Annotated in this window: 50 protein-coding genes; 25 read left to right on the forward strand and 25 right to left on the reverse strand. The window is 58.8% G+C overall.

Translation table 11 applies throughout. The features are described 5' to 3' along the window. Positions 1 to 32: 32 nt before the first annotated feature. Complete coding sequence (locus BK662_RS12435; protein ID WP_123358306.1) at positions 33 to 962, reverse strand: LysR family transcriptional regulator; 930 nt, start codon at positions 960 to 962, stop codon at positions 33 to 35. A gap of 169 nt (positions 963 to 1,131) precedes the next feature. On the opposite strand from BK662_RS12435, the gene BK662_RS12440 reads away from it, so the two are divergent. Continuing rightward, complete coding sequence (locus tag BK662_RS12440) at positions 1,132 to 2,361, forward strand: acyl-CoA dehydrogenase (RefSeq protein ID WP_123358307.1); 1,230 nt, start codon at positions 1,132 to 1,134, stop codon at positions 2,359 to 2,361. 164 nt (positions 2,362 to 2,525) lie between these two features. Here BK662_RS12440 and BK662_RS12445 read toward each other — a convergent pair whose 3' ends face one another. Then, complete coding sequence (locus tag BK662_RS12445) at positions 2,526 to 3,866, reverse strand: substrate-binding domain-containing protein (protein ID WP_123358308.1); 1,341 nt, start codon at positions 3,864 to 3,866, stop codon at positions 2,526 to 2,528. A 152-nt stretch (positions 3,867 to 4,018) separates the two neighbouring features. Next, positions 4,019 to 4,831, reverse strand: coding sequence for an exodeoxyribonuclease III (gene xthA, locus BK662_RS12450; RefSeq protein ID WP_123358309.1), 813 nt, complete (start codon positions 4,829 to 4,831; stop codon positions 4,019 to 4,021). 301 nt (positions 4,832 to 5,132) lie between these two features. On the opposite strand from xthA, the gene BK662_RS12455 reads away from it, so the two are divergent. From BK662_RS12455 to BK662_RS12485, 7 genes are all read left to right on the forward strand, one after another. Continuing rightward, positions 5,133 to 5,783: a GNAT family N-acetyltransferase gene (locus tag BK662_RS12455; RefSeq protein ID WP_123358310.1), complete on the forward strand. Its 651-nt coding sequence runs from the start codon at positions 5,133 to 5,135 to the stop codon at positions 5,781 to 5,783. A 64-nt stretch (positions 5,784 to 5,847) separates the two neighbouring features. Next, entirely contained in the window at positions 5,848 to 7,575 is a 1,728-nt protein-coding gene (locus BK662_RS12460) for an autotransporter assembly complex protein TamA (protein ID WP_123358311.1), read from the forward strand. Continuing rightward, the gene (locus BK662_RS12465; protein WP_123358312.1) at positions 7,572 to 11,246 is read left to right on the forward strand and encodes a translocation/assembly module TamB domain-containing protein; all 3,675 of its coding nucleotides are present in this window, start codon (positions 7,572 to 7,574) and stop codon (positions 11,244 to 11,246) included. Before BK662_RS12460 ends, BK662_RS12465 begins: the two co-directional genes overlap by 4 nt. A gap of 221 nt (positions 11,247 to 11,467) precedes the next feature. Then, positions 11,468 to 11,947 carry a MarR family winged helix-turn-helix transcriptional regulator gene (locus BK662_RS12470; protein ID WP_123358313.1) on the forward strand — a complete coding sequence of 160 codons (480 nt, stop codon included), beginning with the start codon at positions 11,468 to 11,470 and terminating at the stop codon, positions 11,945 to 11,947. Next, on the forward strand, positions 11,937 to 13,406 hold the full coding sequence (locus tag BK662_RS12475) for an efflux transporter outer membrane subunit (protein WP_123358314.1): 1,470 nt from the start codon (positions 11,937 to 11,939) through the stop codon (positions 13,404 to 13,406). The genes BK662_RS12470 and BK662_RS12475 overlap by 11 nt, the downstream gene beginning before the upstream one ends. 15 nt (positions 13,407 to 13,421) lie before the next feature. After that, entirely contained in the window at positions 13,422 to 14,624 is a 1,203-nt protein-coding gene (locus BK662_RS12480; RefSeq protein WP_123358315.1) for an HlyD family secretion protein, read from the forward strand. A 189-nt stretch (positions 14,625 to 14,813) separates the two neighbouring features. After that, positions 14,814 to 16,343, forward strand: coding sequence for a DHA2 family efflux MFS transporter permease subunit (locus BK662_RS12485; RefSeq protein WP_123358316.1), 1,530 nt, complete (start codon positions 14,814 to 14,816; stop codon positions 16,341 to 16,343). A 124-nt stretch (positions 16,344 to 16,467) separates the two neighbouring features. Here BK662_RS12485 and lpxH read toward each other — a convergent pair whose 3' ends face one another. After that, entirely contained in the window at positions 16,468 to 17,220 is a 753-nt protein-coding gene (lpxH, locus tag BK662_RS12490) for a UDP-2,3-diacylglucosamine diphosphatase (RefSeq protein ID WP_123358317.1), read from the reverse strand. After that, positions 17,217 to 17,720, reverse strand: coding sequence for a peptidylprolyl isomerase (locus BK662_RS12495; protein ID WP_052967714.1), 504 nt, complete (start codon positions 17,718 to 17,720; stop codon positions 17,217 to 17,219). Before BK662_RS12495 ends, lpxH begins: the two co-directional genes overlap by 4 nt. 265 nt (positions 17,721 to 17,985) lie before the next feature. Here BK662_RS12495 and BK662_RS12500 point away from each other — a divergent pair, with 265 nt between their 5' ends. Beyond that, positions 17,986 to 19,683 carry a glutamine--tRNA ligase/YqeY domain fusion protein gene (locus tag BK662_RS12500; RefSeq protein ID WP_123358318.1) on the forward strand — a complete coding sequence of 566 codons (1,698 nt, stop codon included), beginning with the start codon at positions 17,986 to 17,988 and terminating at the stop codon, positions 19,681 to 19,683. Between the two features lie 24 nt (positions 19,684 to 19,707). Next, positions 19,708 to 21,090 (forward strand): cysteine--tRNA ligase, encoded by a 1,383-nt coding sequence (cysS, locus tag BK662_RS12505; protein WP_008014309.1) that lies wholly within the window; start codon positions 19,708 to 19,710, stop codon positions 21,088 to 21,090. Between the two features lie 218 nt (positions 21,091 to 21,308). On the opposite strand, the gene BK662_RS12510 is transcribed toward cysS, so the two are convergent. Next, positions 21,309 to 23,141, reverse strand: a complete 1,833-nt coding sequence (locus BK662_RS12510) for a sigma-54-dependent Fis family transcriptional regulator (protein ID WP_123358319.1) — start codon at positions 23,139 to 23,141, stop codon at positions 21,309 to 21,311. A gap of 455 nt (positions 23,142 to 23,596) precedes the next feature. Between BK662_RS12510 and BK662_RS12520 the strand changes: the two genes are divergently transcribed. The 6 genes from BK662_RS12520 (at position 23,597) to BK662_RS12550 (ending at position 29,653) form a co-directional block, all read left to right on the forward strand. Continuing rightward, the gene (locus BK662_RS12520; protein ID WP_123358321.1) at positions 23,597 to 24,691 is read left to right on the forward strand and encodes an ABC transporter ATP-binding protein; all 1,095 of its coding nucleotides are present in this window, start codon (positions 23,597 to 23,599) and stop codon (positions 24,689 to 24,691) included. After that, positions 24,691 to 25,788 carry an ABC transporter ATP-binding protein gene (locus BK662_RS12525; protein ID WP_123358322.1) on the forward strand — a complete coding sequence of 366 codons (1,098 nt, stop codon included), beginning with the start codon at positions 24,691 to 24,693 and terminating at the stop codon, positions 25,786 to 25,788. The genes BK662_RS12520 and BK662_RS12525 overlap by 1 nt, the downstream gene beginning before the upstream one ends. Continuing rightward, positions 25,785 to 26,651, forward strand: coding sequence for a carbohydrate ABC transporter permease (locus BK662_RS12530; RefSeq protein ID WP_123358323.1), 867 nt, complete (start codon positions 25,785 to 25,787; stop codon positions 26,649 to 26,651). Before BK662_RS12525 ends, BK662_RS12530 begins: the two co-directional genes overlap by 4 nt. A gap of 8 nt (positions 26,652 to 26,659) precedes the next feature. After that, the gene (locus BK662_RS12535; protein ID WP_123358324.1) at positions 26,660 to 27,460 is read left to right on the forward strand and encodes a carbohydrate ABC transporter permease; all 801 of its coding nucleotides are present in this window, start codon (positions 26,660 to 26,662) and stop codon (positions 27,458 to 27,460) included. Between the two features lie 10 nt (positions 27,461 to 27,470). After that, positions 27,471 to 27,743 (forward strand): DUF2160 domain-containing protein, encoded by a 273-nt coding sequence (locus BK662_RS12540; RefSeq protein WP_032830117.1) that lies wholly within the window; start codon positions 27,471 to 27,473, stop codon positions 27,741 to 27,743. 167 nt (positions 27,744 to 27,910) lie between these two features. Next, positions 27,911 to 29,653: an ABC transporter substrate-binding protein gene (locus tag BK662_RS12550; RefSeq protein WP_123358326.1), complete on the forward strand. Its 1,743-nt coding sequence runs from the start codon at positions 27,911 to 27,913 to the stop codon at positions 29,651 to 29,653. Positions 29,654 to 29,831: 178 nt separating this feature from the next. On the opposite strand, the gene BK662_RS12555 is transcribed toward BK662_RS12550, so the two are convergent. The 18 genes from BK662_RS12555 to BK662_RS12640 all read right to left on the reverse strand — a co-directional run bounded on the left by BK662_RS12555 (position 29,832) and on the right by BK662_RS12640 (position 47,946). Beyond that, entirely contained in the window at positions 29,832 to 30,146 is a 315-nt protein-coding gene (locus tag BK662_RS12555) for a helix-turn-helix domain-containing protein (protein ID WP_030130910.1), read from the reverse strand. Continuing rightward, positions 30,136 to 30,486 carry a type II toxin-antitoxin system RelE/ParE family toxin gene (locus BK662_RS12560; RefSeq protein WP_123358327.1) on the reverse strand — a complete coding sequence of 117 codons (351 nt, stop codon included), beginning with the start codon at positions 30,484 to 30,486 and terminating at the stop codon, positions 30,136 to 30,138. The genes BK662_RS12555 and BK662_RS12560 overlap by 11 nt, the downstream gene beginning before the upstream one ends. A 183-nt stretch (positions 30,487 to 30,669) precedes the next feature. Further along, positions 30,670 to 31,047 (reverse strand): type II toxin-antitoxin system VapC family toxin, encoded by a 378-nt coding sequence (locus BK662_RS12565; RefSeq protein WP_123358328.1) that lies wholly within the window; start codon positions 31,045 to 31,047, stop codon positions 30,670 to 30,672. Beyond that, on the reverse strand, positions 31,044 to 31,427 hold the full coding sequence (locus BK662_RS35255) for a type II toxin-antitoxin system Phd/YefM family antitoxin (RefSeq protein WP_259695906.1): 384 nt from the start codon (positions 31,425 to 31,427) through the stop codon (positions 31,044 to 31,046). Before BK662_RS35255 ends, BK662_RS12565 begins: the two co-directional genes overlap by 4 nt. A gap of 174 nt (positions 31,428 to 31,601) precedes the next feature. Continuing rightward, positions 31,602 to 33,065, reverse strand: coding sequence for an NADH-quinone oxidoreductase subunit NuoN (gene nuoN, locus BK662_RS12575; protein ID WP_008014910.1), 1,464 nt, complete (start codon positions 33,063 to 33,065; stop codon positions 31,602 to 31,604). Between the two features lie 7 nt (positions 33,066 to 33,072). Further along, the gene (gene nuoM, locus BK662_RS12580; RefSeq protein WP_123358329.1) at positions 33,073 to 34,605 is read right to left on the reverse strand and encodes an NADH-quinone oxidoreductase subunit M; all 1,533 of its coding nucleotides are present in this window, start codon (positions 34,603 to 34,605) and stop codon (positions 33,073 to 33,075) included. A gap of 39 nt (positions 34,606 to 34,644) precedes the next feature. Further along, positions 34,645 to 36,498: an NADH-quinone oxidoreductase subunit L gene (gene nuoL / locus BK662_RS12585; RefSeq protein WP_123358330.1), complete on the reverse strand. Its 1,854-nt coding sequence runs from the start codon at positions 36,496 to 36,498 to the stop codon at positions 34,645 to 34,647. After that, a complete protein-coding gene (gene nuoK, locus BK662_RS12590) occupies positions 36,495 to 36,803 on the reverse strand; it encodes an NADH-quinone oxidoreductase subunit NuoK (RefSeq protein ID WP_007946416.1) in 309 nt (102 codons plus the stop codon). Before nuoK ends, nuoL begins: the two co-directional genes overlap by 4 nt. A gap of 2 nt (positions 36,804 to 36,805) precedes the next feature. Continuing rightward, entirely contained in the window at positions 36,806 to 37,309 is a 504-nt protein-coding gene (gene nuoJ / locus BK662_RS12595) for an NADH-quinone oxidoreductase subunit J (RefSeq protein ID WP_008014904.1), read from the reverse strand. 9 nt (positions 37,310 to 37,318) lie between these two features. Further along, complete coding sequence (gene nuoI / locus BK662_RS12600; protein ID WP_198044941.1) at positions 37,319 to 37,864, reverse strand: NADH-quinone oxidoreductase subunit NuoI; 546 nt, start codon at positions 37,862 to 37,864, stop codon at positions 37,319 to 37,321. A 12-nt stretch (positions 37,865 to 37,876) separates the two neighbouring features. Beyond that, positions 37,877 to 38,884: an NADH-quinone oxidoreductase subunit NuoH gene (gene nuoH / locus BK662_RS12605; protein WP_007905066.1), complete on the reverse strand. Its 1,008-nt coding sequence runs from the start codon at positions 38,882 to 38,884 to the stop codon at positions 37,877 to 37,879. Next, on the reverse strand, positions 38,881 to 41,595 hold the full coding sequence (gene nuoG / locus BK662_RS12610) for an NADH-quinone oxidoreductase subunit NuoG (protein WP_123358331.1): 2,715 nt from the start codon (positions 41,593 to 41,595) through the stop codon (positions 38,881 to 38,883). The genes nuoH and nuoG overlap by 4 nt, the downstream gene beginning before the upstream one ends. 138 nt (positions 41,596 to 41,733) lie before the next feature. Then, positions 41,734 to 43,089 (reverse strand): NADH-quinone oxidoreductase subunit NuoF, encoded by a 1,356-nt coding sequence (nuoF, locus tag BK662_RS12615; protein ID WP_123358332.1) that lies wholly within the window; start codon positions 43,087 to 43,089, stop codon positions 41,734 to 41,736. Next, positions 43,086 to 43,583, reverse strand: a complete 498-nt coding sequence (nuoE, locus tag BK662_RS12620) for an NADH-quinone oxidoreductase subunit NuoE (protein WP_030130919.1) — start codon at positions 43,581 to 43,583, stop codon at positions 43,086 to 43,088. The genes nuoF and nuoE overlap by 4 nt, the downstream gene beginning before the upstream one ends. A gap of 2 nt (positions 43,584 to 43,585) precedes the next feature. After that, positions 43,586 to 45,370, reverse strand: coding sequence for an NADH-quinone oxidoreductase subunit C/D (gene nuoC, locus BK662_RS12625; protein ID WP_095053166.1), 1,785 nt, complete (start codon positions 45,368 to 45,370; stop codon positions 43,586 to 43,588). A 72-nt stretch (positions 45,371 to 45,442) separates the two neighbouring features. Beyond that, on the reverse strand, positions 45,443 to 46,117 hold the full coding sequence (locus BK662_RS12630; RefSeq protein ID WP_008014893.1) for a NuoB/complex I 20 kDa subunit family protein: 675 nt from the start codon (positions 46,115 to 46,117) through the stop codon (positions 45,443 to 45,445). A gap of 10 nt (positions 46,118 to 46,127) precedes the next feature. Continuing rightward, on the reverse strand, positions 46,128 to 46,541 hold the full coding sequence (locus tag BK662_RS12635) for an NADH-quinone oxidoreductase subunit A (RefSeq protein WP_007905050.1): 414 nt from the start codon (positions 46,539 to 46,541) through the stop codon (positions 46,128 to 46,130). Positions 46,542 to 47,184: 643 nt separating this feature from the next. Next, positions 47,185 to 47,946 carry an SDR family NAD(P)-dependent oxidoreductase gene (locus BK662_RS12640; protein ID WP_123358333.1) on the reverse strand — a complete coding sequence of 254 codons (762 nt, stop codon included), beginning with the start codon at positions 47,944 to 47,946 and terminating at the stop codon, positions 47,185 to 47,187. A gap of 26 nt (positions 47,947 to 47,972) precedes the next feature. Here BK662_RS12640 and BK662_RS34785 point away from each other — a divergent pair, with 26 nt between their 5' ends. From BK662_RS34785 to BK662_RS12680, 9 genes are all read left to right on the forward strand, one after another. Beyond that, entirely contained in the window at positions 47,973 to 48,149 is a 177-nt protein-coding gene (locus BK662_RS34785) for a hypothetical protein (RefSeq protein WP_185047120.1), read from the forward strand. 123 nt (positions 48,150 to 48,272) lie between these two features. Next, positions 48,273 to 49,511, forward strand: coding sequence for an aminotransferase class I/II-fold pyridoxal phosphate-dependent enzyme (locus BK662_RS12645; RefSeq protein WP_123358334.1), 1,239 nt, complete (start codon positions 48,273 to 48,275; stop codon positions 49,509 to 49,511). A 9-nt stretch (positions 49,512 to 49,520) separates the two neighbouring features. Then, positions 49,521 to 50,348, forward strand: coding sequence for an HpcH/HpaI aldolase/citrate lyase family protein (locus BK662_RS12650; RefSeq protein WP_123358335.1), 828 nt, complete (start codon positions 49,521 to 49,523; stop codon positions 50,346 to 50,348). Positions 50,349 to 50,358: 10 nt separating this feature from the next. Next, positions 50,359 to 50,883 (forward strand): MaoC family dehydratase, encoded by a 525-nt coding sequence (locus tag BK662_RS12655; protein ID WP_123358336.1) that lies wholly within the window; start codon positions 50,359 to 50,361, stop codon positions 50,881 to 50,883. Then, positions 50,884 to 51,939: an ornithine cyclodeaminase family protein gene (locus tag BK662_RS12660; RefSeq protein WP_259695907.1), complete on the forward strand. Its 1,056-nt coding sequence runs from the start codon at positions 50,884 to 50,886 to the stop codon at positions 51,937 to 51,939. Between the two features lie 62 nt (positions 51,940 to 52,001). Next, complete coding sequence (locus BK662_RS12665) at positions 52,002 to 52,979, forward strand: NAD(P)-dependent oxidoreductase (protein WP_123358423.1); 978 nt, start codon at positions 52,002 to 52,004, stop codon at positions 52,977 to 52,979. Next, positions 52,972 to 53,715 carry a class II aldolase/adducin family protein gene (locus tag BK662_RS12670; protein ID WP_123358338.1) on the forward strand — a complete coding sequence of 248 codons (744 nt, stop codon included), beginning with the start codon at positions 52,972 to 52,974 and terminating at the stop codon, positions 53,713 to 53,715. Before BK662_RS12665 ends, BK662_RS12670 begins: the two co-directional genes overlap by 8 nt. Beyond that, positions 53,712 to 54,857 carry a pyridoxal phosphate-dependent aminotransferase gene (locus BK662_RS12675; RefSeq protein WP_123358339.1) on the forward strand — a complete coding sequence of 382 codons (1,146 nt, stop codon included), beginning with the start codon at positions 53,712 to 53,714 and terminating at the stop codon, positions 54,855 to 54,857. The genes BK662_RS12670 and BK662_RS12675 overlap by 4 nt, the downstream gene beginning before the upstream one ends. A 7-nt stretch (positions 54,858 to 54,864) precedes the next feature. Further along, complete coding sequence (locus BK662_RS12680; protein WP_259695908.1) at positions 54,865 to 56,058, forward strand: MFS transporter; 1,194 nt, start codon at positions 54,865 to 54,867, stop codon at positions 56,056 to 56,058. A gap of 125 nt (positions 56,059 to 56,183) precedes the next feature. On the opposite strand, the gene aceA is transcribed toward BK662_RS12680, so the two are convergent. After that, a complete protein-coding gene (aceA, locus tag BK662_RS12685; protein WP_007905048.1) occupies positions 56,184 to 57,509 on the reverse strand; it encodes an isocitrate lyase in 1,326 nt (441 codons plus the stop codon). Positions 57,510 to 57,671 lie beyond the last annotated feature (162 nt).

Below are 57,671 nucleotides of genomic sequence, written 5' to 3' on the forward strand. Positions count from 1 at the left end.
TGCTCGCGATGAGGGCGCTACGGTCCAAAGCCCTACACCTTATCGAGCTTCTTCTCATGCGCCGTGACCTGTTGGCACAACTCGATCATCTGCTCGCGCATCCAGCGGTTGGCCGGGTCCTGGTCGGTGCTTTCGTGCCAGTAAAGGTGAGTTTCCACCGGCGGGACCTCTTTAACCGGCAGGTTCTCCGCGTACAAGTCATGGTGACGGGCGAAGCGTTCCGGCACGGTCATGACCATGTCGGTCTGCTGCAACACCTGGGATGCCATCAGGTAATGCTGGGAGCGCAGGGCGATTTTGCGCTGGATGCCCATTTTGCCCAGGGCCAGGTCGACATAGCCCAGACCGCTGCGACGGCTGGAGATGTGGATGTGGGTCAGGGACAGATAATCGTCGAGGGTGAATTTCTCTTTGCCCGCCAGCGGATGGCCCTTGCGCATGGCGCACACATAACGGTCTTCCATCAACTTGACGTGGCGCACCTGCGGGTCGGTGTTGAGCGGCGCATCCACCGCGAAATCCAGACGCCCGGCCGCCAGTTCCTTGGTGGTCTCGCGACGTTTGGACAGGAAGCTTTCGATGATCACCGTCGGCGCCAGGCGTCGCAGGCGCTGGAATAGTGGCGGCAGGATCACCGCTTCAGTGAGGTCGGTCATGCTGATGCGGTAGGTCTTGACCGCCTGCAACGGGTTGAAGATGCGGCTTTCCTGCACCGACACCCGCAGCAAAGAAAGGGCATTACGTACCGGGCCGATGATGTTCTGTGCCATCGGCGTGGGCACCATGCCTTGGGCGGTGCGCACGAAAAGCGGATCGTTGAAGGTCTCGCGCAGGCGGGCCAGAGCGTTCGAGACTGCCGGTTGAGTAATGCCGACAATCTGCCCGGCGCGAGTCAGGTTGGCTTCGGTGTAGATCGCGTCGAAGACGATGAAAAGGTTGAGGTCGACCTTGCTCAGATTCATTGCGCTGCGCTCTCTGCTCTTGTTATCAGGAAGGGGGCTCGATCAGTCGATCATATATCGGTGATGAATGTTAATACACGCCGAGAATAGGCTAGGTAAATTATCAACGCTGTTCTAGCATCGATTGCATGCCCTGAACAACCTCCCTTAAGTAAGAAGGTAGCTGCCCATGGATTTCGCTTATTCGCCCAAAGTGCAAGAACTGCGTGAGCGCGTGACTGCGTTCATGGACACCTACGTTTATCCCGCTGAAGCGGTGTTCGAACGCCAGGTCGCCGAGGGCGATCGCTGGCAGCCGACAGCGATCATGGAAGAACTCAAACTCAAGGCCAAGGCCGAAGGCCTGTGGAATTTGTTTCTGCCTGAATCCGAACTCGGCGCCGGCCTGACCAACCTCGAATATGCGCCATTGGCGGAAATCATGGGCCGCTCGCTGCTGGGCCCTGAGCCGTTCAACTGCTCCGCGCCGGATACCGGCAATATGGAAGTGCTGGTGCGTTACGCCAATGAAGAACAGAAGCAACGCTGGCTCGAACCTCTGTTGCGCGGCGAGATCCGCTCGGCGTTCGCCATGACCGAGCCGGATGTGGCCTCGTCCGACGCCACCAACATGGCCGCCTGCGCTGTGCGTGATGGCGACGAATGGGTGATCAACGGCAAGAAATGGTGGACCTCAGGGGCCTGTGATCCACGCTGCAAGATCCTGATCTTCATGGGCCTGAGCAACCCGGATGCACCGCGCCATGCGCAGCACTCGATGATTCTGGTGCCGGTGGATACCCCAGGCGTGAAGATTGTGCGTCCGCTACCGGTGTTCGGTTATGACGACGCGCCTCACGGCCATGCCGAAGTGTTGTTCGAAAACGTCCGGGTGCCGTACGAAAACGTCCTGTTGGGTGAAGGACGCGGCTTCGAAATTGCTCAGGGTCGCCTCGGCCCAGGCCGGATTCACCACTGCATGCGTTCGATCGGCATGGCCGAGCGTGCGTTGGAGCTGATGTGCAAACGTGCGATCAACCGCACTGCGTTCGGCAAACCCCTGGCGCGTCTGGGCGGTAACATCGACAAAATCGCCGACTCGCGGATGGAGATCGATATGGCGCGCCTGCTGACGTTGAAAGCGGCGTACATGATGGACACGGTCGGCAACAAGGTGGCGAAGAGCGAGATCGCGCAGATCAAAGTCGTCGCACCGAACGTGGCATTGCGGGTGATCGACCGGGCGATCCAGATCCATGGCGGGGCAGGGGTTTCCAACGATTTCCCGCTGGCCTACATGTACGCCATGCAACGCACCCTGCGCCTGGCCGACGGCCCGGACGAAGTGCATCGCGCGGCGATCGGCAAGTTCGAGATCGGCAAATATGTGCCTAAAGAGATGATGCGTAGCGGTCAGTAAGACTGGTGGGCTTTTGTGGCGAGGGAGCTTGCTCCCGCTGGGGCGCGAAGCGGCCCTGAAATATGGCAACCCGGTTGTTTCAGATGTACCGGGTTGTCTGACTTCGCGACTGCTTCGCAGCCGAGCGGGAGCAAGCTCCCTCGCCACAATGGTCGGTGCTCACTTCAATACACCCAAACCTCAACCCGCCGATTCTTGATCCGCCCCTCATCCCCGCTGTTGGTCGCCACCGGCATCTCGGCGCCGAAACCGCGAATCTCGCGAAACACCACGCCGCTTTTCACCAGCTCTCGCCGCACCGCCATGGCCCGCAGTTTCGACAGCAGGTCGGCCCGCGCCGGGTCGCTCTTGGCGTCGCCAAACCCTACCAGCGTCACTTGCCGATTGGTTTTGTCGTGCTGCTTTATATAGTCGAGCACCCGCGACAGGTCTTGTCGGGCCTTGTTGTCCAGCGCTGCGCTGCCTTCTTCGAAGCGGAAATTCACCGTCAAACGCTGAGCATGGCGGCTGAGCGCCTGATAACCCTCGGGCATCAACGCATTCGGCGCGACAGTCATGGCCTGAACGGTCTGTGCGATAAAACCATTGGCCGCGACGATCGCCTGGCCTTTGCTGCTTTGGGCGAATTTCACCAAGGCTTGGGCCCAGGGATTTTTCCCGGTCGGCGGTAGGTATAAGAACAGCCGACGGGACAATGGGTAATCTTCCGTCGCGATCAGGCTGTTGAGCGGCAGCATGGCCTGGGAATCGCCATCGACAATGGCCAAGGCTTTGGCCTGACGCACATAAGGCAAACCGATGAAGCCAATGCCTTGCGGGTCCAGACTGACGGCGTCGGACAATTGCTCGCTGGATTCGAACCGTTTCGCGTTGCCGCTCAGAGTTTTCCCACGCGGGCTGAGGACCAGTTCCTTGAACGTGTCATAGGTGCCCGATTGATCATCTCGCGCATAGAGATGAATCGTCCCACCGGTGCCGCCGAGTTCTTCCCAGGTTTTCGCTTCGCCGCTGAAGATCCGCGCCAGTTGTACGGTGTTGAGTTGCTTCAGCGGATTGTGCGGATGAAGGATGATTGCCAGCCCATCGATGGCGATGACTTGCTCGGCAACCGGGCTTTTCAGATCGCCCAGCGGTTCGAGATCCAGCCGTTCGCTGTCCTTGATCGGGCGCGAGGAGGCCGCGAGATCGGCAGCGGCGATTTTCAGGGCTTTGAACCCGGTGCTGGAACCGTGGGCCGCGACTTCCACTTCGACTCGGCGTCCCTGAACGGTTTCGCCGACGATGCGTTGTTCGTTGGCTTTGTCCGGGGTTTCGCGGTGAACCTTGAGCAGGCCCTGTTCACGCATCAACCCCTCGACCAGCGCCGGGCCCAATGCCGCGCCAATCGTGTTGGAGCCCTGGATGCGCAGCACCGGGCCACGTTCGGGCGTCGGCAAGTCGCTGGCCGACACCGTTAATGGCAGCAGGGCGGCGAGCATCGACAGAAACAACACGCGCAGCGTCATGCCGGCACCTTATAAGCCTGGGAAAGTGCCGGGAGAATAAGTCAGTAAGGTTTCTGAACGATGACAGATCAAAAGATCGCAGCCTGCGGCAGCTCCTACATTGGTTCGGTGTACACCCTGTAGGAGCTGCCGCAGGCTGCGATCTTTTGCTTTTAGCTCAACTCAAGCCAGATCGGCGCGTGATCGGAGGGTTTTTCCATCCCGCGCAAGTCGTAATCCACGCCGGCATCCTTCACTCGCGGCAACAACCCATGGGACGCCATGATCAAGTCAATCCGCAGCCCGCGCTTGGGTTCATCTTCAAACCCGCGGCTGCGGTAGTCGAACCAACTGAAACGGTCGGCAACGTCCGGGTTCAGGTGACGGAAACTGTCCACCAGGCCCCAATTCTTCAGGCGGGCCATCCACTCGCGTTCTTCCGGCAGGAAGCTGCATTTGCCGGTTTTCAGCCAGCGTTTCATGTTGTCCGGGCCGATGCCGATGTCGCAGTCTTCCGGGGAAATGTTCACATCACCCATCACCACAATCGGTTGATCATTGCTGAACTGGCTTTCCAGTAACTGCTGCAAATCGCTGTAGAAACGTTCCTTGGCCGGGAATTTGGTGGGGTGATCGCGGCTTTCGCCCTGTGGGAAATAGCCGTTCATGATGGTCACAGGCACGCCATTGGCGTCGGCGAACGTGCCCCAGATGAAGCGCCGCTGAGCATCTTCTTCGTCAGTGGTGAAGCCCTTGTACAACGCAATCGGTTCCTGGCGCGAGAGCAGGGCTACGCCGTAGTGGCCTTTTTGCCCATGGAAATGCACGTGATAACCCAGTGCCTGAACCTCGGCCAAGGGAAACTGGTCGTCGTGGACCTTGGTTTCCTGCAATCCGATCACGTCTGGTTGATGTTTCTCAATCAGCGCCGCCAGCTGATGCGGGCGAGCGCGCAGCCCGTTGATGTTGAAGGAGACGATCTTCATGGTCGGCAGTCCTGGCAAAAGTGCGATGCTAGCTGACATGTAGGAACGGGGCCAGCCTTGGGGTGAGGCGATTCGTTTTTGCCCGTCAGCTTTGTGTAGGCCGTTATGGCCCAATCGCGAGCAGGCTCGCTCCCACAGGTTATGAGTCTGGTCTATACCTTGTGGGAGCGAGCCTGCTCGCGATGACGGTTTAAGTACCACCACTGATTTCGGATCAGTCAGGAACTGTGCAAGCGCCAACACGCTCGTAACAATAAGAGCGCCGCCATTTTTTAGCCGCGCCCAGGGGAGATCTACCGTTATGCCCGAAACCTCGACCGTCATCGCCGATATTCACATGCTCGACAGCGGCTATTCCCGCGAAGCACGTTCCCTGCTGTACCAGGCGTACCGGCACGAGCCGACGTTCGGCTATCTGTTCGAAGCCGAGCGCCCCGGTTATGAACAGCGGGTACGGGCGACGGTGCGTGAACTGGTCAAACAGCACTTTTTGCAGGACTTGCCGGCCATCGGCCTGTTGGTGAATGACCGCTTGATCGGCATCGCCCTGATTGCGCCGCCGCAACGCCGCTTGGGCATCACCGAAAGCTGGGCCTGGCGCCTGCGGATGGTGCTCAGCACCGGGTTTCGCTGTACCCGACGTTACCTCGATTACCACGCCGCCGTGATGGCGTGTGTGCCGTCCGACTCGGTGCATGTCTTGCCATTACTGGGGGTTCACCCGCAATTTCAGGGCAAACATTTCGGCGAACAATTGCTGCAAGCGGTCCATAACTGGTGCGCGGTCGATGAGCACTCCCAGGGCGTGATCCTCGACACCGGGAACCCTCGTTATCTGGAGTTCTATAAGCGACAGGGCTACGAGGAGATCGGCGAAGTGGCCGTGGGGCCGATTCGTGAGCACGTGTTTTTCCACGCCAACCCGCAGGTGTTACAAACAGCAACGGCATAAAGGTAGAACTTTCGCGGCAGGTCAGGCTCTATCAGGCCCCTAGGCTCGTGATAGCATCCGCGCTATGAAGTTTTCCGGAAGATTTACCAGTGGCGTGCTGATGCTGATCTCCAGCTGCGCGGCGCTGGCGCAAAGTGAATTGGATGTGCGGATCAAACCGTCCAACGATGAACTGAAGGCCAATATAGAGGGCTATATCGGTAGCCTCGGCGATCGCGATGAAGAAGCCTTGCTGCGCTTCAGTCGTGGCGCCGAAGAACAGGCGCGCAAGGCCGCCCAGGCCTTGGGTTATTACCAGCCGCAAATCGACAGCGACGTGAAGGGCGGCAAGACGCCGCGCCTGGTGTTGAATATCGACCCCGGCGAGCCGATCCATTTGCGCAACGTCACGGTACGCATCGACGGCCCGGCGGCCTCGTTCAAATCCTTTCGTGTACCGAAAAGCGACCTGCTGAAACCCGGCGCAGTACTTAACCATGGCCGTTACGAAGACGCCAAGCGGCTGATCCAGAACCAGGCCTCTCGCTATGGCTTTTTCAGTGGACATTTCACCCGCCAGAAACTGTTGGTGGACCCGCGTGCCGGCGTCGCCGACATCGAATTGATCTACGACAGCGGCCCGCGCTATGCGCTGGGCAAAGTCAGTTTTGAAGGCGACACACCGTTCGATGAAGACCTGCTGCAACGCATGGTGCCGTTCAAGGCCGGTACGCCCTATGACTCCGAACTGATCGCCGAACTCAATCAGGCGCTGCAATCGAGCGGCTATTTCGAGGGCGTGCGCGTGGACGCAGCACCGACCGCGTCCAAGGACGACGTGATACCGGTGGCGGTCAAACTCGAAACCCGCAAGCCAAGGACCATGGGGCTCGGCCTGGGTTTTTCCACCGACGTCGGTCCACGGGTCAAAGCCAACTGGACCCGTCATTGGGTTAATCCTCAGGGGCACAGCTATGGCTGGGAGGCCGAGATTTCGGCGCCACGGCAGAACGTCGGGCTGTTTTACGACGTTCCGCTGGACCCACCATTGACCGACAAACTGCGCTTTGCCGGTGGTTATCAGTATGAAGAAATCGCTGGCACCGATACCCTCAGCAAGCTGCTGACCCTCGGTCCCGAGTGGCACAGCAAGTTGCCCAGCGGCTGGCAGCGGGTGGTGTCGCTCAAGTGGCAACGCGAGGAATACCAACTCGGTGACGATTCGGGGCTCAGCACCTTACTGATGCCCGGCGTGAGCTATTCGTACCTGAAAAGTGACAACCGCATCGATCCGCACAACGGCTATCGTCTGCAATTCGAAACCAAAGTCGCCAAGGAAGGACTGGGTTCGGACACCAATCTGGTCTACGGCACGGCGCTGGTCAAAGGCCTGACTACGGTCTTCGACAAACACCGCTTGCTCGGTCGGGTGCAGGTCGGCGGCAGCGCCACCAACGGCTACAAATCGGTGCCGCCGTCCTTGCGTTTCTTTGCCGGTGGCGATCAGAGTGTGCGCGGTTACGATTACCAGAGCCTGTCCCCGGAAAACTCCGATGGCGACCGTATCGGTGGCCGTTACATGGTGGCCGGCAGCGTCGAGTATCAATACTCCATCGCCGAAAAATGGCGGGTCGCTACCTTCATCGACCAGGGCAACTCCTTCAACACACTCGAACTGCCGAACCTGAAGACGGGTGTCGGTATCGGCGTACGCTGGGTTTCGCCGGTGGGGCCGATTCGCCTCGACCTGGCCCACGCGATGGACGACGACGGCGGCATTCGACTGCACTTTTCCATGGGGCCTGAGCTGTGAAGCGTGGTTTGAAAATAACGCTGCTGGCGATTCCGGCGCTGCTGATGCTGATCGTGCTGACACTGGTGACCGTGCTGGGCACTCCGACGGGCAGTCGCTGGGCCCTCGGGTTTGTGCCGGGTTTGACCGTGGAGAATTTCCAGGGCCGTTTGGGTGGGCAGTGGAGCGCCGATCATCTGGTGTGGCAGCAGGACAGCAGCCGGGTTGAGCTGAACAAAGCGATTTTCGCCTGGTCGCCGCTGTGCCTGATGCGCATGACGTTGTGCATCGAGCAATTGCAGGCCGAGCAGGTCAGCCTGCAATTCCCGCCGGGCGTGGAAGAGCAAAGCAGTGGCCCGATCAGTCTGCCGGACTTGAAATTGCCGCTGGCCATCGAATTGGGCGACGTCAAAATCGGGCGTCTGGTGTTCAATGGCAGCGAAGAACTCAAGGGGCTGCAACTGGCGGCGCACTGGACCGAGAAGGGTTTGCAGATCGACTCGGTGCATTTGCAGCGTGATGAACTGAGCCTGAACCTGTCCGGGCTGTTGCAACCGAGCGGTAACTGGCCGCTGACCGCTGAAGGCAAACTGACCCTGCCGTCGCCGGGTACCGAACCATGGGCACTGGTCCTGAAGGTCGACGGTGATTTGCTGAAAACCCTGAACCTGAAAGCCGACAGCAGCGGCTACCTGAATGGCCAACTCACTGGCGAGCTGCAACCGCTGGCGGAAAACCTGCCGGCCAACGTGCGCATCACCGCCGACGGCTTCAAACCCAGCGCCGATCTACCGGATACCTTGCAACTCAATCAACTGGAACTCACCGGCGACGGCGATCTGAAAAACGGTTACCAATTGCTCGGTAAAGCCATGTTACCCGCAGAGCAAGGCCCGGTTGCGCTATTGCTGCAAGGCAAGGTCGACGCCAAGGGCGCGCAGATCGCTGGCCTCGACCTGACGGCCAACGACAAACAAAGCCTCAAGCTCACCGGGCAAGTGGATTGGAGCAAAGGCCTGAATGCCGAGGCGAAAATCGACTGGCTGGATTTCCCGTGGCACCGTCTCTATCCGCTGATCGACGAGCCGCAAGTGGCGCTGCGCAGCTTCAACGGTGAAGTCTCCTACACCGACGGCAACTACATCGGTAACTTCAAAGCCGCACTGGATGGCCCGGCCGGGGCGTTCAGCCTGAACAGCCCGTTCAGCGGCGATCTGACCAAAATCCACCTGCCGCAATTCAAACTCGAAGCCGGGCAGGGCAAGGCCGAAGGGCACCTGAATCTGCAGTTTGCCGACGGTATCGCCTGGGATACGGCGCTGGACCTCTCGGCAATCAACCCGGCGTACTGGCTCGCGGAGTTGCCAGGCACGTTGGCCGGTCCCTTGCGCAGCAAAGGCGAGATGAAGAACGAAACGCTCAGCCTGACCGCCGACCTGGACCTGAAAGGCAAGCTGCGCGGGCAACCGGCCATATTGCAAGCCAAGGCCGATGGTGGCGGCGAGCGATGGAACCTCAGTGCATTGCAGGTTCGTCTCGGTGACAACAGCATCAATGGTCAGGGCAGCCTGCAACAGAAACTCGCCGGCCGGATCGACATCAAGATGCCGCGTCTGGCCCAGCTCTGGCCGCAACTGCGCGGTCAGCTCAATGGCCGGGTCGATGTCGCCGGCACGCTCAAAGCGCCACAAGGCAAGCTCGGCCTGCAAGGCACGCAACTGGCGTTCGAAGACAATCGCCTGCAAAGCCTCAATCTGGACGCCACCCTCGACAGCGCTCAGCGGGCGAAGATCGACCTCAAGGGCAGCGGCATTCAGACCGGCGACACGTCACTGGGCACGTTGACCGCCAGCGGTCAGGGCGACATCAAAAACCAGAAACTCGCCCTCGACCTGCAAGGACCGAAGCTGAAACTGGCGCTCGGTCTCGACGGCGCACTGGATAAGGGCAACTGGCGCGGGCGCCTGGCCAGTGGCGATATCCAGGCTGGCGGTCAGGACTGGAAGCTGCAAAATCCGGCGAAGCTCGAGCGACTGGCGGACGGCAAAATCAACTTCGGCGCCCATTGCTGGATGTCCGGCCCGGCCAGCCTGTGCGGCGAAGACCAGCGTTTGATGCCCGAGCCGAAGCTGCGTTACCACCTCAAGCAATTCCCCATCGACAGCTTGGCGCAATGGCTGCCGAAGGATTTCGCCTGGAAGGGCAAGCTCAACGCCGATCTGCAACTGGATTTACCGGCCAGCGGCCCGAACGGCCAGATCAGCATCGACGCCAGTGGCGGCACCTTGCGTATGCGCGAGAAGGAGCAATGGCTGGACTTCCCGTACCAGACCCTGAAACTCACCAGCAAACTCACGCCGAAACGCATCGACACCGACCTCAACTTTGTCGGCGGCAAGCTCGGTGAGCTGATGGTTCAGGCGCAGATCAACCCGCTGCCGAAGAACAAACCGCTGACCGGTTCATTCCGCCTCAGTGGTCTGGACTTGTCGGTGGCGCGGCCGTTTGTGCCGATGGTCGAGAAACTCACCGGGCATTTGAGCGGCAGCGGCACATTGTCCGGCGGGCTGCTGGCGCCGCTGGTCAACGGCAACCTTGAGCTGCGCGACGGTGAAATCTCCGGGCCTGAACTGCCGATGGCGCTCCAAGCCTTGCAACTTCAAGCCGTGATTGCCGGTGAAACCGTGCAACTGAACGGCGGCTGGAAAAGCGGCAAGAGCGGGCAGGGCAGCCTCAATGGCAACATTGCCTGGGGCCAGGCGCTGGTGGTGGATCTGGCGCTCAAGGGCTCGCATTTACCGGTCACCGTTGAGCCCTACGCCGCGCTGGAAGTCGCGCCGGACCTGAAGATTTCCATGAAGGACGACAGACTGGCGATCGTCGGCAAGGTGCTGGTGCCCAAGGGCGAAATCACCGTGCGCGAACTGCCGCCATCAACCGTCAAGGTCTCCGATGACACGGTGATCGTCGGTCAGCAGACTGAAGAGGGCAAACCGCCGATGGCCATGGCGATGGACATCGATGTGGTGGTGGGGGAGGACAAGCTGAGTTTTACCGGGTTTGGCCTGACCGCCAACCTGCAAGGTCATGTGCATATCGGTGACAACATGGACACCCGAGGCGAGCTCTGGCTCAACGACGGGCGATATCGCGCCTACGGTCAGCGACTGACGGTGCGCCGGGCGCGTCTGTTGTTTGCCGGTCCCATCGATCAGCCGTACCTCGATATCGAAGCGATTCGCCAGACCGACGACGTCATCGCCGGCATTCGCCTGAGTGGCAGCGCCGAGCAGCCGACCACGCAGATCTTTTCCGAACCGGCGATGAGTCAGGAGCAGGCATTGTCCTATCTGGTGCTGGGGCGTCCGTTGAGCACGACCGGTGAAGACAACAACATGCTCGCCCAGGCCGCCCTCGGGTTGGGCTTGATGGGCAGCTCCGGCGTGACCAGCGGCTTGGCCAAGGATCTGGGCATTCAGGACTTCCAGCTCGATACTCAGGGCAGCGGTACCAACACCGCAGTGGTGGCCAGCGGCAATATTTCGGAGAAACTCAGCCTGCGTTATGGCGTCGGCGTGTTCGAGCCGGCCAACACCATCGCCTTGCGCTACAAACTGAGCAAAAAGGTCTACCTCGAAGCCGCCAGCGGCGTGGCCAGTTCGCTGGACATCTTCTACAAGCGGGATTTCTAACCCGCGTACTTTCTCCAAACCGAGTTGCCGCTATCGCGAGCAGGCTCGCTCCCACAGGGATCACACCGAACCTGTGGGAGCGAGCCTGCTCGCGATAGCGGTCTAACGGCTGCCATTTATCAGTCAAATACAAAGCAGCCTAACTATTGCGTTGACATTCTCTGCCTAGGCAGTAACATCTCGACATACATTCTCTGCTTAGGCAGCTAATTGGCGGTCAGATGAAACATTTCTCCTCATACGATTTCCATAATTGCCATCTCGGCCTTTTGCTCGGGCGCGCCGCGCTGCTCAAGGACCGGATCATCGACACGCACATGGAACCCCATGGCATCACCGCCGCGCAGTTCAAAGTGCTGATCATCATGGCCCAGTTCGGTGTCGATACCCCGGCCGAGCTGTGCCGTCACCTGTCGCTGGACAGCGGTTCGATGACCCGCATGCTCGATCGTCTGGAACAGAAAGGTTTCCTCGCCCGCCAACGCTCCGAGGCAGACCGGCGTCAGGTTCAGTTGGTGCTGACCGAACAGGGCCAGCAGCTGACCGATCAGCTGCCGCAGATCGGCGCCGATGCCATGAATGAGCTGGCCGGCGCCATCACGCCGGAAGAATTGAAAACCCTGGAACAGATCCTGAAGAAAATTCTGGTAGCCGCGGGTGACTCAATCACTCTGCTGCGGGTAGGTGGCCATGAACAGTAAAAGCCTGCGTACCGGTCTGAGCCTGGTGCTGTTGGCCATGAGCCTCGCCGGTTGTGCCAGTTACAGCGGCCTGACCACCGAAGGCGTCAGCCTCGATGCGAAAAATCTCAAGGCCGGGCAATCCCTCAACGGCGTGACCCTGTCGCCCGCCGCGTGGCCAAAAAGCGATTGGTGGAAAAGCCTTGGCGATCCGCAACTCGATGGCCTGATCCGCGAAGCCCTGCACGACAGCCCCGACATGCAGATCGCCGACGCCCGCGCCCATCAGGCCAGTGCCGCTGCCTATGCCGCCGACGCCGCGCGGATGCCGACCCTGGATGCCAGCGCTGGTGTCAGCCGTTCGCGTCTGGCCCGCGATCAGGACCCGAGCGGGCAGGGCGGCACCTATTCCACCGTGCGTAATCTCGGTGCGAGTTTCAATTACAACTTCGACCTTTGGGGCGGTCAGCGCGATGCCTGGGAAGCCGCATTGGGCCAGGCCCGTGCCGCCGAAGTCGATCAGCAGGCCGCGCAGCTGACCTTGTCTGCCGATGTCGCCCGCGCCTACAGCGATCTGGGGCAGGCGCACATCATCCATGACCTGGCCAGTGAAGACCTCAAGCGCACCCAACAAATGCTCGACCTCAGCCAGCGTCGCCTGAGCTCGGGGATCGACAGTCAGTACCAGTTTCAACAGACCGAAAGCCTGGAAGCCAGCGCCGAAGCCAGCCTGATCGACGCCGAGAAACGCCTGCAAAGCGCGAAAATCGCCTTGGCGGTGCTGCTGGGCAAAGGCCCGGATCGCGGCAATGAAATCGCCCGACCGAAAGTTCTCCAGGCCAGCGCCGTGGCTTTGCCGTCGGTGCTGCCGGCGGAACTGCTTGGTCGTCGTCCGGACCTGGTGGCGGCACGCTGGCGGGTTGAAGCCGCGAGCAAAAACATCGCGGCGGGCAAGACTCAGTTTTACCCCAACCTCAACCTGAGCGCGGCGGCGGGTGTCGAGTCGTTGCTGGGCGATGCGATGTTCGGTTCTGCGAGTCGCTTCTTCAATGTCGCGCCAACGATCTCGGTGCCGATTTTCGACGGCGGCCGTTTGCGGGCCGACCTTGATTCCCGCGACGCCGATTACGACCTCGCGGTGGCGCAGTACAACAAAAGCCTGGTGAAAGCCCTGGGCGATGTCAGCGACACCATCAACCAGTTGCGCGATATCGGCCGGCAAATCGGCACCCAGCAGCACGCCACCGACATTGCCCAGGATTCTTACAACACCGTGGTCCAACGCTACGGTTCCGGCATCGGTAATTACCTGGACGTGCTCAGCATCGAGCAGCAATTGCTCCAGGCCCAGCGTCAGCTGGCCAACCTGAATGCCGAGCAGATCGACCTGTCGATTCAACTGATGCAAGCGCTGGGCGGCGGCTTCCAGGGCGAAACCCTGACCGCGGCCAACGCAACCCCAGCCACGCAGCACAACTAATTCAAGGTACCCGTCATGGCCACTGTCGATACATCCCAAGCCCCTGACAACGCTCAAGACACGAGCAATCCACGCAAACGCAAAGTGATGCTGTTTGTACTAACCATCGTGGTGATCCTCGCCGGGCTCGGCGTCTGGGGTTATCACGAATTCTTCGGTCGCTGGAACGAAAGCACCGACGATGCCTACGTGAACGGCAACGTGGTGGAAATCACTCCGTTGGTCACCGGGACTGTGGTCAGCATTGGTGCCGACGATGGCGATCTGGTCCACGAAGGCCAGGTGCTGGTCAACTTTGACCCGAACGACGCTGAAGTCGGTCTGCAAAGTGCCCAGGCCAATCTGGCTCGCACCGTGCGCCAGGTGCGCGGCTTGTACAGCAATGTCGACGGCATGAAAGCCCAGGTCAATGCGCAGCAGGCCGAAGTGCAAAAGGCTCAGGACAACTTCAATCGCCGGAAAAACCTTGCCGCTGGCGGGGCGATTTCCCAGGAAGAACTGTCCCACGCCCGCGACGACCTGACCTCGGCGCAAAACGCCCTGGCCAACGCCAAGCAGCAACTTATGACCACCAGCGCGCTGGTGGATGACACCGTGGTGTCGTCGCATCCAGACGTGATGTCCGCCGCCGCGCAATTGCGTCAGGCGTACCTGACCCATGCCCGCAGCACCTTGATCGCGCCGGTCACCGGTTACGTTGCCAAACGCAGCGTGCAACTGGGTCAGCGGGTCCAACCAGGCACCGCGCTGATGGCGGTGATTCCGCTGGATCAGCTGTGGATCGACGCCAACTTCAAGGAAACCCAACTGCGTGACATGCGCATCGGTCAGCCGGTGGACATCGAGGCCGACCTTTACGGCAGCGACGTCAAATACAGCGGCACCATCGACAGCCTCGGCGCCGGGACCGGCAGCGCGTTTGCCTTGCTGCCGGCGCAGAACGCTACCGGTAACTGGATCAAGATCGTCCAGCGGGTGCCGGTGCGGATTCACATCAACGCCGAAGAGCTGGCCAAGCACCCATTGCGGGTCGGCCTGTCGACTCAGGTCGATGTGAACCTGCGTGACCAGAGCGGTCCGGTGCTGGCGCAACAGCCGCCGCAAAAGGCGTCGTTCAGCACCGGCATCTACGACCGTCAGTTGGCCGAGGCCGACGCGATGATCACCCAATTGATCCACGACAACAGCGCAGCGGTCAGTAAAACCGCACACCGCTGACACCGACCCTGGGAGCGAGCCTTTGTGGCGAGGGAGCTTGCTCCCGCTCGGCTGCGAAGCAGTCGCAAAGCTTTTGGGGTCGCTTCGCGACCCAGCGGGAGCAAGCTCCCTCGCCACAAAGGCTCGCTCCCACAAGGTCAGCTGCGTCAGTAACAGGCGCTGCGCCAATCAGGTTTCAAAGGATTTGCGATGAGCAATAACGCGTCTTTCACGCCGCCCAGCCTGCTGCTCAGCACCATCGGCCTGTCGCTGGCGACTTTCATGCAGGTGCTCGACACCACCATCGCCAACGTGGCCTTGCCGACGATTTCCGGCAACCTGGGCGTGAGTTCGGAGCAGGGCACCTGGGTCATCACCTCGTTTGCCGTGAGCAACGCCATTGCACTGCCGCTGACCGGTTGGCTCAGTCGGCGCTTTGGTGAGGTGAAGCTGTTTCTCTGGGCAACGATACTGTTCGTGCTGGCCTCGTTTCTCTGTGGCATTTCGACTTCGATGCCGGAGCTGATCGGCTTTCGGGTGCTGCAAGGCCTGGTGGCCGGGCCGTTGTATCCGATGACGCAGACGCTGTTGATCGCGGTCTATCCGCCCGCCAGGCGAGGCATGGCCCTGGCGTTGCTGGCGATGGTCACGGTGGTGGCGCCGATTGCAGGGCCCATTCTCGGCGGCTGGATCACCGACAGCTACAGCTGGCCGTGGATTTTCTTTATCAACGTACCGATCGGTGTTTTTGCGGTCATGGTCGTGCGCTCGCAGCTGAAGACGCGGCCGGTGGTGACCAGTTACCAGCCGATGGATTACGTGGGTTTGATCACGTTGATCATCGGTGTCGGAGCGTTGCAGGTGATCCTCGACAAGGGCAATGACCTGGACTGGTTCGAATCGAATTTCATCCTGATCGGCGCGGCCATTTCGGTGATAGCACTGGCGGTGTTCGTGATCTGGGAAATGACCGACAAACACCCGGTGGTCAACCTGCGGCTGTTCGCTTACCGCAATTTCCGCATCGGCACCATTGTGCTGGTGTTGGGTTACGCCGGGTTCTTCGGGATCAACCTGATACTGCCGCAATGGCTGCAAACCCAGATGGGCTATACCGCGACTTGGGCGGGGCTGGCGGTGGCGCCGATCGGCATTCTGCCGGTGCTGCTGTCGCCGTTTGTCGGCAAGTACGCGCACAAGTTCGATCTGCGATTGCTGGCCGGTGGTGCGTTCCTGTGCATCGGTTTGAGTTGCTTCATGCGTGCCGGGTTTACCAACGAAGTGGACTTCCAGCACATCGCTTTGGTGCAGCTGTTCATGGGCATTGGCGTGGCGCTGTTCTTTATGCCGACCTTGAGCATTTTAATGTCGGATTTGCCGCCGAGCCAGATTGCCGATGGCGCAGGCCTTGCGACGTTCCTGCGGACCTTGGGCGGCAGTTTTGCGGCGTCGTTGACCACCTGGATCTGGATTCGCCGCGCCGATCAGCACCATGCGTATTTGAGTGAAAGCATCACCACGTATGAGCCGGCGACCCGGGATGCCTTGAATGCGTTGGGCGGGGCGGGTAACCCGGCCTACGCGCAGCTGGACCATGTGCTGACCAGCCAGGCGTACATGCTCTCCACCGTGGATTACTTCACGTTGCTGGGATGGGCGTTCATGGGGTTGATTCTGCTGGTGTGGCTGGCGAAACCGCCGTTTGCGGCGAAGGCAGGACCGGCCTCGGCAGGCCATTAGTGGAACACAATCCCTGTGGGAGCGAGCCTGCTCGCGATAGCGGATTCAAATTCAACATCTTTGTTGAGTGATACTCCGCTATCGCGAGCAGGCTCGCTCCCACAAGGGTTTTGTGTTTTGGCCGTTAGTTTGGGGGTGCTGCCAGTTGTGGCGGCGGGGTGAAGTCGAACGGCGCCAACGCAAACCCTTGCTCATCCACCTGCAACGCCCAGCCCTGACGATCCCAATCCCCCAACACAATGCGTTTGGCCGACTGCTCGCCAATCTGCAACTTGTGGATGGCCGGGCGATGGGTGTGCCCGTGGATCAAGGTTTTCACGCCATAATGCTGCATGACTCGCGGCACTTCTTCCGGCGTGACATCAACAATGTCATTGGCCTTCATCCGCGTTTGCGCGCGGCTTTCGCTGCGCAGCTTGCGCGCCAGTTTGTGGCGAGTGCGCAAGGGCAGATACCGCAGGATAAACAGGGTGATCGGGTTGCGCAGGTAACGTCGCAGCTTCATATAGCCGACGTCACGGGTGCAGAGGCTGTCGCCGTGCATCAACAGCACCGGCTCACCGTAAAACTGCACGACACTCGGGTCTTTCAACAACGTGCAGCCGGCCTGTTTGCAGAAGACCTGGCCAAGCATGAAGTCGCGATTGCCGTGCATCAGAAAAATGGCCGTGCCGCTGTCGCTAAGTTCGCGCAGGGCCTGGCAGATGGAACGCTGGAACGGCGTCATGGCATCGTCGCCAATCCACGCCTCGAAAAAGTCGCCCAGAATGTACAACGCACTCGCTGAGCGGGCACGTCCAGCGAGCAAATCCAGAAACGCCCGGGTAATGTCCGGGCGCTCCTCTTCCAGATGCAAGTCTGAAATCAGCAGTATCACTCAATGATCTCGGCTTTCTCGATGATCACGTCTTCTGCTGGTACGTCCTGGTGGCCGGCTTTGGAAGTCGTGGCCACGCCTTTGATCTTGTCGACCACGTCGGTGCCTTCGACTACTTTGGCGAATACGGCGTAGCCCCAACCCTGAGCGGTTTTGCCGCTGTGGTTCAGGAAGCTGTTGTCAGCCACGTTGATGAAGAACTGGGCGGAAGCCGAATGCGGCTCCATGGTGCGGGCCATGGCTACGCTGTACTTCACGTTCGGCAGGCCGTTGTCGGCTTCGTTTTGGATGCTTGGGCGCTTGTCTTTCTTTTCTTTCATGCCTGGCTCGAAACCGCCGCCCTGGATCATGAAGTTACCGATGACACGGTGGAAAACAGTGTTTTCGTAGTGACCGGCTTTGACGTACTCGATGAAGTTGGCCACGGTGATCGGGGCTTTCTCAGCGTTCAGTTCCAGGACGATGTCGCCATGGTTGGTGGTCAGTTTGACTTGGGTCATGATCGGTACTCTTTTTTCTATGAATTCGTGGGTTTCGGGGCGTTCAGGCCCTCAACCAGTCCGGCCAGTGTCGGCCAAGGCAGGCAGTTTAGCGTGCCGGGCGCGAATTTCGAGGCTGTTTTTCATTGGCAACCGATTAAATGCAGCCGATTGCCGGGCTGCTCTGTCAGCCACTTGACAGCATCGGCTATGATAAGCCCCTTTGATTTATAACAGCCGCTTTGATTTGGCCAACTGGCCGCGCACTTGTACGTTCAAGGATCCTATGAGCAAGCCCACTGTCGACCCTACCTCGAATTCCAAGACTGGCCCTGCCGTGCCGGTCAATTTCCTGCGCCCGATCATCCAGGCGGACCTGGACTCGGGTAAGCACACGCAGATCGTCACCCGTTTCCCGCCTGAGCCCAACGGCTACCTGCACATCGGTCACGCCAAGTCGATCTGTGTGAACTTCGGTCTGGCCCAGGAATTCGGCGGCGTCACGCACCTGCGTTTCGACGACACCAACCCGGCCAAGGAAGACCAGGAATACATCGACGCGATCGAAAGCGACGTCAAATGGCTGGGCTTCAAATGGTCCGGTGAAGTGCGCTATGCCTCGCAGTATTTCGACCAGTTACACGACTGGGCGGTTGAGCTGATCAAGGCCGGCAAGGCCTATGTCGACGACCTGAGTCCTGAGCAGGCCAAGGAATACCGTGGCAGCCTGACCGAACCGGGCAAAAACAGCCCGTTCCGCGACCGCTCCGTGGAAGAAAACCTGGACTGGTTCGCCCGCATGCGCGCCGGCGAGTTCCCGGACGGCGCACGCGTGCTGCGGGTCAAGATCGACATGGCCTCGCCGAACATGAACCTGCGCGACCCGATCATGTATCGCATCCGTCACGCGCATCACCACCAGACCGGCGACAAGTGGTGCATCTACCCGAACTACGACTTCACCCACGGTCAGTCGGATGCCATCGAAGGCATCACCCACTCGATCTGCACCCTGGAGTTCGAAAGCCACCGCCCGCTGTACGACTGGTTCCTCGACAACCTGCCCGTGCCGGCGCACCCGCGTCAGTACGAGTTCAGCCGTCTGAACCTGAACTACACCATCACCAGCAAGCGCAAGCTCAAGCAACTGGTTGATGAAAAGCACGTTCATGGCTGGGACGATCCGCGCATGTCCACGCTGTCGGGCTTCCGCCGCCGTGGCTACACGCCGAAATCGATCCGCAACTTCTGTGAAATGATCGGCACCAACCGTTCCGACGGCGTCGTCGATTTCGGCATGCTCGAATTCAGCATCCGTGACGACCTCGACCACAGCGCCCCGCGCGCCATGTGCGTATTGCGTCCGCTGAAAGTCGTGATCACCAACTACCCGGAAGGCCAGGTCGAAAATCTCGAATTGGCGTGCCACCCGAAAGAAGACATGGGCGTGCGCGTTCTGCCGTTCGCCCGTGAGCTCTACATCGACCGTGAAGACTTCATGGAAGAGCCGCCAAAAGGCTACAAGCGCCTGGAGCCGAACGGCGAAGTGCGTCTGCGCGGCAGCTACGTGATCCGTGCCGACGAAGCGATCAAGGACGCCGAGGGCAACATCGTCGAACTGCGTTGCTCTTACGATCCGCAAACCCTGGGCAAGAACCCTGAAGGCCGCAAGGTCAAAGGCGTGGTGCACTGGGTGCCGGCCGCGGCCAGCGTCGAATGCGAAGTGCGTCTGTACGATCGCCTGTTCCGTTCCGCGAACCCGGAGAAAGCCGAAGACAGCGCCAGTTTCCTGGACAACATCAACCCTGACTCGCTGCAAGTTCTCACCGGTTGTCGTGCCGAGCCTTCGCTTGGCAATGCACAGCCGGAAGACCGTTTCCAGTTCGAGCGCGAAGGTTACTTCGTCGCGGATATCAAGGACTCGAAGCCCGGTCATCCGGTGTTCAACCGTACCGTGACCCTGCGCGATTCGTGGGGCCAGTGATTCAGCGTTAAGGAAGGAGCATTCGTGCTTACGATCTACAACACGCTCACCAAGAGCAAAGAAGTCTTCAAGCCTCTGGATGGCAACAATGTACGCATGTACGTCTGCGGGATGACCGTGTATGACTACTGCCACATTGGCCATGGCCGCAGCATGGTCGCGTTCGACCTGGTGACCCGCTGGTTGCGGTTCAGCGGTTATAACCTGACCTATGTGCGCAACATCACCGACATCGAAGACAAGATCATCAATCGAGCGAAGGAGAACGGCGAGCCGTTCGACGTGCTGACCGAGCGCATGATTACTGCGATGCACGAGGACGAGGCGCGCCTCAACATCCTCAAGCCGGACATGGAACCGCGGGCCACCGATCATATCGCTGGCATGCAGAGCATGATCCAGACCTTGATCGACAAGGGTTACGCCTACGCACCGGGCAATGGCGACGTGTACTACCGCGTCGCCAAGTTCATGGGCTACGGCAAGCTGTCGCGCAAGAAGATCGAAGACCTGCGCATCGGCGCACGGATCGAAGTCGACGAGTCGAAACAGGACCCGCTGGACTTCGTGCTGTGGAAAGGCGCCAAGCCGGGCGAACCGAGCTGGCCTTCGCCGTGGGGCGACGGTCGTCCGGGCTGGCACATCGAGTGCTCGGTGATGTCGACCTGCTGCCTCGGCGAGACCTTCGACATTCATGGCGGCGGCAGCGACCTCGAGTTCCCGCACCATGAAAACGAAATCGCCCAGAGCGAAGCAGCCACCGGCAAGACCTACGCCAACGCGTGGATGCATTGCGGCATGATTCGCATCAATGGCGAGAAGATGTCCAAGTCCTTGAACAACTTCTTCACCATTCGCGACGTGCTGGAAAAGTACCACCCGGAAGTCGTGCGTTACCTGCTGGTGTCGAGCCACTACCGCAGCGCGATCAACTATTCGGAAGACAACCTCAAGGACGCCAAAGGCGCGCTCGAGCGTTTCTACCATGCGTTGAAAGGCCTGCCGAACGTGGCGCCAGCCGGTGGCGAAGCCTTCGTCGAGCGTTTCACTCAGGTGATGAACGACGACTTCGGCACGCCGGAAGCCTGTGCGGTGCTGTTCGAGATGGTCCGCGAGATCAACCGCCTGCGCGAGAGCGATCTTGATGCTGCGGCCGGTCTGGCGGCACGCTTGAAGGAATTGGCCAGCGTGCTCGGTGTGTTGCAACTCGAAGCCGATGACTTCCTGCAGGCCGGTGCCGAAGGGCGGGTCGATGCGGCTGAGGTCGATGCACTGATCCAGGCTCGTTTGACGGCTCGTGCCAATAAGGACTGGGCCGAATCCGACCGCATCCGCGACCAGCTCACCGCCATGGGCGTGGTGCTGGAAGACGGCAAGGGCGGGACGACCTGGCGATTGGCTGACTGATCGCAGCGTTTGCTACAAAACAAAACCCGCCTTGTGCGGGTTTTTGTTTATGTGCAGGGTGTAAGTATGGGAGTGTTTTGGCAGACGCCATCGCGAGCAGGCTCGCTCCCACACTGGATCTTCGCTATGTTTGAGTTCTGTGTACGACACAAGTCCCCTGTGGGAGCGAGCCTGCTCGCGATGTTCTCAAGCCGAACGCCGCCAGTGCGGTTCACTCGTTACTCAACCTGGCGCAACCGCTTGTACAGGGTATTCCGGCTAACCCCCAACCGCCGTGCCAGGTGCGAAATATTCCCCCCAGCCGCCTGCAATTGCCGATTCAATTCCTCGGCATCATTCAAATCAACCGCTATCGGCTCCGGCGAATCCACTGGCTCCATCTCCAGATCGACAAAAAAATCATCCGGCAAATGCTCCGGCCGTACGGGTTGTTCCTCGGCCATGGCCAGCGCCACCTGCATCACACTGCTGACCTGGCGCAAATTCCCCGGCCACGGATGACGGCTGAACAGCTCCATCACTTCACGGCTCAAGCCAGCCCATTGGCTCGGTTCGCGGTGCTGTTCCCACAGCCGTTTGAACAGCGCTTCTTTATCGCTGCGTTCCCGTAGCGGCGGCAGTTCCAGGGTCAAACCACCGATCCGGTAATACAAATCCTCACGAAACCGCCCCAGCTGAACCTGCTCGCGCAACGAGCGGTTAGTCGCTGAAATGATCCGAATGTCCACCGGGAACAACTCGCTGCTGCCCACCGGTTGCACGCAACGTTCTTGCAACACCCGCAGCAGCCGGGCCTGGGTCGGCAGCGGCATGTCGCCGATTTCATCGAGAAACAGAGTGCCTTTGTCGGCCTTGCGGATCAGCCCGATGCTGCCTTTCTGATTGGCGCCGGTGAACGCGCCTTTTTCGTAGCCAAACAGCTCGGACTCCACCAGTTCGGCGGGGATCGCGGCACAGTTGACGGCAATGAACGGCTGTTTGCTGCGAGAGCTGGCCTGATGCAGGGCTTTGACGAAGACTTCCTTGCCGACTCCGGTTTCGCCGTGGATCAACAGGGGAATGTCCTTTTCCAGCAAGCGTTCGGCCTGGCGCACGGCTTTTTCCACGCGGCTATCGCCAAAATGCAGGGTGTTGAGGCTGATCGCGGCGGCCGCCACCACTGTGGCTTCGGCAAACACTCGGGCTTGAATCGGCGCTAGTTTTGGCCGTTTCAACAGGCATTGAAAACGGTTGCGCCCCGAGGCCTGCAGGGCAAACGGCAGGCCGTCCGGCTGGTTCAGGAGTTCCAGCAAAGAGACTTTGAACAGGCTTTCGACGCTGACCCGCGACAGGCTGATGCCCAGCAGGTTGTCGGCCCGGCGATTGGCCGACAGCACCTGACCGGTTTCATCGAAAATCAGTAGCCCGGCCCATTGGCTGTCGAGGTTGTTCAGCCCGGTGTTGAAGGTCAGCTGGAAATGCTGGCCATGGAACAGGTTGAGGATCAACCGGTTCTCCACGGTCTGGCTCATCATCTTGACCATGCCCAGGGTGTGCGATGGAGGCAGATAGCTGTCGCTGGACACATCCAGCACCGCGATCACTTTGCGCTCGGCATCGAAAATCGGTGCGGCGGAACCGGTCATGAAGCGGTTGGCCTTGAGAAAATGTTCATCATGTTCGATATGCACGGCCTGTTCGCAAGCCAGCGCGGTGCCGATCGCATTGGTCCCGCTGCAACGTTCCATCCAGCTGGCGCCGGCGCTGAAACCGCGGGTCAGGCTCGGCTCGATGAAGCGCTGGGTGCCCCAGGACGTCAGCACTTGGCCCTGATTATCGGCAAGCATGATCAGGCAATTGGAGTTGCTGAGGATGTTCTCGTAATACGGCAGGACTTCCTGATGGGTGGTCTGCACCAGTGAATGCTGGCTCTCCAGCAACTGGGCGATGCCATCGGCCGGCAACTGATCGAACGCCGGCGCGCTCTGATGATCAAGCCCGAACGCGCGGCAGCGAGACCAGGAGTCCTGGATGATGGCGTCGTGGGAGAGCGGCGGGGCGGGTGCGGCCATGGCAGTCGATCTCTGAGCAAGCTTTTATTGTTTTTATGGGTTTTGCAAAACGTTCAACACGCCACAGAGCCTCTTTGGGCCGCCGTGATATCACGCCGAAAACAATACCTGTAGGAGCTGCCGAAGGCTGCGATCTTTTGATCTTCGGCGTTTGCACAGACGCTAAAAGTCAAAAGATCGCAGCCTTCGGCAGCTCCTACGGTGGCCGCGTTCATCACGAGATGAATGCGGCGGGCCGCGCAAAAAGCATCAGTAGAGTGTTGTTCACATTTGTTCATTGTCAATCTTTGAACTGTTCAATTGTTCAGTCGCAGTTGTTCATTTCTGTTCAGCAACGAACGCGGTTTTCCCCTCTTTTTCGTGTTTTTAAAGCCAGATCAACCGCTTGGGATTTCTGGCACGAATGTCGCTGTAGTGCTCAGGTCGCTTGACTCCAATAATAAAAAGGCCGAGCCATGTCACTAATCCTGGAGCACGTCAGCCGTACCGTCGAGGGCCAGACCTGGATCGACGATGCGTGCCTCAACTTCGAACCCGGATCGTTCAACGTTTTGCTCGGTCGCACGCTGTCCGGCAAAACCAGCCTCATGCGCCTGATGGCCGGTCTGGACAAGCCCGACAGCGGCCGCATCCTGATGAATGGCGTCGACGTCACCCAGCGCCCGGTGCGTCTGCGCAATGTGTCGATGGTTTATCAGCAGTTCATCAATTACCCGACCATGACGGTGTTCGAGAACATCGCCTCGCCGCTGCGTCAGTCCGGCGTTTCCAATGAGCTGATCCAGAGCAAAGTGCTGGAAACCGCGAAGATGCTGCGCATCGAGAAATTCCTCCAGCGCCATCCTCTGGAACTCTCCGGCGGCCAACAGCAGCGTACGGCGATGGCCCGCGCGCTGGTCAAGGATGCCGAGCTGATTCTGTTCGACGAGCCGCTGGTCAACCTCGACTACAAGCTGCGCGAAGAGCTGCGCCAGGAAATGCGCGAGCTGTTCAAGGCCCGGCACACCATCGCGATTTACGCCACCACGGAACCCAACGAAGCCCTGGCGCTGGGCGGTACCACCACGATTCTTCACGAAGGTCGGGTGATTCAGAGCGGCAAGTCCTCCGAGGTTTATCACCAGCCGCAAACTGTGCTGGCGGCGGAGTTGTTCTCCGAACCGCCGATCAACCTGATGCCAGGGCGTATCGCCGGCAACGAAGTCAGTTTCGCCAATTTTGTGCATTTCCCGTTGAACGTCGATCTGCGACCGGTGGGCGAGGGCGAGTTCCGTTTCGGCGTGCGCCCCAGCCATATCTCGCTGGTGCCGAGCAACGACGATGACCTCGAACTGGCGGTAACTGTCGAGGTGGCGGAGATCAGCGGTTCGGAAACCTTCCTGCACGTGCGCAATGAGTATTTCCTGCTGGTGCTGCACTTGCCGGGTGTTCACGAATACGACGTCGACGCGCCGATTCGCATCTATATCCCGACCCATAAACTGTTTGTGTTCGATATGCAGGGGCGGCTGGTTCAGGCGCCCGGTCGCCGCATTGCGAGGGTTGCCTGATGGCCGAAATCCGTTTGCAGAGCCTTGCCCACAGCTACACCTCAACGCCGACCGGCCCCGAGGATTACGCGATCCGCGAGATGGACCATGTCTGGGAGCAGGGCGGTGCTTATGCGTTGCTCGGGCCTTCGGGGTGCGGCAAGTCGACCCTGCTCAACATCATTTCCGGGTTGCTCAGCCCGTCCCAGGGCCAAGTGCTGTTCGACAGTAAAGTGGTCAACGAACTGACCCCGGAAAAGCGCAACATCGCCCAGGTTTTCCAGTTTCCGGTGGTCTACGACACCATGACGGTGTTCGATAACCTGGCCTTCCCGTTGCGCAATCAGGGCATGGTTGAAGCGAAAATTTACAGCAAGGTGCATGAAATCGCCGAAGTCCTCGACCTTCAGGCGTTGCTGCACAAGAAGGCGCGCAACCTCACCGCCGATGAAAAACAGAAAGTCTCCATGGGCCGTGGGCTGGTGCGCGATGACGTGTCGGCGATCCTCTTCGATGAACCGCTGACGGTGATCGACCCGCATTTGAAGTGGAAGCTGCGGCGCAAGCTCAAGCAGATCCACGAGCAGTTCAACATCACCATGGTCTATGTCACCCACGATCAGCTCGAAGCCTCGACCTTCGCTGACAAGATCGCGGTGATGTATGGCGGCCAAATCGTGCAGTTCGGTACGCCACGGGAGTTGTTCGAGCGGCCGAGCCACACCTTTGTCGGCTATTTCATCGGCAGCCCGGGGATGAACCTGATCGAGGTCCAGCCACAGGCCGGCGGTGTCGGTTTTGCCGGCACCCACTTGCCGTTGTCCGACGCGATGCAGAAACGAATCGCCGACACCGAATGGAAAGCCCTGAAAGTCGGCATCCGTCCGGAGTTCGTTCATGTGTGGGAAGAACCCTTTGATGACGCGATGCAGGCACAGGTCGTACACGTCGAAGACTTGGGCACCTACAAGATCATGACCCTGAACCTCGACGGCGCGCCGCTGAAAGTACGCCTGGCCGAAGACAAACCGGTGCCCGAAGGCACGGCGTACATCAGTTTTCCGGCGCAATGGCTGATGGTCTACGCCGATGATTACCTGCTGGAGGTCCAGCCATGAACAAGGTGCAGAACAACAAGGCCTGGTGGCTGGTGTTGCCGGTGTTCCTGCTGGTGGCGTTCAGTGCGGTGATCCCGATGATGACCGTGGTCAACTACTCGGTGCAGGACATCTTCGACCAGTCGAGCCGCTACTTCGTTGGCGCCGACTGGTACAGGCAGGTGCTGCTCGACCCACGGTTGCATGACTCGCTGCTGCGCCAGTTCATCTACTCCGGCTGCGTGTTGCTGATCGAAATCCCGTTGGGCATCGCCATCGCCCTGACCATGCCGATCAAGGGCCGCTGGTCGTCGCTGGTGTTGATCATTCTGGCGATTCCGCTGCTGATCCCTTGGAACGTGGTCGGCACCATCTGGCAGATTTTCGGCCGCGCGGACATTGGTCTGCTCGGCGCCAGCCTCAAGGCCATGGGCCTGAACTACAACTATGCATCCAACACCATGGACGCCTGGGTCACGGTGTTGGTGATGGACGTGTGGCACTGGACGTCGCTGGTGGCGCTGTTGTGTTTCTCCGGTTTGCGGGCGATTCCAGACGTGTATTACCAGGCGGCGCGGATTGATCGAGCGTCGGCTTGGGCGGTTTTCCGACACATCCAGTTGCCCAAGCTCAAGAGCGTGCTGCTGATCGCGGTGATGCTGCGGTTCATGGACAGTTTCATGATCTACACCGAGCCGTTCGTGCTGACGGGGGGCGGTCCGGGCAATGCCACGACCTTCTTGAGTCAGACCTTGACCCAAATGGCCGTAGGGCAATTCGACCTTGGCCCGGCGGCGGCTTTCTCGCTGGTGTACTTCCTGATCATCCTGTTGGTGTCGTGGCTGTTCTACACCGCCATGACTCACTCTGACGCCAATCGGTGAGGCCTGCCATGAGCAAGAGAAAGCTGATTCCATTGCTGATCTACATCCTGTTCCTGCTGGTGCCGATCTACTGGCTGCTGAACATGTCCTTCAAGAGCAACACCGAAATCCTCGGAGGTCTGACGCTGTTTCCCCAGGATTTCACTTTCGCCAACTACAAGGTGATCTTCACCGACCCGAGCTGGTACACCGGTTACCTCAACTCGCTGTACTACGTGAGTTTCAACACGCTGATTTCCCTGAGCGTGGCGCTGCCGGCGGCGTATGCGTTTTCGCGCTATCGTTTTCTCGGCGACAAGCACCTGTTCTTCTGGCTGCTGACCAACCGCATGGCGCCGCCAGCGGTGTTTCTGCTGCCGTTCTTTCAGCTGTATTCCTCGATCGGGTTGTTCGATACCCACATCGCGGTGGCGTTGGCGCACTGTCTGTTCAACGTGCCGTTGGCGGTGTGGATTCTTGAGGGCTTCATGTCCGGCGTTCCCAAGGAAATTGACGAAACCGCCTACATTGACGGCTACAGTTTCCCCAAGTTCTTCGTGAAGATCTTCGTCCCGCTGATCGGCTCCGGGATCGGCGTCACGGCGTTTTTCTGCTTCATGTTTTCCTGGGTCGAGCTGCTGCTGGCGCGAACCCTGACCTCGGTGAACGCCAAACCCATCGCGGCGGTGATGACCCGCACGGTCTCGGCGTCCGGCATCGACTGGGGTGTGCTGGCGGCTGCGGGGGTGTTGACCATCCTGCCGGGCATGCTGGTGATCTGGTTTGTTCGCAACCACGTGGCCAAGGGCTTTGCCCTGGGCCGGGTATGAGGAACTGATGATGGAATGGATGAGTTGGACTGGCCCCACGGCGGCGTTCTTCAGCGTCATTGCCTTGATCCTGACGGGCATGACGACCTGGGAATTGCGTTCGCCGAGTATCCCTCGGCGTGGTTTTTTGCCGATTGCCACTACCCGTGGCGATCGGCTGTTTATCGGTCTTCTCGGCAGCGCCTACCTGCATTTGCTGGTAATCGGCGTCACCGACTGGAGCATCTGGGTAGCGTTCGCGTTGTCCCTGGTGTGGCTGTTGGCTGTGATGCGCTGGGGATAGGGTCTGTACGAGAACTCGCCGAGCGGCGATCAGGCAAGGCAAAAACGGGCGAGGTAGCGGAGTTGACTTTGGTCAATGAGCATTCCGAGTCTGTTTTTAACGCGGCATGGTCGACGCGCAGGCAGTTCTCGTACAGAGCCTGCTCCGAAACCTAAACAGGAGGTCTTATGTTCGACAAAAACAATAAGCTGCGACATAGCGTTTCATTGGCAGCCATGCTGGCACTCAGCGGGTTGAGCGCTGCGGCCTGGGCCGATGCCTATGAAGACGCCGCCAAGAAATGGATTGGCAGCGAGTTCAAACCGTCCACCCTGACCGAAGCCCAGCAGCTCGAAGAGCTGAAGTGGTTCATCAAAGCGTCCGAGCCGTTTCGCGGGATGAACATCAAGGTGGTTTCGGAAACCATTGCCACCCACGAATATGAATCCAAGGTGCTGGCCAAGGCTTTCACCGAGATCACCGGGATCAAGCTGACCCACGACTTGCTGCAGGAAGGCGATGTGGTGGAAAAGCTGCAGACCCAGATGCAATCGGACAAGAACATCTATGACGGCTGGGTCAACGACTCGGACCTGATCGGTACGCACTTTCGCTACGGCAAGACCGAATCGATCACCGACCTGATGGCCAACGAAGGCAAGGCCTACACCTCTCCGACGCTGGACATCAAAGACTTTATCGGCATCTCGTTCACCACCGCGCCGGACGGTAAAGTCTATCAACTGCCCGACCAGCAGTTCGCCAACCTCTACTGGTTCCGCGCCGACTGGTTCGAGCGGGCGGACCTGAAAGCGAAATTCAAAGAAAAATACGGTTATGAACTGGGCGTACCGGTGAACTGGTCGGCCTATGAAGACATCGCCAAATTCTTCAGCGAAGACGTCAAGGAAATCGACGGCAAACGCATCTACGGGCACATGGACTACGGCAAGAAAGACCCGTCCCTCGGCTGGCGCTTTACCGATGCCTGGTTCTCCATGGCCGGCGCTGGCGACAAGGGCATTCCCAACGGCTTGCCGGTGGACGAGTGGGGCATCCGTGTCGAAGACTGCCATCCGGTCGGTTCCAGCGTGACCCGCGGCGGCGACACCAACGGCCCGGCGGCGGTCTATGCAACCACCAAGTACGTCGACTGGCTGAAGAAATACGCGCCACCGGAAGCGGCGGGCATGACCTTCTCCGAGTCTGGCCCGGTGCCGTCCCAAGGCAACATCGCTCAGCAGATCTTCTGGTACACCGCGTTTACCGCCGACATGACCAAACCCGGTCTGCCGGTGATGAATGCCGACGGCACGCCGAAATGGCGCATGGCACCCTCGCCGAAAGGTCCGTACTGGGAGGAGGGGATGAAGCTCGGTTATCAGGACGCCGGTTCCTGGACCTTCCTCAAGTCCACGCCTGAAAAGCAAAAACTCGCGGCCTGGCTGTACGCGCAGTTCGTGACGTCGAAAACCGTATCCCTGAAGAAAACCATTGTCGGCCTGACCCCGATCCGCGAATCGGATATCAACTCGCAAGCCATGACCGACCTGGCACCGAAACTTGGTGGTCTGGTGGAGTTCTATCGCAGCCCGGCCCGCGTGCAGTGGACTCCGACCGGGACCAACGTGCCGGACTATCCTCGTTTGGCGCAACTGTGGTGGAGCCACATCGCGGAAGCGGCCAGTGGCGAGAAAACGCCACAACAGGCACTGGACGGTCTGGCCAAGGATCAGGATGCGATCATGACCCGTCTGGAGCGCTCCAAGGTACAACCGACCTGCGGGCCGAAAATGAATCCGGAGCGGGATGCGCAGTACTGGTTCGATCAGCCGGGTGCGCCGAAAGCGAAACTGGCGAACGAGAAGCCTAAAGGCGAAACCGTGAGCTATGCCGAGCTGCTGAAATCGTGGGAGGCGGCGCGTAAGTAAACAGCTGGACTATGAAACGCAAACGGCACCGTAAGGTGCCGTTTTTGTTTGTGCCTGTTCCACCGCCATCGCGAGCAGGCTCGCTCCCACAATTGAACTGCATTCTTTCTGACAGAACGTGACCCCCTGTGGGAGCGAGCCTGCTCGCGATGGCGTCATTGAAAACGCCGCAAACACTTCAGGTCAGCGCCGCCAGTTGTTGAACCGTCTCCGGAAAGCGCTCAACCAGTCGGATCAGTGTTGTCGCCTGAGCATTAGGTTTCGCCCGTCCTTGCTCCCAGTTCTCCAGCGTCCGGGTGTTGGTGCGCAAGTACATCGCAAACACCGGTCGGGAGAGATTCAGTTGCTGGCGGATGCCAACCACTTCCTCTGCCGTAATCGGAGCCAGTTTGGCCAGTTTTACTTTGTGCGTGCGTAGAGTGACCTTACCCTGGCGCTCATCGGCCAAGGCTTCAAACCCCTCTACCAGCTCGGAAAAAATGTCACGTTTCATCGCTCGTTCTCGCTTTGATTTCTCGATAAAGCATTTCTTTAAGCAGTTTTTTCTGTTGTGGCGTCAGATCGTCCTGTTCGTTTTTGCCATACAGGGTAAAGAGCCAGAATTGGTCGAAGCCGGACCACCAGTAATAGATCACCCTCAGTCCACCGCGCTTGCCCTTGTTTCGCCGCTCATCCACCACTCGAATTTTGCGCAGACCTCCGGTGCCTTCGACGACATCTCCCGCTTCCGGGTTTTGCAGCAGTTCCTGCTGGAGCCGATGAAACAGATCATCATCCAGGTAGTCACTTCGATGCTTTTGAAATACGGGTAATTCGATAAAAAGAGCGTCCATGTTCTGTACGTTACCTGCGTATATTTCTATCACAAGAATCGAATAGGTCAAGGCTTCTGTTCCTGCCCAATTCGGTCAAGTCATTACGTTAAAGTCGAAGGCAGGATCGGGATGTAGGACGCGGCTGATTCACCCGCGAGGCGATTCTGGATATCGGGGAGGAGAGGGGGAGAGGCGGACCGGTTAAACCAAAATTGCTAAATCTGTGTACCTGGCCACCAATGGGTCCGCGGTGAGCAGTTTCATTGGCTCTGTCATGGCCGTTGCAACAATGAGCCGATCGAATGGGTCACGGTGGTGATGTTCGAGGTCTTTCACTGCTATGGCGTGTTCTGAGGTCACTGGTAGTTCGATGAAACCGCTTTCGAGGCTGTACTGCCGGATTTCCTCCAGGTCAACGTCTAGCTTTCCTAGTCCAACCTTGATCGCCATCTCCCAGAATGTCGCTGCACTGATGTAAATATCGGCAGCATTCTCAATTAACTTTCTGGCTTTGCCAGATAGTTTGGGGTCATCACTGAGCGTCCAAAGCAAGATATGTGTGTCGAGCAAAACCCTCATTCGTGAGTTCCCTCAAAAGCATCCAGCATTTCGTCGGGAAGCGGCGCGTCAAAGTCGTCAGCGAGAACCAGTTTGCCTTTCATTGCGCCGATACGACGTCCGCAGGGCTTGCCCACGGGGACTAATCGGGCAAGGGCTCGCCCATGTTTGGCAATAGTGATGATCTGCCCGGCTGCCGCGTCATCGACGAGCTTGGACAAATTGTTTTTTGCTTCGGCTAACGGAACGATGATCATAAGTCCTCCTGCATATTCTGGACAAATATAGCCAAAATATTTGGAGGCGGCAAAGGCGAGAGGACGATAGGTCAAACTGTTATGTGTCGAGTGAGCGGTGAATTCAAAACCATTTTCCGACCTCGAAAGAATTTCTAGCTTCATTGGATGCTCCTGATTAGCTCTTCACCCACCTTAGCGCTCAGTAGCAGCTGCCGGATGTCAGCCAATGCTGATGTCTTCGCAGTCCCTTTCCGAGAAAGGGGAGAGCAATCCCCAAACGCAAAAACGGCACCCGAAGGTGCCGTTTTTGTTTGTTACCGAGTATCGCTTAAGCGCTCAACCCGCCAACCCCGACTGCTGAACCAGGTTCAGCAGCGGCTGTGGATACAGGCCGAGGAAGAACGCCAGTACAGCAATCGCCAGCAGCATCACGCCGCCTGCACGTTGTTCCCAGTGCAGCTGGGCATCGTGGCGACGCAGGTTCGGTTCCATCAAGTACAGGGTGACCATCACACGCAGGTAGTAGAAGACGCCGATGGCGCTGCCCAGTACCAGGGAGCCGACCAACCACCATTGGTGTGATTCGACACCGGTAGCGATGATGTAGAACTTGCCGATGAAGCCCGCGGTCAGCGGGATACCGGCCAGGGACAGCATCATCACGGTCAGGACGGCGGTCAGGTACGGACGGCGCCAGAACAGGCCGCGGTATTCGTACAGGGCATCCGCGTCACGGCCGTTGTACGGCGAGGACATCAGGGTGATCACGCCGAACGCGCCGAGGCTGGTGATCACGTAGGTGACCAGGTACACGCCGATGGCTTCCACGGCCAGGCCTTTGCTCGCCACCAGGGCGATCAGCAGGTAGCCGAAGTGGGCGATGGACGAGTAACCCAGCAGACGCTTGAGGTTGCTCTGGGTCAGTGCCAGCAGGTTACCGAACAGGATCGACGCGATGGCGATGATGGTCAGTACGTCGCTCAGCACACCGCTGCTCGCTGCTGGCGAGATCTGGAACAAACGCACCATCACCGCGAACACAGCGACTTTCGACGCGGTGGCCAGGAACGCTGCCACCGGTGCCGGAGCACCTTCGTAAACGTCCGGGGTCCAGAGGTGGAACGGTACCAGCGACAACTTGAACGCCAGGCCGATCAGCATCATGCCCAGGCCCAGTTGAGCCAGAGAGCTTGGCAGACCGGTGGCCGCCAGGGCCTGACCGATGCCGTTGAAGCTCAGGCTGCCAGCGTCGGCGTAGAGCAGGGCCATACCGAACAACAGGAACGCGGAACCGGCGGCCGACAGCACCATGTACTTGATACCGGCTTCCAGCGAGCGCTTGTTGAAGAAGGCGTAAGCCACCAGACCGTAAACCGGTACCGAGAGCAGTTCCAGACCGACGAACAACCCGGCCAGGTGCTGCGCGCTGACCAGTACCAGGCCACCGGCGGCGGCCATCAGGATCAGCAGGTAAAGTTCTTCACGGTTGCCCGGGTAACCCGAACCGCCATCGCCCAGGTAGGCGTGGGCGAGAGTCACACAAGCGAGGGTGGCGACCAGGATCAGTGCCATGTACAAGCAAGCGAAGGTGTCGATCTGCAGCAGTGGAGTCACGGCCAGCGGCGCGACTTTCAGGGCTGGCAGGATCGACAGCAGAGCCAGGTTCAGACCTGCCACCGACAGCAGGAAGGTCTGTGAGTGGTTGCGGCGCCATGCGATCGCCAGCATCACCACGATGATCGTGGCGCTGGTGATCAACAACGGCGCAAGCGCGATAAAGTGTTGAGTCGTGAATTCCATAGCGCTCTTACCGGGCCGAAGCGAGTTGAGTGAAGGCGGTGCCGAGCCACTGCTGCACGCCATGCATCGTCGCGGCAGAGGTATCGAGGAACGGCTGCGGGTACACGCCGATGTAGATCAGCAGCGCCGCAAGTCCAACCACCATGATCAGTTCGCGACCGTCCATGCCATGCAACACCGCGTCCGATTTCGACGGGCCGAAGTAGGCACGGTGGATCATGATCAGCGAGTAGACCGAACCGAACACCAGGCCGGACGTCGCGATCACAGTGATCCATGGGGCGCTGGCGAAGGTACCGATCAGGATCAGGAACTCACCGACAAAGTTACCGGTCGCCGGCAAGCCCAGCGACGCGGCGGCGAAGAACAGGCTCAAAGCCGGCAGGTAGGCAATCTTCGACCACAGGCCACCCATCTCACGCATATCGCGGGTGTGGGTACGCTCGTACAGCTGACCGGAGAGGATAAAGAGTGCCGCGGCCGACAGACCGTGCGCCAGCATCTGCATCACTGCGCCCTGCAGCGCCAGTTGGCTGCCAGAGTAGATGCCGATCAGCACGAAGCCCATGTGGGAAACGGACGAGAAGGCGATCAGACGCTTGATGTCGGTTTGCGCGAAGGCCAGGAACGCACCGTAGAAGATCCCGATCAGACCCAGGGTCATGGCGAACGGCGCGAACTCGGCCGAGGCATTCGGGAACAGCGGCAGGGCGAAACGCAGCAGGCCATACGCAGCAGTCTTCAACAAGATACCGGCCAGGTCCACGGAACCCGCGGTCGGCGCCTGGGCGTGAGCGTCAGGCAACCAGGAGTGGAACGGCACCACTGGCAGCTTGACCGCGAAGGCGATGAAGAAGCCGAGCATCAGAATGTACTCGGTGGTCATCGACATCTTGGTCTTCAACAGATCGGCGTAGTTGAAGGTAATCACGCCGGTGTCGTTGAAGTTGACCAGTACCAGACCCAGGATCGCCACCAACATGATCAGGCCGGAAGCCTGAGTGAAGATGAAGAACTTGGTCGCCGCGTAGATCCGGGTTTTCTTGCCGTCCGAAGAACTGTGACCCCAGAGCGCGATGAGGAAGTACATCGGCACCAGCATCATTTCCCAGAAGAAGAAGAACATGAACAGGTCGAGGGCGAGGAACACACCGACGACACCGCCCAGGATCCACATCAGGTTCAGGTGGAAGAAGCCCACGTGACGCTGGATCTCTTTCCACGAGCAGAGTACCGAGAGGACACCCAGCAGGCCGGTCAGCAGGATCATCAACAGCGACAGGCCGTCGAGGGCCAGATGCACGTTGATGCCGAAACGCTGGATCCAGACGTGTTTGAACTCAATCACCCAGGTCGGATCGGCGCCAGGCGCCGGAGCAAATGAATAGTCACCGTTGGCCCACAGCCAGAGGCCGAGGGAGAGCAGCAGGGACATGGTGATCAGCGCAATCCAGCGGGGGAGGGTAGCGCCGAAGCGCTCACCCATCCAGCACAGCAGGCCGCCGATGAAGGGGATCAGGATTAGCCAAGGCAGAATCATGACGGGCTCGTTTCCTTTCGCAAGTTCGCAAGGTTCATATCAGACCGCTACCAGCACGACGGCGCCGATTACCAGCACGGCACCAGCAGCCATCGAGGCGGCATACCAACGCAATTGACCGGTCTCGGTGCGGCTCAGGGCGGTGTGACCGCCTTTGGCCATACGCGGGATCAGACCGATAGTCTGGTCGAGCGGGTCTTTGCGCAGTACATGGCTGATCGCAAGGTAAGGCTTGACGAACAGTTTGTCGTAGATCCAGTCGAAGCCCCAGGCAGCGAACCACCAGGCCGAAAGGAAGCGGCCGACGCCGCTGTTGGCGACGGCGGTGACGAAGCGACGCTTGCCGAGGAACAGCAGCGCGGCCAGCAGGATACCGGCCAGGGCAATGGCGCCCGAGGCGATTTCCAGACTGTGCTTGGCTTCGCCGCCGGCATGGCCGACGCTTTGGGGCAGTACACCGTGCAGCGGCGGAACGATCATCGCGCCGACGAACGTCGACAGTACGATCAGCACCGACAGTGGCAGCCAGTGAGAGATACCGTGACCGGCATGCGCTTCGGTCTTCGCTTCACCGTGGAACGCGATGAAGATCAGGCGGAAGGTGTACAGCGACGTCATGAAGGCACCGACCAGACCTGCATAAAGCAGACCCTGGTTACCGCTGGCGAACGCTTCCCAGAGGATTTCATCCTTGGAGTAGAAGCCCGCGGTTACCAGAGGCAAGGCCGCCAGGGCCGCGCCGCCGACGATGAAGCTGGCGTAGGCCAGTGGCAGTTTCTTCCACAGGCCGCCCATCTTGAAGATGTTCTGCTCGTGGTGGCAGGCAACGATCACCGCACCGGATGCAAGGAACAACAGCGCCTTGAAGAACGCGTGAGTCATCAGGTGGAAAATCGCGCCGTCCCACGCACCTACGCCCAGGGCCAGGAACATGTAGCCGATCTGGCTCATGGTCGAGTAGGCGAGGATACGTTTGATGTCGGTCTGAACCAGTGCGGCAAAACCTGCCAGCACCAGCGTCACGCCACCGACAACACCCACCAGGTGCAGGATATCCGGCGCCAGGGCGAACAGACCGTGGGTACGGGCGATCAGGTAGACACCGGCGGTCACCATGGTCGCGGCGTGGATCAGTGCCGAAACCGGAGTCGGGCCGGCCATCGCATCCGCCAGCCAGGTTTGCAGCGGCAGTTGCGCGGATTTACCGACAGCGCCGCCCAGCAGCATCAGGGTCGCCAGAACGATCCAGAAGTCACCGGCCTTGAAGTGCTCAGGCGCCTTGACCAGCAGTTCCTGGATGTTCAGCGTGCCCAGCTGTTGGAACAGGATGAACAGGCCGATGGCCATGAACACGTCGCCGACGCGGGTCACGATGAAGGCTTTGAGTGCCGCGTTACCGTTGTTGCGGTTGCTGTAGTAGAAACCGATCAACAGGTACGAGCACAGGCCCACGCCTTCCCAGCCGAAGTACACGAACAGCAGGTTATCGGCCAGGACCAGGAACAGCATGCTGGCGATAAACAGGTTGGTGTAGGCGAAGAAGCGCGAGTAACCGGCTTCACCGCGCATGTACCAGGACGCGAACAGGTGGATCAGGAAGCCCACGCCGACCACCACACCGAGCATGGTCAGTGACAGACCATCCAGGTACAGCGCGAAGTTAGGCGTGAAGCCTTCTACCGCCATCCACTGCCACAACACGTGGGTGTAGTGACCGCCTTCAGGTGGCGCAACGTTGAACTGCCAGATGATGTAAGCAGTGACGATTGCCGACAGGCCAATGGAGCCGACGCCGATCAGCGCCGAAAGGTTTTCCGACCAGCGACCGCGTGAGAACGCCAGCAGCAGGAAACCTATGAGAGGGAATACGAAAGTCAGATAGAGAAGGTTCATCCGCGCATCTCGCTGGCAGCGTCGATATCGAGAGTGTGGAAGCGGCGATACAGCTGCAACAGAATCGCCAGGCCAATACTGGCCTCGGCGGCTGCCAGGCTGATCACCAGGATGAACATGATCTGTCCATCCGGCTGCGCCCAGCGGCTACCGGCAACGATGAACGCCAACGCGGAGGCATTCATCATGACCTCCAGGCTCATCAGCACGAAAAGAATGTTGCGCCGGACCATCAGGCCGACCAGACCGAGGCAGAACAGGATGCCGGCAACCGCCAGACCATGCTCCATAGGGATAGCAGGCATCGTCATTGCTCCTTGGCTTCGTTGCGGCCCAAGTGGAACGCCGTGACGGCTGCGGCGAGCAGCAGCATCGAGGCGAGTTCGACCACCAGCAGATAAGGACCGAACAGGCTGATGCCCACGGCCTTGGCGTCTACGGTGGTGTGGCCGATGGCCTGGCCACTCTGATGGGCGAACAGCACGTACAGCAGTTCAGCCAGCAGCAGGGCGCCGAGTGCGACCGGGCCCAGCCAGATACCGGGCTTGAGCCAGACGCGCTCTTGCTGAACCGAGGCCGGGCCCAGGTTCAGCATCATCACCACGAACACGAACAGCACCATGATGGCGCCAGCGTAGGCGATCACTTCCAGTACACCGGCAAACGGTGCGCCGAGGGCGAAGAACGTCATGGCCACGGCGATCAGCGAAATGATCAGGTAGAGCAGGGCGTGCACGGGGTTGGTGTTGGTGATCACGCGAAGCGTGGACACAACAGCGATACCCGATGCGAAATAGAAAGCGAATTCCATCTTTCTTCCTTAAGGCAGCAAGCTCTTCACGTTGATCGGCTGGGCTTCATTCTGCGCGGAGCCTTTTGGCTTACCGGCAATCGCCATACCTGCAACACGATAGAAGTTGTAATCAGGGTTTTTGCCGGGGCCGGAGATCAACAGATCTTCTTTCTCGTACACCAGGTCCTGACGTTTGAACTCGGCCATCTCGAAATCCGGTGTCAGCTGGATCGCGGTGGTCGGGCAGGCTTCCTCGCAGAGGCCGCAGAAAATGCAGCGCGAGAAGTTGATACGGAAAAACTCCGGGTACCAGCGACCGTCGTCGGTTTCAGCTTTCTGCAGCGAGATGCAACCCACCGGGCACGCCACGGCGCACAGGTTGCAGGCTACACAACGTTCTTCGCCGTCGGGGTCGCGGGTCAGCACGATACGTCCACGGAAGCGCGGCGGCAGGTACACGGCTTCTTCCGGGTACTGCAGCGTGTCGCGCTTGCGGAAGGCGTGGCCGAAGATCATCACCAGGCTGCGAAGCTGGGTGAAGAAGCCATGCACGATGTCAAAAATGTACTTCATGATTCTCTATCCTCACTGAGCCGCGACGGCGGGCGTGTTGAGCAACACGACCGCAGCGGTCACCAGCATGTTGACGAGGGTCAGCGGCAGGCAGAACTTCCAGCTGAAATCCATCACTTGGTCATACCGTGGGCGCGGAATCGAGGCGCGCAGCAGGATGAAGAACATGATGAAGAACGCGGTTTTCAGTGCGAACCAGATGAACGGGATCTGCGGCAGAATGCCGAACGGACCGTGCCAGCCACCGAAGAACAACGTCACCAGCAGCGCCGAAATCAGCACGATGCCGATGTATTCACCGACGAAGAACATGCCCCATTTCATGCCGGCGTATTCAATGTGGTAACCGTCGGCCAGTTCCTGTTCCGCTTCCGGTTGGTCGAACGGGTGACGGTGAGTCACGGCGACGCCAGCGATGAAGAAGGTCAGGAAACCGAAGATTTGCGGAATGACAAACCACAGGTTCTGCGCCTGGTATTCAACGATGTCGCGCATGTTGAACGAGCCGACCTGGATCACGATGCCCATCAGCGACAGGCCCATGAACACTTCGTACGACACGGTTTGTGCCGAGGCCCGCAAGCTGCCCAACAGGGCGAACTTGTTGTTACTCGACCAGCCGGCGAACAGCACCGCGTAGACCGACAGACCCGCCATGGCGAAGAAGAACAGAATGCCGATGTTGATATCCGCCACGCCCCAGGTCGGGGTGATCGGGATGATCGCGAAGGCAATCAGCAGGGCGCTCATGGCCACGACCGGTGCCAAGGTGAAGATCACTTTGTCGGCGAACGGCGGGGTCCAGTCTTCCTTGAAGAACATCTTGATCATGTCGGCCGCAATCTGGAACGCGCCGAACGGGCCGACGCGGTTCGGACCGTAACGGTCCTGCCAGAGGGCGAGCAGACGACGCTCGACCCAGCTCAGCAGCGCGCCGCACACCACCACGGCGAGCAGAATCACGATGGCCTTGAGGACCGCGATGATTACGTCGATCACTTCAGGAGTGAACAAGGTCATAGCGCTGCCTCCTGCAGACCATCAACGGATTTGCCAAAGATCGCGGGCGGAATGCCAGCGATACCGGCCGGCAATGCGACCAGACCGGCACCCAGCTCTTCGTTGATGCGCAGCGGCAGACGCAAGGTCTGGCCGGCTACGTTCAGGCTCAGCAGGGCACCGTCATTGACACCCAGGCGATCGGCTTCGGACTTGGCCAGCGACAGGTAAGCAGCTGGAATGCGTTCTTGCACCGGCGCGGCTTTGGAAGAGTTCTCTTCGCTGCCGAACAGGTGGAAGAACGGCACGACCTGCCAGGTGCCCGGAGCCGGGTTGAACGCGCGCGGAACACTGGCGAACCAGTTCAGCGAATCACCGGTGCTTTCGATCAAGCGAGTGCCCGGGTCGCCAGCGCGGATGTGACCACCGACTTCGTCCTGGAACTTGTTCCAGGCTTGCGGCGAGTTCCAGCCCGGAGACCAGGCGAATGGTACTTGCTGACGCGGTTCGACCGAGCCCGAGTAACCTTCCATGGAGAACGAGAACGCGGTGTCGTTGTCCTGGGAAGTACGCGGTTCATGCACGCTGATGTCGGCGCGCATGGCGGTCCGGCCGCTGTAACGCAGCGGTTCGCGAGCCAGTTTCAGGCCTTTGATACGGAACGCAGCGGACGGTGCGGCATCGACGATGCGCGCCAGTTGCGGTTTGCTCGCAGCAACGGCAGCGGTGACGTGGTCCAGTTGGGTCCAGTCGATCGGCTGGTTCAGCAGGGTCGAACGCAGGGCATGCAGCCAGCGCCAGCCTTCGTGAACCAGAATGCTTGCGTCGAGGTAAGTCGGGTCGAATACCTGGAAGAAACGCTGGGCGCGGCCTTCCTGGCTGACCAGCGTACCGTCGCCTTCCGCGAAGCTGGCGGCTGGCAGAACCAGGTGCGCGCGATCGCTGGTGGCGGTCTTCTGATGGTCCGCCACGATCACCACTTTCGCGGCGTTCAGGGCCGCGTCGACAAGGGCTTTGTCGGTGCGGGTGTACAGATCGTTTTCCAGCACGACGATGGCGTCGGCCTTACCGTCGATCACCGCTTGCAGGGCTGCGTCGACCGAATCACCACCGAGCATGGCCAGGCCGAGGCTGTTGGCCTCTGGCACGATCAGGCTGATGGAACCGTTCTTCTCGCGCAGCTTCAGGGCCTTGGCGATGTTCGCTGCGGCTTCGATCAGCGCCTTGGAACCCAGCGAGGTACCGGCAATGATCAATGGACGCTTGGCAGCGAGCAGGGCGTTGGCGATGCGCTGAGCCAGTTCGAGGGCTTCAGCGTCCAGGCCTTCAACGGCCGGCGCGCTGGCATCGAGGGCGTGAGCCACGGCGAAACCGATGCGGGCCAGGTCGTCGGGAGCTGCGTGAACGCATTCTTCAGCCACGTCGTCGAGCTTGGTTTCAGCCAGGCTGGCGATGAACAGCGGGTTCAGCGCGTTCTGACCGATGTTCTTCACCGCGGCATCGAGCCACGGCTGAACGCGCATGGCGTCGGCCATGTCTTCGGCCTTGCCCTTGACCGATTGACGCAGGGCCAGGGCCATGCGCGCAGCGGTCTGGGTCAGGTCTTCGCCGAGGACGAAAATCGCATCGTGATCTTCGATGTCGCGCATGTTCGGGATCGGCAGCGGGCTGTCTTTGAGCACCTGTACAACCAGACGAATGCGCTCAAGCTCAGCGGCTTCGATACCGGAGTAGAAGTGCTCGGCGCCGACCAGTTCAAGCAACGCGTAGTTGCTTTCGAGGCTGGCGCGTGGCGAACCAATACCGACGATGTTGCGACCGCGCAGCAGATCAGCGGCTTTATCCAGCGCTTCGTCGAGGCCCAGCTTGGCGCCGTTGGCCAGCAGTGGCTGACGCGGGCGGTCTTCGCGGTTGACGTAGCCATAGCCGAAACGGCCACGGTCGCACAGGAAGTACTGGTTCACCGAACCGTTGAAACGGTTTTCGATGCGACGCAGTTCGCCGTAACGCTCGCCCGGGGAAATGTTGCAACCGCTGGAGCAGCCATGGCAGATGCTCGGCGAGAACTGCATGTCCCACTTACGGTTGTAGCGCTCGGAGTGAGTCTTGTCAGTGAACACACCGGTCGGGCAGACCTCGGTGAGGTTGCCGGAGAACTCGCTTTCGAGGGTGCCGTCTTCAACGCGACCGAAGTACACGTTGTCGTGAGCACCGAATACGCCCAGGTCGGTACCGCCGGCGTAGTCCTTATAGAAGCGCACGCAGCGATAGCAAGCGATGCAGCGGTTCATTTCGTGGGAAATGAACGGGCCCAGTTGCTGGTTCTGGTGGGTACGCTTGGTGAAGCGATAGCGGCGCTCGTTGTGGCCGGTCATCACCGTCATGTCTTGCAGGTGGCAGTGACCGCCTTCCTCACAGACCGGGCAGTCGTGAGGGTGGTTGGTCATCAACCATTCAACGACGCTGGCGCGAAACACTTTCGCTTCTTCGTCGTCGATGGAGATCCAGCTGCCGTCGGTGGCGGGGGTCATGCAGGACATGACGATCCGACCACGCTTGTCGTTCTCGTCGGTGTACTGCTTGACCGCGCACTGGCGGCAAGCGCCAACGCTGCCAAGGGCTGGGTGCCAGCAGAAATAAGGGATATCGAGGCCTAGCGACAGACACGCCTGTAACAGGTTGTCTGCCCCATCGACTTCGAGCTCTTTGCCGTCTACGTGGATAGTGGCCATGGTTCAAAGTTCTTCGTTGGCCCGGTGTCAGCGGGCGTGGCTAATGGAATCTTGTTATTCGCGTGAATCAACACAGCCGTTTACGGCGTCATCACACGAGAAGACGAAGGGCACGGACCCTTCGCCTTTTTTAAGCGTTTACGCGCCGACTACGATCGGCTTTGCCAGAGGCGGGACGACGGCGCTGGTGGGCGCGATGCCGGCTTCGAACTCTGGACGGAAGTATTTGATGGCGCTGCCCAACGGCTCCACGGCACCCGGTGCGTGAGCACAGAAGGTCTTGCCCGGGCCGAGGAAACCGACCAGACCCAGCAGGGTCTCGATATCGCCGGCTTGCCCTTCACCATTCTCGATCGCGCGCAGCAGCTTGACGCTCCACGGCAGACCGTCACGGCACGGGGTGCAGAAGCCACAGGATTCGCGGGAGAAGAACTCTTCCATATTGCGCAGCAAGGACACCATGTTGACGCTGTCGTCCACCGCCATGGCCAGGCCGGTACCCATACGGGTGCCCACTTTGGCGATGCCGCCGGCATACATTTGTGCGTCCAGGTGTTCCGGCAACAGGAAACCGGTACCGGCGCCGCCTGGCTGCCAGCACTTGAGCTTGCAACCGTCGCGCATGCCGCCGGCGTAGTCTTCGAACAACTCGCGACCGGTGACGCCGAACGGCAACTCCCACAGGCCAGGGTTCTTGACCTTGCCGGAGAAGCCCATGAGCTTGGTGCCCATGTCTTCGCTGCCTTCGCGGGCCAACGATTTGTACCAGTCCACGCCGTCGGCAATGATCGCCGGTACGTTGCACAGGGTTTCAACGTTGTTCACGCAAGTCGGCTTGCCCCACACGCCCACGGCGGCAGGGAAGGGCGGCTTGGAGCGCGGGTTGGCGCGGCGGCCTTCGAGGGAGTTGATCAGTGCGGTTTCTTCACCGCAGATATAACGCCCGGCACCGGTGTGCACGAACAGCTCGAAATCGAAGCCGCTGCCCAGGATGTTTTTACCCAGCAGGCCTGCTGCCTTGGCTTCTTCCACGGCACGGTTCAGGTGCTTGGCGGCGGTGGTGTATTCGCCACGCAGGAAGATGTAGCCACGATAGGTTTTCAGCGCGCGAGCACTGATCAGCATGCCTTCGATCAGCAGATGGGGCAGTTGCTCCATCAGCATGCGGTCTTTCCAGGTGTTCGGCTCCATCTCATCCGCGTTGCACAGCAGGTAACGGATGTTGATGGATTCGTCCTTGGGCATCAGGCCCCACTTCACGCCCGTGGGGAAGCCTGCACCGCCGCGGCCCTTGAGGCCGGAGTCTTTCACGGTCTGGACGATGTCGTTCTGGGCCATGTCGGCGAAGGCCTTGCGCGCAGCGGCGTAACCGTTCTTGGCCTGGTATTCGTCGAGCCATACGGCTTCGCCGTCGTCACGCAGACGCCAGGTGAGCGGGTGAGTCTCGGCCGAACGCTTGATGCGGTTGGCTGGACCAAAGGAAGTCAGGGTCATACGTAGCCCTCGAGCAATTTGGCAACGCCGGCAGGCTGCACATCACCGAACGTGTCGTCGTCGATCATCAGCGCCGGCGCCTTGTCACAGTTGCCGAGGCAGCAGACCGGCAGCAGGGTGAAACGACCGTCGACGGTGGTCTGACCCAGGCCGATGCCCAGCTTGCTCTGGATTTCGCTGACCACCGACTCGTGGCCACCGATGTAGCAGACCATGCTGTCGCAGACGCGAATGATGTGACGGCCCACGGGCTGACGGAAGATCTGGCTGTAGAACGTCGCCACCCCTTCAACGTCGCTGGCCGGAATGCCGAGGATCTCGCCGATGGCGTAGAGCGCGCCGTCAGGCACCCAGCCACGTTCCTTCTGAACGATCTTCAGGGCTTCGATCGACGCCGCGCGCGGGTCTTCGTAGTGATGCAACTCGTGCTCGATGGCCGAGCGCTCGGTTTCGCTCAGGGCGAAACGGTCTGTCTGGATAAGCGGGCTGTTCATGCTTAGCGGTCCACGTCGGCCATAACGAAATCGATACTACCCAGGTACGCGATCAAGTCCGCGACCATGCTGCCTTTGATCACCGAAGGGATCTGCTGCAGGTGCGGGAAGCTTGGGGTACGAATCCGGGTGCGGTAGCTCATGGTGCCGCCATCGCTCGTCAGGTAATAACTGTTGATGCCCTTGGTCGCTTCGATCATCTGGAAGGATTCGTTGGCCGGCATGACCGGGCCCCACGAAACTTGCAGGAAGTGCGTGATCAGGGTCTCGATGTGCTGCAGCGTGCGCTCTTTGGGCGGCGGCGTGGTCAGCGGATGATCCGCCTTGTACGGGCCTTCCGGCATGTTGCGCATGCACTGCTCGATGATCTTGATGCTCTGGCGCATTTCTTCGACGCGAACGATGCAACGGTCGTAGGCATCGCCATTGGCCGCCAGCGGGACTTCGAATTCGAAGTTCTCGTAGCCGGAGTACGGGCGTGCCTTACGCAGGTCGAAATCGCAACCGGTGGCGCGCAGGCCGGAACCGGTAACACCCCATTCCAGGGCCTCTTTGGTGTTGTAGTCGGCGACACCGATGGTGCGGCCACGCAGGATGCTGTTGTCCAGGGCGGCTTTCTGGTATTCGTCCAGACGCTTTGGCATCCACTCGACGAAGTCCTTGACCAGTTTTTCCCAGCCGCGCGGCAGGTCGTGGGCGACACCACCGATGCGGTACCAGGCCGGGTGCAGACGGAAACCGGTGATGGCTTCGATCACCGTGTACGCCTTCTGGCGGTCGGTGAAGGTGAAGAACACCGGGGTCATGGCGCCGACGTCCTGGATGTAAGTCCCCAGGAACAGCAGGTGGCTGGTGATCCGGAAGAACTCGGCCATCATGATGCGGATGACGTCGACCTTCTCGGGCACCTTGATGCCGGCCAGCTTCTCGACCGAGAGCACGTACGGCAGGTTGTTCATCACGCCGCCGAGGTAGTCGATACGGTCGGTGTACGGAATGAAGCTGTGCCAGGACTGACGCTCGGCCATCTTCTCGGCACCACGGTGGTGGTAACCGACGTCCGGCACGCAGTCGACGATCTCTTCGCCGTCCAGCTGCAGGATGATACGGAAAGCACCGTGCGCCGAAGGGTGGTTCGGACCCAGGTTGAGGAACATGTAGTCCTCGTTCGGCCCGGAACGCTTCATGCCCCAGTCTTCAGGCTTGAAGCGCGCGGCTTCTTCCTCAAGCTGTTGCTTGGCCAGGGTCAGGCTGAACGGGTCGAACTCGGTGGCACGGGCCGGGAAGTCCTTGCGCAGCGGGTGACCTTCCCAGGTCGGCGGCATCATGATGCGGGTCAGGTGCGGGTGACCGGCAAAGTTGATGCCGTACATGTCCCACACTTCACGCTCGTACCAGTTGGCGTTCGGCCAAAGACCGGTAACGGTCGGCACGCTGAGGTCGCTCTCGGACAAGGCGACCTTGATCATTACGTCACTATTACGTTCGATCGACATCAAGTGATAGAACACAGTGAAGTCGGCGCCGCTTGGCAGCCCTTGACGCTTGGTGCGCAGACGTTCGTCCACGCCGTGCAGGTCATAGAGCATGACGTACGGCTTGGGCAGGTTGCGCAGGAAGGTCAGGACTTCGACGAGTTTGGCGCGGGCAACCCAAAGCACCGGCATGCCGGTGCGGGTTGGCTGGGCGGTGAACGCCTCCGGGCCAAAACGATTGTTCAGTTCGACGACCACATCCTGGTCGTCTGCCTTATAAGGCGGGATGTACAGAGCACTGCCTGTAGTCATGGTTATTTATCGCTTTCGGTCAACGTAAAGAATGAAGCCAGTTTCTCGTTTCTTTGTAAGAACAGATCTGGATCAGACTTCGTCGGGGCTGCGCAGGTTGGTTACCTGAATACGCTGTTCGCGGCGCTGTTCCTTTTGTGAAGGCATCTCGGCGCGGTAAACGCCTTGATCGCCAACGACCCAGGAAAGTGGGCGACGCTCCTGGCCAATCGACTCCTGCAACAGCATCAAGCCTTGCAGAAAAGCTTCAGGGCGGGGCGGGCAGCCAGGCACGTAGACGTCCACGGGCAGGAACTTGTCCACCCCTTGAACGACGGAGTAGATGTCGTACATGCCACCGGAGTTGGCGCACGAACCCATGGAAATGACCCATTTAGGCTCGAGCATTTGCTCGTAGAGACGCTGAATGATCGGCGCCATCTTGATGAAGCAGGTACCGGCGATAACCATGAAATCCGCCTGACGCGGCGATGCCCGGATAACCTCGGCGCCAAAGCGCGCGATGTCGTGGGGCGCCGTGAAGGCGGTGGTCATTTCCACGTAGCAGCACGAAAGACCGAAGTTATACGGCCACAGGGAGTTCTTGCGCCCCCAGTTGATCGTGCCGTTGAGCACGTCTTCGAGCTTGCCCATGAAAATGTTTTTGTGGACTTGATCTTCTAACGGATCGGAAACGGTTTCCCGTTTGCCAATCGGATACTGCTCGTTAGGAGCATCGGGGTCGATCCTGGTGAGATTGTATTGCATTGCCAAAGCCTCATTGTTTCAGCTTCGCTTGCCGCTTACGACGAGCTTCCGGAGCCCAGTCAAGGGCGCCCACTCGGAATAGGTAGACAAGACCTGCCAACAGAATTGCTATGAAAACGAGAGCTTCGACGAATCCGGTCCAGCCGCTTTCGCGGACGGACACAGACCAGGCAAAGAGAAAAAGGGCTTCGATATCGAAGATCACGAAGAGCATCGCGACCAGATAGAATTTGGCTGAGAGCCGCAAGCGGGCGCCACCGGTAGGTAGCATGCCGGACTCGAACGGTTCGTTTTTGCTGCGGCCCCAGGCTTTTGACCCGAGGAGGCTGGAGACGCCGAGCATGAAGGCGCAAAGGCCGCCGACACCCAGAAGGAAAATGGCAAAGCCCCAGTTGTGGGCCATGAGTCCGGTCGCTTCGGGCATGCTGGTAATCCTTAACAGAGAGCAAAGGTCTCTGAGCTTGAAAAGAAACAAAGCAGTGACGATATGTCGCAGCAATCAATCGCGGTGATTTTATGGCTAAACACCGAGCAAGTAAAATTCCGATAGCGAAATTATTTACAAGAATAAGGACATAGCATGCCTCCAAAGCCCTGTAGCCCATGCCGCTCGGGCATTAGCGGGGGTTTTGTCAAATATGTTTTGTAGGGAATGTAACGAACATAGCCGTCGCTAAATGATAATCAATATTGTTTGAGGTGGTTTTCAAACTGTTTAACGGGCAAAGGGTCACGAAGTTGTCTTATATGCGCGTTACTGCAAGTAGCAGGCGCCCCCGTTTTACCCTCTTTTTCTGATCGCGACACCGCTCTGGATCAATGTTTTTGTCTGCATTTTGTGGGTTGACTCATCCCTGTGGGAGCCGGGCTTGCCCGCAATGGCGGTGTGTCAGACGCTGCAGATGTTGGCTGAAAGGTCGCCATCGCGGGCAAGCCCGCTCCCACAGGGTTTTGCGGGGTTGTTAAATCGCAGGCAAAAAAACGCCCCGAACCAGTCGGGGCGTCAGATGAGCGGCTTTGCGGTCAGCTTTTTATTCGGTCCGCACCGGCCGTTCGTTCCGGCATCTCTATATGCAGCTGTGACCTCCGTCGATGACCAGGTCGGCCCCGGTCATCCATGAAGATTCATCAGATGCCAGAAGGATGGCAGCGCCGGCCATATCTGAAGGAATCCCGGCGCGCTGCATGGGAATGTCCTTTTTTCTGTTTTGCCAAATTTCCGGGGCGTCCCGCCACTGGTTGGCGTTACCACTGGTCGCAGTCAGTCCGGGTGAAATAGTGTTGACTCTGATGCCATAGGGAGCCAGTTCTAGTGCGCAGCTTCGCGAGAGCATCGACAGCGCTGCTTTGCTCGCCTGATAAGCTGACATTCGGCTGACCGCCCTGAAGGCGCTGACCGATGAAATATTAATGATGCTGCCGCCCTGTTTACGAGCAATGCAGGCTTTTGCAAAGCATTGAGTCATAAAGAAGGGAAAGCGGAGATTGACTTCAAGAGTCTGTTCATATTCGTCTTCGCTCAATTCCAGAAATGGAGTGCGAGTTATAAAGGCTGGGTTATTGACGAGTATGTCTAATGGTCCGATGGCAGCATGCGCTTTCTCAAGAAGTGCATCAGCACTAGTACTAGCAGCATCCATGATTGTGAAGCCGGCCCGCTGGCCAGGGTGCTCAGCTAACGCAATGACTGCATGAGCCCCGGTTTCATCGGTACGGGCGGTAATGAAAACATCGGCGCCCTCCGCAATGAAGGTTTCGGCGATAGCTCTTCCAATACCGGCCGATGCGCCAGTCACAAGTGCGCGTTTGCCTCTTAGTCTTCCATTCATAAGTGATTCTCTGCAGGACACGTCTGATGGCCGCGCGCGTGCTGCGAGCGGAGGAATTGGTTTTATCTGATTTTCGGGAGGATTTAGTAAAGCTGATTATTACAGTTTCAAGATATGCAATGGTTTTTCAGAGGATTCCTACAGGTCATTCGTTTTCTGGTGAAGGGCTTTTCTTGAGTGTTGGTAATGGGTGGTTTTTTTAAGCTAATGGAGAGTTTTTATTAGGTAGGATCAACCGCTAAATAGTTGGCGCGTATTGGATGTTGGCTGAGGGTTGGTTGTTCGGATGATCCTGTTATATAGGCTCTTATAAAAAGAGGTCGTGCATGCCAGAGCAAAAAAACAAGTATATAAATACTGCTAAGTCCGTCGAAATCGGTAATCCATCCTGGGCGCTTGCGCAAGATTCGGGGCTTACCGATTTGAGTGTCGAGCATACTCGACAGGGTCGCATGCAAGATCAGAGCGGTCATGAGTTCATGAATATGTGCTCTTGTTCATATTTGGGACTTGAGGTCGATGAGCGTTTGGCGCGACGTGCCGCAGACTATGTATTGAGCTGCGGTACCGTGAATTTGCCCACCTCGCGTATCAGAATAAGATTGAAAGAGCTCGATGAGCTGGAAGACGCCTTGTCTGCGCATTTCAATTGTCGAGCATTTACAGCGACTTCTTGCAGCGCGGGCATCGTCGCGTCTCTGCCCCTGCTGGCAGCCGGTATGTTTACTGATGGCCAGCGCCCTGTGATGGTTTTTGATAAGCATGCTCATTTCGCATTGAACCAGGTCAAGGCCATCTGTGGTGATGAAACGCAGGTTGTCACTTGCAATCACAATGACGTCGACTTCATTGAGGATATGTGCAAGCGGCATCCTTTGGTCGCTTATATTGCTGACGGTGCTTACAGCATGGGGGGAAGTGCACCAATTGAGCGGCTGATGGATTTGCAGGACAAGTATGGGTTGTTTCTCTACTTTGATGACTCTCACTCATTGAGTGCCTACGGCGAACGGGGCGAGGGCTATGTTCGTACTTTCATGCCTGAGCTCAATCCACGGACCCTGCTGGTTTATTCATTGGCCAAGGCATTTGGCGCCAATGGTGGCGGCATATTCATGTCAGAGAAGGCCAACTATCAAAGTGTTTTCCGTCGTTTTGGCGGTCCTATGTCCTATTCGCAATATGTAAATCCCGCCGCTATAGGCGCGGCCATGGCTTCTCTGGATATTCACCAGACCAGTGAGCTTGGCGTTTTGCAGCAGAAACTCTGTGCCAATATTCGTCTGTTCGACAGCTTGTTTGAGACGGAACACTCGGGCTCGGGTCTACCGATTCGGGTTATTCCATTGGACAGTCCGGATATGGCGATTGGCGTTTCCGAGGGGGTCTTCAAACGAGGCTATTACACCTCGGCAGTATTCTTCCCCATCGTGGCCAGGAACAAGTCCGGTTTGCGCGTGATGATGCGTGCAGACATGTCCCAAGGAGATGTTCGGAGTTTCTGCTCTGCTGTCCAGGCAGAAGTCGAAGAGTCCCGTCTGAACATGAAACCTGTCCAGGGTTGAGAGGATACGATGACCAATCCTATACCAAGAAGTTTGCTGTATTGCTCGGCCTTACACCCTGAGCAATATGCCAAAAGTGCTCTGACGGATGTGATGGTGATAGATCTGGAGGATGGTGTTCCGCTTACCAGGAAAGCTGAAGCCCGGTTGTGTGTCGAACAGTTCTATCGCTCTCCTGTTGCGCAGCGTACGGCACTGCGTATCAATCCTCTGCGTGATAATCAAGGGTTGCTCGATCTGCTGCTGGTGCTGTCGCTTGAACAGCGGCCCGAATTTATCGTCTTGGCAATGACTGAAGCGGCGGCCGAGATAGAGGTGGTGCGCTCCAATTTAAATCGCAATGGAGAAAGTCCGAAAATATTGGTCACCGTCGAAACACCGACCTGTCTGCGTGATATTTACGCCATTGCATCAAGTGCCGACGGACTGATCTTTGGTTCCGCCGACTATGCGGCCAGTCTGGGCGTGCAGATCGGTGGCTGGAGCAACATCCTGCATGCGCGCGGGAGCATCGTCGCAGCCGCAAGCGCCGCGGGTGTTCCCGCGTTCGACACCGCTTACTTCAATCTCGACGACGAAGCGGGCCTGCTGAAGGAATGCCAGGACACCCGGGAGTTGGGATTCAGTGGCAAGACCTCCATTCACCCAAGGCAGATTCCCATCATCAATGATGTATTCACTCCATCCATCGCTGAGTACGAACATGCCTTGGCAGTTGTGCAGGCTGCGCAGAACAGTGGGGAAAAAATCACCCGGTTGAAAAACCTCATGGTGGGGCCGCCGTTTGTGAAGCAAGCCAGGAAGCTTATCCAGCGCGCCCGGGAACTGGGTCTCTAAGGAGAAAGATATGGAACCGATGATTCCGGCCCATGTACGGATCGATGCTAACCGCTACCGTGAATCTTATGGCCTGCATTACGAAGAGTTTGTAGTGGGTGATGTGTTCGAACACCGCCCCGGCCGTACTGTGACGGAGCTGGACAACATCTGGCAGTCACTGGTGAACATGAACAACCATCCAGCCCATATCGACGTTGCTTATGCCCAGCGCACCGAATTCGAGAAGTTGCTAGTCAACAGCTCGGTGACGTTGTCGATCATCAGCGGCATGACGGTAGCGACCATGAGTGCCCGGGCAATCGCAAACCTGGGCTGGGACGAAATTCGTCTGCCCAATCCGGTTTATGTTGGCGACACCTTGTACGCCGAGAGCGAGGTTGTCTCCAAGCGTGAATCCCGATCGCGTCCCGGCCAGGGCATCGTCACCATCAGGGTTATTGGGCGTAAGCAGGATGGCACCCCCGTGATCACTTACCTGCGCACCTTTCTGGTTCCAAAGCAGGGGCATTCCCAGGACTACCCGGTCGGCTAGATGTCTGTGCTGCCAGCTCGAGGATGGCTGGTAACTTCAAAAAGCGTTGATGGAAAAGGAAAAGCCATGCTGCTTCTTAATCGCGAAGATATCGGGCGTTGTGTCGAGTTGCCAACGCTTGTCCGCGCACTTGAAAAAGCCCACCAGGGGTTTGCGCTCTCACCTCCCGTGGTTCCGCAGCGCTCGATCATCACTCACGAGCGACAAAAAGCGTTCTCTTTGTTCATGCCGGCCTTTTTGCCCGGAAGCCAGACGCTGGGCATCAAAGTGTCGTCGTTTCATCCCGGCAACGCGGTGCACGGATTATCGGCGGTCAATGGTGCGGTCTTGTTGATCGATATCGTAAGCGGGCAATTGTTGGCGATGCTTGACAGTGCAGCCCTGACGGCGATTCGTACCAGTGCCATGAGTGCGCTGGCGACGGACAAGCTCTGCCTTCGGATACGGCTTGATCTGGCGGTGATCGGCGCAGGGGCTCAGGCTGCTGCGCATATCAAGGCGATGGCTGCTATCAGGGATCTTGGCCAGATCAGGATATTTTCCCGTTGCCTGGCCCGAAGTGTCGCTTTGGCCGAGCGCCTGTCCATTGAGCTTTCGCTACCGGTAGAGGCCGTGAACCGGATGGAGGAGGCGCTGGCCGATGCGGACATTGTCTGCACGACGACCTCCCATGACAGCCCGCTGCCCTTGATTGGGGCGAATCAGCTCAAACCCGATGCCCATATCAATGCCATTGGTGGCAGTACACCTCAGGCGTGCGAAATCGATCCGCGGTTACTGGGCAATGCGCGGGTTCATGTTGATCATCCGGGCGCCGCATGCCGTGAGTCGGGCGAAATTGCCCAGGCGCTGGCGTTGGCGGTGATTGATCGCAAGGACATTCAGGAGATTGGTGCCTTGGCTATCGAGCAGCCTTCGCCGGCAACCCGCAAACAAGGTCTGAGTTACTTCCGCAGCGTTGGACATGCCAGTCAGGACATGGTGGTTGCCGCCTGCCTCTACGACGCGGCCGTGTCGGGGCATATCGGCAAACAGTGCCACTACCTCAGTGCCTGAGAGCCACGAGGTGAGTAATTTTGAATCGGCGGTGCTGCCGGTCAGGGAGGGAAAAGATGCCCATGAATATTCTGATGATCGATTCGCAGAGAGTGAATTATGTCGACCCCGGGGAGTATGTCCCGGGTCCGGAGCATCGACGCTATAGCCTTGAGGTCACATCCCGGCCCTCGGATGAACAATTGGCCCGGGCCGAGGGGATCATCGCCTTTCATTCGGTCGTCATCGACGCGCCATTGGTTGCCAGGATGCATCGTTGCCGCGCATTGGTGAAGGCAACCATTGGCCTTGATGATGTGGATGTCGAGGCTTTGAGCGCGAAAGGCATTCTTTGTTCGAACATCGGCTCTGTGGGGGCGGAGGAAGTCGCGGAGCACGCCCTGGCGTTGATCCTCTTCGCCCAGCGCAAGCTTCTCGACTACGCCAGACACACCCGGCAGGGCGGCTGGAGCTGGCGAGCTCATACCGGCGAGGTCAAAGCCTGCGCAGACACGGTCCTGGGGTTGATCGGTTATGGCGCAACAGGGCGAGCATTGGCGCGCAGAGCGGCGGCCCTGGGTTACCGGATCCGTTTTTACGATCCTGGGGTCGAGCGCTGTGTCGCAGGTATTGCGCAGGGCGACACGCTGGAGTCGTTGCTCGATACGGCCGATGTCATATCGCTGCATCTGCCTCTTACCCCGGACACAGCGCATTTGATGAACGATGGGCGATTTTTGCGGATGAAACGCGGTGCGACCCTGGTCAATACTGCGCGAGGTGGCCTCGTCGATACCGATGCTTTGCTCCGGGCTCTGCAATCCGGTGGTGTGTCCATGGCACTGCTGGATGTCGTGGAAGAGGAGCCGGCACCTCCCCGGGCCTTGATCGAGCATGAGCGTGTGTTACTGACACCGCATGCCGCTTTTTACAGCGAGCGTTCTCTGGCGCAATTGAAGGCCAATGCCCTGGAAACGATGCTCGGTCTGCTACAGGGAAAAACAGTCAAAACGGTGGTTAATCCCGATTGCGTATCGGGAGAGGCAAAAGGAAATGCCTGAACTAAAGCGTGTGGGACTCGAACCTTCCCGAGCCGGGTTGCCAGCCTGGTTCGATGTGACGATCGGCAACAGCATTGTTCAATACGGTCAGCGCCTGGCGGCGCGACAGCTATTGGTCAATACGCTGGGCAATATCGCCGTACGCTGTCACTGCCCGTATTGGCAGCGCGAAGTGATCTACACCAAACACCGCGGCGTCTCCCTGGAAGAGTGCGGTCTTGAACATCTGGCTGTGCTGGATATGCAATCCGATGAGCTTTTGCACGGTCGTTTCAGGCCCAGCCTGGGGCATCAGATGCACCGGGAAATCATGCGCTGTCGCGCTGATGTCAATGCCACGGTGCATCTTCATCCCAATGAAGTCATTTCCTTCTTCGCTGTCATGCAGTGGCGTGAGATGGAGTACGTGTCGAACGACACGGCACTGGTCATGGGCAAGCCGCCGTGCATTCTGGGCGAAGGTGTGAATATAGAGCTGGATGTCAGTGCCATCGGCCGCTGCGCCAGTGACACCAACTGCATTGTCATGCCCAGCCATGGCATTACCTGTTTTGGCCGCGACCTGTCCGAGGCGTTTCATCGTGCCGTGGCATTCACTGCGGAAATCAGCCGTTTGATTACCAGCCAGTATTTGTCGGCAGCCACGGGGAAGTCGGTGGTGTATGCCAGCGGCGAAGAGGTCAGGCAGATGTATGCGGCTGGCGAACAGATTATCTATGGAGGGATGCACAAATGAAGTTTCATGATCACATCTCGTGTTCCGGATTATGGAAAGCGCCGGAGCGCGATCTTTCATCGGTGTTGCTGGATCTGAATGAAAACCAGTTTTTACATAAGTTTCTGGCAGGGTTCATTGCCAACGAATTGAAGCCCCAGGATCTGTTCGCCTATCCCAATTATCAGCCTCTCCTTAACGAACTGTCACAGTATTGCAAGGTTTCGACCGACAGTTTGCTGCTGACCAATGGGGCGGATCAGGCCATCGATCTGGTGATACGGTCAGTGTTTTCGCCAGGGGACAGGGTGGTGGTTCCTTCTCCGATTTTTTCCTTCTATTACCAGATGCTCGAAGTCAATGGCGTGGTGCCGGTGATCGTGGGGTTCGAGAAGCAAGCCGAAAAATTCGTGCTACCCACCGAGGCTGTACTCCAATCCTTGCAAACCAGCCATGGACTGATCCTGTGTAACCCCAATAACCCCCTGGGCGTACGCATCGATCCTGAGCAATTGAAAGTTCTGGTCGAGGCTTGTGTAAGGCAAGACAAGCCGATGATCGTTGACGAATGCTACTTTGAGTACCTGCAACAATCGTGTCTGGATACATTTGGCGCAGTCAGGCAGCTATTTGTCATTCGTTCGTTCTCCAAGTACTTCGGTCTCGCCGGGTTACGGCTGGGGTATGTGGTCATGCGACCGGAATCAGTCCGTGAACTGTTGAAAGTGCGCGGCCCTTGGGATGTAAACCATGTGGCGGTGAAAGCTGCGTTGTTCTGTTTGCAGAACCAGCAAGCCTTGCAGCAGGCGCACGATAATCTCGCGCAGATCAAGAGTGAAATTGTCGAAGTCTGTCGGGCCAACTCGATCGTCGTGTACGAGAGCGATACGAATTTTCTGCTGCTACAGGATGAGCGCGATGGTCGTCTGGCCAACGCTTTCGCTCAGGCCAATATTCGCGTAAGCAACTGTTCGCAATACCCTCACAGCTTTGGCCTGCTCAACAATTTATTGCGTGTGGCCGTTCCTTCGTCGTCGGATCTCAAAACATTTCTGATGGCGTTATTGCGTGGGAGCTGCAGTGCGGCTTGCTTGAGCGATGTGAAACTGAAGTACTGGATTGCCCAAAGGCCAGCGTTGCGAACTTGCGGAGTATCAAGGTGATCCTCAAGTGACGGTGTGGCTGAAAAGGATCGGTCTGGCGGCAGGGATGCGCAATATCATTCTTCTCCGGTTGCTGTTCGTCATGGCCAATGCGTTGGGGCCTTTTGCTGCCCTGTTTTTCCAGCGGCACTACCAGCTCGACAGCTCGGCGGTGGCCTGGGTGATCACGCTGATGTCGGCGTTTTATCTGCTGGGCAATCTATTGGGCGGGGCGCTGATCGGTCGTTGTTCCTTCCGGACACTTTTGATTTGTACCTCTTCCTGTTCATCGCTGTTTTTGTTGGTCGCTGCCGTGCTCGGTTCGTCGATCGCATCCACTGTGATGGTGCTGTTGTTCATGCTGTGCGCGGGCCTGATCACGCCGGTATTCAGTGTTCTTACGTCTTTGGCGGCGGACGAAAGCAATCGCATCGCCTCTTTTGGCTATCTGCACCTGGCCAGCAATCTGGGGGGCGCGTTACTGTTCGTGATCGGTGGGTACTTGCTCGGCCTCGACAGCCACTATCTGGTGCTGTTTGCGATGGTCGCCAGCGTGTTGTGCCTTTTGGCGAGTGTCTTTCTGGCGTTGCCGGAACGCCAGAACGCTATGACTGAGGCCAGAAGGACCTCCATTGGCGCTTTAGTCGATGTGCCAAGGATCGTGATCGTTGCGGGCGCGATGTTCTTTGTGTTGTCGGTTCTGGATGCGCAGCGCGAATATCAATTGCCGCTATGGCTTGATGGGGTGACGGCGGGCAAGGCCGCCGGCCTGTTCGGCGCGGTAGGTATCGTGAATGCGTTGCTGGTGGTCGTGTTGACGCAACCACTGATTGCATTGACGTCGCGTTTCGGGGCGTTGACCAATCTGTCCCTGGCGGCGGTTTTTTACGGTATCGGATTTGGCGCCTATGCCTTTTTCGAGCAGACCATTCTGATCCTCTCGTTTGTGTTTTTCTGGACGCTGGGTGAGATTCTCGGCGTTACCTACGTCACTGCGTTGATTGCGCAGAAAACCACATTGCAAACCCAGGCCAGTTTGTTCTCCCTTATTCCGATCCTGCTGGCGGGGGCGAGGATGGTGTCCGTAGGCATTGGCGCCTCGTTGATCACAGGGGTCGGTTTCCAGCTGAGCTGGAGTATCTATGGGCTGTTGGGCGTCTTGTTCGGGGGAGGTTGTCTTCTGCTTGCTGCCAGGAGGAACCGCTACGCGACCTCAGTATGATCCGGCGCAGTGATGGAAAAAACGCGGACAAAAAAACGCCCCGAACCAGTCGGGGCGTCAGATGAGCGGCTTTGCGGTTAGCTTTTTATTCGGTCCGCAAGGGCCGTTTGCTTATAAGAAGCAGATCAGTGGAACTGTTCTTCTTCGGTCGAACCAGTCAGTGCGGTCACCGAGGACGTGCCACCTTGAATCACGGTGGTCATGTCGTCGAAGTAGCCGGTGCCCACTTCCTGCTGGTGAGCCACGAAGGTGTAACCCTTGGCAGCGTCAGCGAACTCTTGCTCTTGCAGCTTCACGTAGGCAGTCATGTCGTTGCGGGCGTAGTCGTGCGCCAGGTTGAACATGCTGTGCCACATGTTGTGAATGCCGGCCAGGGTGATGAACTGGTGCTTGTAGCCCATGGCGGACAGTTCGCGCTGGAACTTGGCGATGGTCGCGTCGTCCAGGTTCTTCTTCCAGTTGAAGGAAGGCGAGCAGTTGTACGACAGCAGTTGGTCCGGGTATTCCTTTTTGATCGCTTCGGCGAAGCGACGAGCCTCGTCCAGATCCGGCTTGGCAGTTTCGCACCAGATCAGGTCGGCGAACGGTGCGTAGGCCAGGCCGCGAGCGATGGCCTGGTCGAGACCGGCGCGCACTTTGTAGAAGCCTTCCTGGGTACGTTCGCCAGTCACGAATGGCTGGTCGTACGGGTCGCAATCGGACGTCAGCAAGTCGGCTGCGTTAGCGTCGGTACGGGCCAGGATGATGGTCGGTGTACCGGCAACGTCAGCGGCCAGGCGAGCAGCGGTCAGCTTCTGCACGGCTTCCTGGGTAGGAACCAGTACCTTGCCGCCCATGTGGCCGCATTTTTTCACGGAAGCCAGTTGGTCTTCGAAGTGAACGCCGGCGGCGCCTGCTTCGATCATGCTCTTCATCAGCTCGTAGGCGTTCAGAACGCCGCCGAAACCGGCTTCGGCGTCAGCCACGATCGGGGCGAAGTAGTCGATGTAACCTTCGTCGCCCGGGTTCTTGCCGGCTTTCCACTGGATCTGGTCAGCGCGACGGAACGAGTTGTTGATGCGCTTGACCACGGTCGGAACCGAATCCACCGGGTACAGCGACTGATCCGGGTACATCGATTCGGCGGAGTTGTTGTCCGCAGCCACTTGCCAGCCCGACAGGTAGATCGCCTGGATACCGGCCTTGACTTGTTGCACAGCCTGGCCGCCGGTCAGGGCGCCCATGCAGTTGACGAAATCTTTCTCAGGACGGAAGGACGGCTTGGCACCCTGGGTTACCAGGTTCCAAAGCTTGTCGGCGCCCATTTTTGCAAAGGTGTGCTCAGGTTGAACCGAGCCACGCAGGCGGACGACGTCAGCAGCGGAGTAATTGCGTGTCACGCCTTTCCAGCGCGGGTTTTCAGCCCAATCTTTTTCGAGGGCTGCAATTTGCTGTTCGCGTGTCAGTGCCATGGGGATAAACCTCGTCGCGTCTTTAATCGAAAGTGGTTCTGGGTGGACAATTCCTGTGTGCCAAATACGCATTTCAAAGGGGCGTAAAAGGCTGCTCGCTGACCAGAAGCTTAGGCGGTCAAGTCGGGTTCGGCGGGGATGGCGACGGGATGAACGATGGGC

It is taken from the genome of Pseudomonas frederiksbergensis (assembly GCF_003732275.1).
In the GTDB taxonomy this organism is placed as follows: Bacteria; Pseudomonadota; Gammaproteobacteria; order Pseudomonadales; family Pseudomonadaceae; genus Aquipseudomonas; species Aquipseudomonas frederiksbergensis_H.

Coding starts and splice junctions, on each gene's coding strand:
- BK662_RS12440 (WP_123358307.1), top strand. CDS start 1,132: ATGGATTTCGCTTATTCGCCCAAAGTGCAAGAACTGCGTGAGCGCGTG.
- BK662_RS12560 (WP_123358327.1), bottom strand. CDS start 30,486: ATGGACGCTCTTTTTATCGAATTACCCGTATTTCAAAAGCATCGAAGT.
- BK662_RS12660 (WP_259695907.1), top strand. CDS start 50,884: ATGTCTGTGCTGCCAGCTCGAGGATGGCTGGTAACTTCAAAAAGCGTT.
- BK662_RS12565 (WP_123358328.1), bottom strand. CDS start 31,047: ATGAGGGTTTTGCTCGACACACATATCTTGCTTTGGACGCTCAGTGAT.
- BK662_RS12675 (WP_123358339.1), top strand. CDS start 53,712: ATGAAGTTTCATGATCACATCTCGTGTTCCGGATTATGGAAAGCGCCG.
- BK662_RS34785 (WP_185047120.1), top strand. CDS start 47,973: ATGGCCGCGCGCGTGCTGCGAGCGGAGGAATTGGTTTTATCTGATTTT.
- nuoK (WP_007946416.1), bottom strand. CDS start 36,803: ATGCCTGCTATCCCTATGGAGCATGGTCTGGCGGTTGCCGGCATCCTG.
- BK662_RS12455 (WP_123358310.1), top strand. CDS start 5,133: ATGCCCGAAACCTCGACCGTCATCGCCGATATTCACATGCTCGACAGC.
- nuoE (WP_030130919.1), bottom strand. CDS start 43,583: ATGAACAGCCCGCTTATCCAGACAGACCGTTTCGCCCTGAGCGAAACC.
- BK662_RS12495 (WP_052967714.1), bottom strand. CDS start 17,720: ATGACCCAAGTCAAACTGACCACCAACCATGGCGACATCGTCCTGGAA.
- BK662_RS12445 (WP_123358308.1), bottom strand. CDS start 3,866: ATGACGCTGCGCGTGTTGTTTCTGTCGATGCTCGCCGCCCTGCTGCCA.
- BK662_RS12540 (WP_032830117.1), top strand. CDS start 27,471: ATGGAATGGATGAGTTGGACTGGCCCCACGGCGGCGTTCTTCAGCGTC.
- nuoG (WP_123358331.1), bottom strand. CDS start 41,595: ATGGCCACTATCCACGTAGACGGCAAAGAGCTCGAAGTCGATGGGGCA.
- BK662_RS12520 (WP_123358321.1), top strand. CDS start 23,597: ATGTCACTAATCCTGGAGCACGTCAGCCGTACCGTCGAGGGCCAGACC.
- BK662_RS35255 (WP_259695906.1), bottom strand. CDS start 31,427: ATGAAGCTAGAAATTCTTTCGAGGTCGGAAAATGGTTTTGAATTCACC.
- BK662_RS12535 (WP_123358324.1), top strand. CDS start 26,660: ATGAGCAAGAGAAAGCTGATTCCATTGCTGATCTACATCCTGTTCCTG.
- BK662_RS12475 (WP_123358314.1), top strand. CDS start 11,937: ATGAACAGTAAAAGCCTGCGTACCGGTCTGAGCCTGGTGCTGTTGGCC.
- xthA (WP_123358309.1), bottom strand. CDS start 4,831: ATGAAGATCGTCTCCTTCAACATCAACGGGCTGCGCGCTCGCCCGCAT.
- BK662_RS12470 (WP_123358313.1), top strand. CDS start 11,468: ATGAAACATTTCTCCTCATACGATTTCCATAATTGCCATCTCGGCCTT.
- BK662_RS12550 (WP_123358326.1), top strand. CDS start 27,911: ATGTTCGACAAAAACAATAAGCTGCGACATAGCGTTTCATTGGCAGCC.
- BK662_RS12510 (WP_123358319.1), bottom strand. CDS start 23,141: ATGGCCGCACCCGCCCCGCCGCTCTCCCACGACGCCATCATCCAGGAC.
- BK662_RS12645 (WP_123358334.1), top strand. CDS start 48,273: ATGCCAGAGCAAAAAAACAAGTATATAAATACTGCTAAGTCCGTCGAA.
- BK662_RS12480 (WP_123358315.1), top strand. CDS start 13,422: ATGGCCACTGTCGATACATCCCAAGCCCCTGACAACGCTCAAGACACG.
- nuoN (WP_008014910.1), bottom strand. CDS start 33,065: ATGGAATTCACGACTCAACACTTTATCGCGCTTGCGCCGTTGTTGATC.
- BK662_RS12635 (WP_007905050.1), bottom strand. CDS start 46,541: ATGCCCGAAGCGACCGGACTCATGGCCCACAACTGGGGCTTTGCCATT.
- BK662_RS12485 (WP_123358316.1), top strand. CDS start 14,814: ATGAGCAATAACGCGTCTTTCACGCCGCCCAGCCTGCTGCTCAGCACC.
- BK662_RS12640 (WP_123358333.1), bottom strand. CDS start 47,946: ATGAATGGAAGACTAAGAGGCAAACGCGCACTTGTGACTGGCGCATCG.
- BK662_RS12650 (WP_123358335.1), top strand. CDS start 49,521: ATGACCAATCCTATACCAAGAAGTTTGCTGTATTGCTCGGCCTTACAC.
- BK662_RS12630 (WP_008014893.1), bottom strand. CDS start 46,117: ATGCAATACAATCTCACCAGGATCGACCCCGATGCTCCTAACGAGCAG.
- BK662_RS12655 (WP_123358336.1), top strand. CDS start 50,359: ATGGAACCGATGATTCCGGCCCATGTACGGATCGATGCTAACCGCTAC.
- nuoF (WP_123358332.1), bottom strand. CDS start 43,089: ATGACCCTGACTTCCTTTGGTCCAGCCAACCGCATCAAGCGTTCGGCC.
- aceA (WP_007905048.1), bottom strand. CDS start 57,509: ATGGCACTGACACGCGAACAGCAAATTGCAGCCCTCGAAAAAGATTGG.
- nuoC (WP_095053166.1), bottom strand. CDS start 45,370: ATGACTACAGGCAGTGCTCTGTACATCCCGCCTTATAAGGCAGACGAC.
- nuoI (WP_198044941.1), bottom strand. CDS start 37,864: ATGAAGTACATTTTTGACATCGTGCATGGCTTCTTCACCCAGCTTCGC.
- BK662_RS12435 (WP_123358306.1), bottom strand. CDS start 962: ATGAATCTGAGCAAGGTCGACCTCAACCTTTTCATCGTCTTCGACGCG.
- nuoH (WP_007905066.1), bottom strand. CDS start 38,884: ATGACCTTGTTCACTCCTGAAGTGATCGACGTAATCATCGCGGTCCTC.
- BK662_RS12500 (WP_123358318.1), top strand. CDS start 17,986: ATGAGCAAGCCCACTGTCGACCCTACCTCGAATTCCAAGACTGGCCCT.
- BK662_RS12525 (WP_123358322.1), top strand. CDS start 24,691: ATGGCCGAAATCCGTTTGCAGAGCCTTGCCCACAGCTACACCTCAACG.
- nuoJ (WP_008014904.1), bottom strand. CDS start 37,309: ATGGAATTCGCTTTCTATTTCGCATCGGGTATCGCTGTTGTGTCCACG.
- nuoL (WP_123358330.1), bottom strand. CDS start 36,498: ATGAACCTTCTCTATCTGACTTTCGTATTCCCTCTCATAGGTTTCCTG.
- nuoM (WP_123358329.1), bottom strand. CDS start 34,605: ATGATTCTGCCTTGGCTAATCCTGATCCCCTTCATCGGCGGCCTGCTG.
- BK662_RS12460 (WP_123358311.1), top strand. CDS start 5,848: ATGAAGTTTTCCGGAAGATTTACCAGTGGCGTGCTGATGCTGATCTCC.
- BK662_RS12670 (WP_123358338.1), top strand. CDS start 52,972: ATGCCTGAACTAAAGCGTGTGGGACTCGAACCTTCCCGAGCCGGGTTG.
- BK662_RS12530 (WP_123358323.1), top strand. CDS start 25,785: ATGAACAAGGTGCAGAACAACAAGGCCTGGTGGCTGGTGTTGCCGGTG.
- BK662_RS12665 (WP_123358423.1), top strand. CDS start 52,002: ATGAATATTCTGATGATCGATTCGCAGAGAGTGAATTATGTCGACCCC.
- BK662_RS12555 (WP_030130910.1), bottom strand. CDS start 30,146: ATGAAACGTGACATTTTTTCCGAGCTGGTAGAGGGGTTTGAAGCCTTG.